This window comes from Rhodococcus sp. IEGM 1351, assembly GCF_030056875.1.
Taxonomy (GTDB): domain Bacteria; phylum Actinomycetota; class Actinomycetes; order Mycobacteriales; family Mycobacteriaceae; genus Rhodococcus_F; species Rhodococcus_F opacus.
In genome coordinates this window covers 1-57,363 of record NZ_JASHKU010000011.1, presented here as the reverse complement: position 1 = coordinate 57,363, position 57,363 = coordinate 1, and the positions used below count along the sequence as shown (strand labels likewise).

52 protein-coding genes, 1 tRNA gene and 1 pseudogene (1 of these 54 only partly in view) are annotated in these 57,363 nt (G+C 67.0%); 22 read left to right on the top strand and 32 right to left on the bottom strand.

The annotated features are described in order from the left end of the window. Positions 1–851, bottom strand: partial view of an HNH endonuclease gene (locus QM806_RS20245; protein ID WP_283292608.1) — the 5' portion only. 466 nt of this gene lie to the left of the window's left edge; only the first 851 of its 1,317 coding nucleotides appear in the window; the start codon lies at positions 849–851; its stop codon lies beyond the left edge, outside the window. Between the two features lie 98 nt (positions 852–949). Beyond that, the gene (locus QM806_RS20240) at positions 950–1,081 is read right to left on the bottom strand and encodes a hypothetical protein (RefSeq protein WP_259465681.1); all 132 of its coding nucleotides are present in this window, start codon (positions 1,079–1,081) and stop codon (positions 950–952) included. A 382-nt stretch (positions 1,082–1,463) separates the two neighbouring features. On the opposite strand from QM806_RS20240, the gene QM806_RS20235 reads away from it, so the two are divergent. Then, positions 1,464–2,108 (top strand): dihydrofolate reductase family protein, encoded by a 645-nt coding sequence (locus QM806_RS20235; protein WP_054246355.1) that lies wholly within the window; start codon positions 1,464–1,466, stop codon positions 2,106–2,108. 31 nt (positions 2,109–2,139) lie between these two features. Here the strand turns inward: QM806_RS20235 and QM806_RS20230 are convergent, their stop codons facing one another. Both QM806_RS20230 and QM806_RS20225 read right to left on the bottom strand, forming a co-directional pair. Further along, a complete protein-coding gene (locus tag QM806_RS20230) occupies positions 2,140–2,976 on the bottom strand; it encodes a class I SAM-dependent methyltransferase (protein ID WP_005562294.1) in 837 nt (278 codons plus the stop codon). Positions 2,977–3,079: 103 nt separating this feature from the next. Then, on the bottom strand, positions 3,080–5,782 hold the full coding sequence (locus QM806_RS20225; protein ID WP_043787649.1) for a helix-turn-helix transcriptional regulator: 2,703 nt from the start codon (positions 5,780–5,782) through the stop codon (positions 3,080–3,082). 122 nt (positions 5,783–5,904) lie between these two features. On the opposite strand from QM806_RS20225, the gene QM806_RS20220 reads away from it, so the two are divergent. Beyond that, positions 5,905–7,839, top strand: coding sequence for a 2-oxoacid:acceptor oxidoreductase subunit alpha (locus tag QM806_RS20220; RefSeq protein WP_210460619.1), 1,935 nt, complete (start codon positions 5,905–5,907; stop codon positions 7,837–7,839). 5 nt (positions 7,840–7,844) lie between these two features. Further along, entirely contained in the window at positions 7,845–8,912 is a 1,068-nt protein-coding gene (locus QM806_RS20215) for a 2-oxoacid:ferredoxin oxidoreductase subunit beta (protein ID WP_054246364.1), read from the top strand. Here the strand turns inward: QM806_RS20215 and QM806_RS20210 are convergent. The 7 genes from QM806_RS20210 to QM806_RS20180 form a co-directional block, all read right to left on the bottom strand. Next, positions 8,888–10,252, bottom strand: a complete 1,365-nt coding sequence (locus QM806_RS20210) for an MFS transporter (RefSeq protein ID WP_054246365.1) — start codon at positions 10,250–10,252, stop codon at positions 8,888–8,890. The genes QM806_RS20215 and QM806_RS20210 overlap by 25 nt on opposite strands. Positions 10,253–10,398: 146 nt before the next feature. Next, complete coding sequence (locus tag QM806_RS20205) at positions 10,399–11,193, bottom strand: 1,6-dihydroxycyclohexa-2,4-diene-1-carboxylate dehydrogenase (RefSeq protein WP_007297188.1); 795 nt, start codon at positions 11,191–11,193, stop codon at positions 10,399–10,401. After that, complete coding sequence (gene benC / locus QM806_RS20200; protein ID WP_283292603.1) at positions 11,190–12,728, bottom strand: benzoate 1,2-dioxygenase electron transfer component BenC; 1,539 nt, start codon at positions 12,726–12,728, stop codon at positions 11,190–11,192. Before benC ends, QM806_RS20205 begins: the two co-directional genes overlap by 4 nt. Before the next feature lie 36 nt (positions 12,729–12,764). Further along, on the bottom strand, positions 12,765–13,274 hold the full coding sequence (gene benB, locus QM806_RS20195) for a benzoate 1,2-dioxygenase small subunit (RefSeq protein WP_005562303.1): 510 nt from the start codon (positions 13,272–13,274) through the stop codon (positions 12,765–12,767). 14 nt (positions 13,275–13,288) lie between these two features. Continuing rightward, entirely contained in the window at positions 13,289–14,665 is a 1,377-nt protein-coding gene (benA, locus tag QM806_RS20190; RefSeq protein ID WP_005562304.1) for a benzoate 1,2-dioxygenase large subunit, read from the bottom strand. Positions 14,666–14,849: 184 nt separating this feature from the next. Then, complete coding sequence (locus QM806_RS20185; protein ID WP_005258731.1) at positions 14,850–15,845, bottom strand: 2Fe-2S iron-sulfur cluster-binding protein; 996 nt, start codon at positions 15,843–15,845, stop codon at positions 14,850–14,852. A gap of 2 nt (positions 15,846–15,847) precedes the next feature. Then, positions 15,848–17,059 carry a cytochrome P450 gene (locus tag QM806_RS20180; protein WP_054246360.1) on the bottom strand — a complete coding sequence of 404 codons (1,212 nt, stop codon included), beginning with the start codon at positions 17,057–17,059 and terminating at the stop codon, positions 15,848–15,850. 218 nt (positions 17,060–17,277) lie between these two features. Here QM806_RS20180 and QM806_RS20175 point away from each other — a divergent pair, with 218 nt between their 5' ends. Then, positions 17,278–18,225, top strand: a complete 948-nt coding sequence (locus tag QM806_RS20175) for an AraC family transcriptional regulator (RefSeq protein WP_005562308.1) — start codon at positions 17,278–17,280, stop codon at positions 18,223–18,225. A 22-nt stretch (positions 18,226–18,247) separates the two neighbouring features. Here QM806_RS20175 and QM806_RS20170 read toward each other — a convergent pair whose 3' ends face one another. Together QM806_RS20170 and QM806_RS20165 are read right to left on the bottom strand one after the other, a co-directional pair. Beyond that, positions 18,248–19,864: a 4-hydroxyphenylacetate 3-hydroxylase family protein gene (locus tag QM806_RS20170; protein WP_005264050.1), complete on the bottom strand. Its 1,617-nt coding sequence runs from the start codon at positions 19,862–19,864 to the stop codon at positions 18,248–18,250. A 24-nt stretch (positions 19,865–19,888) separates the two neighbouring features. After that, the gene (locus tag QM806_RS20165) at positions 19,889–20,449 is read right to left on the bottom strand and encodes a flavin reductase family protein (RefSeq protein WP_037231006.1); all 561 of its coding nucleotides are present in this window, start codon (positions 20,447–20,449) and stop codon (positions 19,889–19,891) included. 165 nt (positions 20,450–20,614) lie between these two features. Here QM806_RS20165 and QM806_RS20160 point away from each other — a divergent pair, with 165 nt between their 5' ends. After that, positions 20,615–21,553: an AraC family transcriptional regulator gene (locus QM806_RS20160; protein ID WP_005573871.1), complete on the top strand. Its 939-nt coding sequence runs from the start codon at positions 20,615–20,617 to the stop codon at positions 21,551–21,553. Between the two features lie 10 nt (positions 21,554–21,563). Here the strand turns inward: QM806_RS20160 and QM806_RS20150 are convergent. Both QM806_RS20150 and QM806_RS20145 read right to left on the bottom strand, forming a co-directional pair. After that, positions 21,564–23,047 (bottom strand): annotated as a pseudogene (locus tag QM806_RS20150) (multicopper oxidase family protein). Between the two features lie 52 nt (positions 23,048–23,099). After that, entirely contained in the window at positions 23,100–24,047 is a 948-nt protein-coding gene (locus tag QM806_RS20145) for an acyl-CoA thioesterase (RefSeq protein ID WP_005573872.1), read from the bottom strand. A 233-nt stretch (positions 24,048–24,280) separates the two neighbouring features. Here QM806_RS20145 and QM806_RS20140 point away from each other — a divergent pair, with 233 nt between their 5' ends. Continuing rightward, entirely contained in the window at positions 24,281–24,817 is a 537-nt protein-coding gene (locus QM806_RS20140) for a dioxygenase family protein (protein ID WP_283292595.1), read from the top strand. 13 nt (positions 24,818–24,830) lie between these two features. Here QM806_RS20140 and QM806_RS20135 read toward each other — a convergent pair whose 3' ends face one another. Further along, the gene (locus tag QM806_RS20135; protein WP_043793602.1) at positions 24,831–25,601 is read right to left on the bottom strand and encodes an IclR family transcriptional regulator domain-containing protein; all 771 of its coding nucleotides are present in this window, start codon (positions 25,599–25,601) and stop codon (positions 24,831–24,833) included. Between the two features lie 208 nt (positions 25,602–25,809). Between QM806_RS20135 and catA the strand changes: the two genes are divergently transcribed. Genes catA through catC form a run of 3 tightly spaced genes read left to right on the top strand, consistent with a single transcriptional unit; the run spans position 25,810 to position 28,100 of the window. Continuing rightward, positions 25,810–26,652 (top strand): catechol 1,2-dioxygenase, encoded by an 843-nt coding sequence (gene catA, locus QM806_RS20130; RefSeq protein WP_005573877.1) that lies wholly within the window; start codon positions 25,810–25,812, stop codon positions 26,650–26,652. A 29-nt stretch (positions 26,653–26,681) separates the two neighbouring features. After that, on the top strand, positions 26,682–27,803 hold the full coding sequence (locus QM806_RS20125) for a muconate/chloromuconate family cycloisomerase (protein ID WP_005573879.1): 1,122 nt from the start codon (positions 26,682–26,684) through the stop codon (positions 27,801–27,803). A 15-nt stretch (positions 27,804–27,818) separates the two neighbouring features. Then, entirely contained in the window at positions 27,819–28,100 is a 282-nt protein-coding gene (gene catC, locus QM806_RS20120) for a muconolactone Delta-isomerase (protein WP_005573881.1), read from the top strand. 49 nt (positions 28,101–28,149) lie between these two features. On the opposite strand, the gene QM806_RS20115 is transcribed toward catC, so the two are convergent. Then, positions 28,150–29,343 carry an ROK family transcriptional regulator gene (locus tag QM806_RS20115; RefSeq protein ID WP_005264060.1) on the bottom strand — a complete coding sequence of 398 codons (1,194 nt, stop codon included), beginning with the start codon at positions 29,341–29,343 and terminating at the stop codon, positions 28,150–28,152. A 151-nt stretch (positions 29,344–29,494) separates the two neighbouring features. Between QM806_RS20115 and zwf the strand changes: the two genes are divergently transcribed. The 5 genes from zwf (at position 29,495) to QM806_RS20090 (ending at position 36,338) form a co-directional block, all read left to right on the top strand. Continuing rightward, entirely contained in the window at positions 29,495–30,973 is a 1,479-nt protein-coding gene (gene zwf, locus QM806_RS20110) for a glucose-6-phosphate dehydrogenase (protein WP_283292592.1), read from the top strand. After that, a complete protein-coding gene (gene edd, locus QM806_RS20105) occupies positions 30,970–32,823 on the top strand; it encodes a phosphogluconate dehydratase (protein ID WP_167115128.1) in 1,854 nt (617 codons plus the stop codon). The genes zwf and edd overlap by 4 nt, the downstream gene beginning before the upstream one ends. Before the next feature lie 11 nt (positions 32,824–32,834). Then, the gene (eda, locus tag QM806_RS20100) at positions 32,835–33,461 is read left to right on the top strand and encodes a bifunctional 4-hydroxy-2-oxoglutarate aldolase/2-dehydro-3-deoxy-phosphogluconate aldolase (protein WP_005573885.1); all 627 of its coding nucleotides are present in this window, start codon (positions 32,835–32,837) and stop codon (positions 33,459–33,461) included. A 29-nt stretch (positions 33,462–33,490) separates the two neighbouring features. Then, complete coding sequence (locus QM806_RS20095) at positions 33,491–34,669, top strand: ROK family transcriptional regulator (RefSeq protein WP_005573886.1); 1,179 nt, start codon at positions 33,491–33,493, stop codon at positions 34,667–34,669. 217 nt (positions 34,670–34,886) lie between these two features. After that, positions 34,887–36,338, top strand: coding sequence for a sugar porter family MFS transporter (locus tag QM806_RS20090; protein WP_283292590.1), 1,452 nt, complete (start codon positions 34,887–34,889; stop codon positions 36,336–36,338). 37 nt (positions 36,339–36,375) lie between these two features. Here the strand turns inward: QM806_RS20090 and QM806_RS20085 are convergent, their stop codons facing one another. Next, positions 36,376–37,107 (bottom strand): FadR/GntR family transcriptional regulator, encoded by a 732-nt coding sequence (locus QM806_RS20085; protein ID WP_005251406.1) that lies wholly within the window; start codon positions 37,105–37,107, stop codon positions 36,376–36,378. A 167-nt stretch (positions 37,108–37,274) separates the two neighbouring features. Here QM806_RS20085 and QM806_RS20080 point away from each other — a divergent pair, with 167 nt between their 5' ends. The 3 genes from QM806_RS20080 to QM806_RS20070 all read left to right on the top strand — a co-directional run bounded on the left by QM806_RS20080 (position 37,275) and on the right by QM806_RS20070 (position 40,398). Further along, on the top strand, positions 37,275–38,669 hold the full coding sequence (locus tag QM806_RS20080; RefSeq protein ID WP_005264067.1) for a GntP family permease: 1,395 nt from the start codon (positions 37,275–37,277) through the stop codon (positions 38,667–38,669). 33 nt (positions 38,670–38,702) lie between these two features. Continuing rightward, a complete protein-coding gene (locus tag QM806_RS20075; RefSeq protein WP_005573887.1) occupies positions 38,703–39,254 on the top strand; it encodes a gluconokinase in 552 nt (183 codons plus the stop codon). A gap of 172 nt (positions 39,255–39,426) precedes the next feature. Continuing rightward, positions 39,427–40,398, top strand: coding sequence for an alpha/beta hydrolase (locus tag QM806_RS20070; protein WP_283292587.1), 972 nt, complete (start codon positions 39,427–39,429; stop codon positions 40,396–40,398). A 48-nt stretch (positions 40,399–40,446) separates the two neighbouring features. On the opposite strand, the gene QM806_RS20065 is transcribed toward QM806_RS20070, so the two are convergent. Further along, the gene (locus QM806_RS20065) at positions 40,447–41,943 is read right to left on the bottom strand and encodes an MFS transporter (protein WP_283292585.1); all 1,497 of its coding nucleotides are present in this window, start codon (positions 41,941–41,943) and stop codon (positions 40,447–40,449) included. A gap of 64 nt (positions 41,944–42,007) precedes the next feature. Between QM806_RS20065 and QM806_RS20060 the strand changes: the two genes are divergently transcribed. Next, complete coding sequence (locus QM806_RS20060; RefSeq protein ID WP_065492177.1) at positions 42,008–42,388, top strand: MarR family winged helix-turn-helix transcriptional regulator; 381 nt, start codon at positions 42,008–42,010, stop codon at positions 42,386–42,388. A gap of 4 nt (positions 42,389–42,392) precedes the next feature. On the opposite strand, the gene QM806_RS20055 is transcribed toward QM806_RS20060, so the two are convergent. From QM806_RS20055 to QM806_RS19995, 13 genes are all read right to left on the bottom strand, one after another. Further along, a complete protein-coding gene (locus QM806_RS20055) occupies positions 42,393–43,196 on the bottom strand; it encodes a transglutaminase-like domain-containing protein (RefSeq protein WP_120660453.1) in 804 nt (267 codons plus the stop codon). Between the two features lie 51 nt (positions 43,197–43,247). Beyond that, positions 43,248–44,087 carry an alpha/beta hydrolase gene (locus QM806_RS20050; RefSeq protein ID WP_061701609.1) on the bottom strand — a complete coding sequence of 280 codons (840 nt, stop codon included), beginning with the start codon at positions 44,085–44,087 and terminating at the stop codon, positions 43,248–43,250. Positions 44,088–44,157: 70 nt separating this feature from the next. Beyond that, complete coding sequence (locus QM806_RS20045; RefSeq protein WP_054247129.1) at positions 44,158–45,756, bottom strand: phytoene desaturase family protein; 1,599 nt, start codon at positions 45,754–45,756, stop codon at positions 44,158–44,160. Between the two features lie 33 nt (positions 45,757–45,789). Further along, positions 45,790–47,013: a cytochrome P450 gene (locus QM806_RS20040; RefSeq protein ID WP_283292580.1), complete on the bottom strand. Its 1,224-nt coding sequence runs from the start codon at positions 47,011–47,013 to the stop codon at positions 45,790–45,792. A 103-nt stretch (positions 47,014–47,116) separates the two neighbouring features. Beyond that, positions 47,117–47,193, bottom strand: a tRNA-Met gene (locus tag QM806_RS20035). A 61-nt stretch (positions 47,194–47,254) separates the two neighbouring features. Continuing rightward, the gene (locus tag QM806_RS20030; RefSeq protein ID WP_005569482.1) at positions 47,255–47,893 is read right to left on the bottom strand and encodes an LON peptidase substrate-binding domain-containing protein; all 639 of its coding nucleotides are present in this window, start codon (positions 47,891–47,893) and stop codon (positions 47,255–47,257) included. Next, entirely contained in the window at positions 47,893–48,366 is a 474-nt protein-coding gene (locus QM806_RS20025; protein ID WP_005264077.1) for a DUF309 domain-containing protein, read from the bottom strand. The genes QM806_RS20030 and QM806_RS20025 overlap by 1 nt, the downstream gene beginning before the upstream one ends. A 16-nt stretch (positions 48,367–48,382) precedes the next feature. Continuing rightward, positions 48,383–49,132 (bottom strand): ESX secretion-associated protein EspG, encoded by a 750-nt coding sequence (locus QM806_RS20020; protein ID WP_133985110.1) that lies wholly within the window; start codon positions 49,130–49,132, stop codon positions 48,383–48,385. Beyond that, positions 49,129–50,457: a hypothetical protein gene (locus QM806_RS20015; protein WP_120660458.1), complete on the bottom strand. Its 1,329-nt coding sequence runs from the start codon at positions 50,455–50,457 to the stop codon at positions 49,129–49,131. The genes QM806_RS20020 and QM806_RS20015 overlap by 4 nt, the downstream gene beginning before the upstream one ends. Positions 50,458–50,460: 3 nt before the next feature. Continuing rightward, positions 50,461–51,033: a DUF3558 domain-containing protein gene (locus tag QM806_RS20010; RefSeq protein ID WP_120660459.1), complete on the bottom strand. Its 573-nt coding sequence runs from the start codon at positions 51,031–51,033 to the stop codon at positions 50,461–50,463. Then, positions 51,030–51,371, bottom strand: a complete 342-nt coding sequence (locus tag QM806_RS20005; RefSeq protein ID WP_308820916.1) for a hypothetical protein — start codon at positions 51,369–51,371, stop codon at positions 51,030–51,032. Before QM806_RS20005 ends, QM806_RS20010 begins: the two co-directional genes overlap by 4 nt. A 97-nt stretch (positions 51,372–51,468) precedes the next feature. Continuing rightward, entirely contained in the window at positions 51,469–52,812 is a 1,344-nt protein-coding gene (locus QM806_RS20000; protein WP_269591270.1) for an HNH endonuclease signature motif containing protein, read from the bottom strand. A gap of 51 nt (positions 52,813–52,863) precedes the next feature. Continuing rightward, positions 52,864–53,493, bottom strand: coding sequence for a TetR/AcrR family transcriptional regulator (locus QM806_RS19995; RefSeq protein ID WP_269591271.1), 630 nt, complete (start codon positions 53,491–53,493; stop codon positions 52,864–52,866). A gap of 134 nt (positions 53,494–53,627) precedes the next feature. Here QM806_RS19995 and QM806_RS19990 point away from each other — a divergent pair, with 134 nt between their 5' ends. From QM806_RS19990 to QM806_RS19975, 4 genes are all read left to right on the top strand, one after another. Beyond that, positions 53,628–54,773: an acyl-CoA dehydrogenase family protein gene (locus QM806_RS19990; RefSeq protein WP_005264084.1), complete on the top strand. Its 1,146-nt coding sequence runs from the start codon at positions 53,628–53,630 to the stop codon at positions 54,771–54,773. Positions 54,774–54,813: 40 nt separating this feature from the next. Then, on the top strand, positions 54,814–55,575 hold the full coding sequence (locus tag QM806_RS19985) for an SDR family NAD(P)-dependent oxidoreductase (protein WP_005251443.1): 762 nt from the start codon (positions 54,814–54,816) through the stop codon (positions 55,573–55,575). Positions 55,576–55,619: 44 nt separating this feature from the next. Next, positions 55,620–56,315 (top strand): TetR/AcrR family transcriptional regulator, encoded by a 696-nt coding sequence (locus tag QM806_RS19980; RefSeq protein ID WP_133985100.1) that lies wholly within the window; start codon positions 55,620–55,622, stop codon positions 56,313–56,315. A gap of 122 nt (positions 56,316–56,437) precedes the next feature. Beyond that, a complete protein-coding gene (locus QM806_RS19975) occupies positions 56,438–57,247 on the top strand; it encodes an SDR family oxidoreductase (protein ID WP_005569497.1) in 810 nt (269 codons plus the stop codon). Positions 57,248–57,363 lie beyond the last annotated feature (116 nt).

Sequence of the window (57,363 nt, the reverse complement as noted above, 5' to 3'; positions counted from 1 at the left end):
ACCGGCCCGAACCCCTGCAGCTGCGCGGCCTCGTGCCCGCCGGCCAGCAAGGTCTCGTCCGAGAGCACCAGATTCACTGCCACCGGCACACCCGACGCCACTGATGCTCCGGTGCCGCGGTCGAACAACAGGTCCACCATCAGCTGATTGCGGGTGCGGCCACCGCTGTTGCCGGTTGCGATCAGGCTGTCCGCATCCCGGCCCAGGGTCGCCTGCAGACACACGGCCTGCTCGACCGGCATCAGCACGCTCAGATAGGCCATCGAATCCGGCGCTGGGCGGGTCGTGACCCGACGCTCGGACACTGCCTTGCGATGCCGCCGCACCACGGACGCGGCGTCGAGTTCCACCGCCAACGCCTTCGCCCGTGCGATCAGCCCGCGGTCACCGACTCCGTCGAGAATGGCTGGATCCGAGCACAACCGGCGGTCCACGATGCCCCGATCGGCAGCCGACAGGCACGCTGTTTCCCGCACCAACAGGGTGGCCCGCCATTCGTTCAACCGCCCGGTCTGCAACATGGCCAGGGTGTGCGGCATCTCGTGCACCAGAGCCTGCGCGAACCCCAGATGTCGACCGCCGCGGTTCGGGGATTCCCGGCGCGCCAACGCAATCTGCGACGCGATACCGCGGTCCCACTCCGCCCGTGGCAACTCTCGAGCCCTGCGGTCCGCACGGATACTCGTCGCGACGTCGTCGGTGATCACCGCCTGCACCGCACACCCGACCGATTTCAAAGTCTCGATCGCATCGAGCAGATCTATGCCCAGTCCCGGATCTCCACTTGCCGCCTCGGCGCATTGCAGTCGCGCCGTGAATGTGCGCAATTCCTCAAGAAGTACTGCCCCCACAACCAACCTCCCCCAAGGTCATTCGAATACATGTTCGACTCTAGCAGCGAAGTCCCGACCGGGCAATGCCCGAATCGCAGGCTGGGTACCGGTGCCGCTCAGCGAAGGCCGACATGTCCCGCCAGCCGTCCCCGCGGGCCGGTGCAGTCGAACCGGAGCCAACGGTCGGGCTCGGCCTCCACGTCGACGGCGGCGTCCTCCCCGACCATCATCCCGAGGTCGACCGGCACCACCCGCCCCGTCAGCGGCTCGCGGCGGACACGCGAGCAGGTCCTCGGCCAGCACCTCGTCACCCGGGCCTGCGCGCCACGTCAGCGGTTGACGACCGACAGGTGCCAGCAGCCGAGCGACCTTGGACGACTCGATGTCCACCGGCGCCGCTATGGGCCCACCGATCGACCCCGCCATCTCGGCCCCGTCTCCGTGGCGGTGACCACCTGTCCATCGGCAAGGGTGATTCCCCGAAGATGGCGTGCGGGCCGCGGCGCTGTCAGGTTGCAGCCTCAGAGTACGGCTCGAGGGAATACGATTTTCAACGTTCCGCGATGAGTTCGGCCATCTCTTCAGGTCTGTCTATTTGTATCCCGCACCCGGTTATTGGAGGAATCGCCCATGCCCCGCACCCGGATCCACAATATGAATATCTCCCTCGACGGCTACGCCGCCGGCGAGCACGTGACGTTCGACGCCCCGATCGGCGGTGCCGAACGGCTATTCGATTGGTTCGACGGACGCGTCATCCACGGGGTCGACCGGGTAGACGCCCCAATCACCCTGGACCGCGCCGTGACCAGCCTGTGGAGCCAGGGCATCGGCGCGGAGATCATGGGCCGTCGCAAGTTCGGCCCCCAAACCGGCGAGTGGCCCGACGACGGGTGGCGGGGCTGGTGGGGCGACGAACCGCCATTTCACACACCGGTGTTCGTCATGAGCCACTACCCATACCCCAGCATCGACTTTCCCAACGGAACCAGCTTCCACTTCGTGGACGCGCCACCCCATGAGGTTCTGCGCATGGCCCAGGAAGCTGCCGACGGTCGGGACGTCCGTATAGGCGGAGGACCCTCGACCGTGCGGCAGTTTCTGCAGGCCGACTTGATCGACTTCATGCACCTGGTGATCGTGCCCATCACCCTCGGGCGCGGTGTCTCCCTCTGGGAGGGCTTGGCCGGCATCGAAGACCGCTTCACAGTCGAGACCGTCACCTCCCCCAGTGGGCTTACCCACCAGTTCTGGAACAAGAACGGCCACGACTGATCCCGGTGGCTGTTGCGACCTCCGTCCGCAATTACCACTTCCGCGCGGTGAGTAGGAGGTATTCCCAGTTCATCACGGTGCTGCCGGTGCCGTGGTCGAAACGACGTGCGAGATCGGCGAGTTCGTGATCCAGTGCGGCGACCCGGGCGGGGTCGTCGGCGATGTTCCGGTACACCGCGATGGTTGGACCGTAGCGGGTCTTGAAGTAGTCGCGGAAGTCCTCCGGCGACCGGAATTGATCGATGCGCACGGTGTGCCGGGTTGCCACGATGTCGGTGATGCGGTGGCCGAACAGCGCCCGGACGTGTTCCTCGCGACCCCACAGTGGCGGGGGCTGTGCGCCCGGAGGGGGCGGGGGTGCATACGGTTTCATCGTTGCGAACATCTGGCCGATGAAACCCTCAGGGGTCCAGCTGAGTAGACCGATCGTCCCTCCCGGCCGGCAGACGCGGACGAGTTCGTCGGCGCTGGCCTGATGGTGCGGCGCGAACATGACACCGACGCACGACATCACGGTGTCGAACTCGTTGTCGGCGAACGGCATCGCCTCGGCGTCGGCCTCGCGCCACTCCACCTCGGCTCCGAGTTCGGCGGCCCGGCGGCGGCCGGCGTCGAACAGTTCGGGGGTGAGGTCACCGGCCACGACGCTCGCACCGGACATCGCCGCAGGGATGGCGGCGTTGCCGGAGCCTGCCGCGACGTCGAGAACACGGTCACCGGGCCTGACCCGGCTCGCCCGGACCAGGGCGGGGCCGAGGCCGGCGATGATGTCGGTGGCCAGGGTGGGGTAGTCGCCGAGAGCCCACATGGCGCGGTGTTTGTTCTTCAGGTCGCGGTCGGCTCGCACTGCGTCGATCGTGTCATCCATCTCGGTACTCCGGTGGGTCGGCTGCATCGGTCGAGATCCAGCCTGGCCGGATGGTGCTGCCCGGAACAGGCACCCTCGGGGTAGGTTCCCGCCACCCCGAACGTCACTCCTGGTCGCGGAACTGCGCCGCGAGTTCGCTGCGCGAGCGGATGCCGAGCTTCGCGTAGACCCGGGTCAGGTGGTACTGCACGGTCTTGACGGACAGGAACAGCTCGCCCGCCGCCTCCTTGTTGCTGGCTCCGCCGGCGACGAGTTCGGTCACGGCCCGTTCCTGCGGAGTCAGTTCCTCGAGCGTGAACCGGCTGCGTTTGAGGTTGAGGCCGCCGGCCTTGAGTTCGCGGTCGCACCGCTGCACGTAGGAGGTGGCTCCGAGCGCGAAATATCCCTCCCGGGCGGCCTGCATGACGGCGTCCGCTTCGCGCCGCTTACCTGCCCGGCGCAGGGTCTGGCCGTACGCGAAGTTCACGCGGGCGCGGTCGTAGGGGAGGGGAAGGGTGTCGAGGTGCGTCAAGGCCGTCTCGAACACGTCCCGGGCGGCATCGATGTCGCCACGCGCGCCTGCGACTCGACCGCGGGCGTAACCGAGACGAGCCATCGCCGATCGGTGCCCGCGCTCGGCGGCGCGTTCCTCGTGCGGGGTGAGGAAGGTGTCCGCGTCGTCGACGCGACCGGCCATCACGAGAGCGTTCGCGTAGACGTCGGGCCACTGCCAGAAGCCCGGCTCGTCGATGCCCTCGCGGGGCTGCAGGCGGGTGAGAGGCTCGAGCGCCCTGATCACTGCGGCGTAGTCGGCCTGCACCTCGGCGCATTGGGCGCGTGCCAGTGAGGACGGAATGAACATCATCGGGTAGTCGTGCGAACTCGCCGCCGCGAGACGGAGGTGCTCGTGCGCAGCGGGCCAGTTTCCGCGCAGCGCGTGTGTCTGCGCGCCGGTCCAGTGCACCAGGGGCCGGACGAGGTCGAGCGCGGCGTCCTCGAGTTGGTGTGCCGCACGGTCGACAGTTGCGATCGCGCCGCTCCAGTCGCCGAGGGCGAATTGCGTTCGCGCCAGCCAGGCCTGCGCCCACAGCGAGATGCGGGTCGAGCCCATCCGGAAGGCCGTGGGGACTGCGCTCTCCAGTTCCTGACGCGCCGATTCGGGATCGTCCAGCGCCAGGTCGAGCCAACCCCTGGCCATGTCGAAGCGCTGGGACTGGGCACCGAGAGCGATCTTTGCGGACAGCGTGTCGTAGGCGGCCCGTGCCTCCACGATCTGACCCGTGGCAGCGAGTCCGAGTCCCATGATCGCCGCGGATTCGACGGCCGACGGATCCCCCGGATCGACGAGAGCCACGGCCCGGCTGGCCCATTCGACGAGGTCCGGTCCGTGCCAGCGCACGAGCGAGTCCAGGACGCGGCGCTGGCAGATCAGCGCGGCGGTCGCCGGATCGGTGTCCGGGTCGCATGCGGTCCACGACTGGGTGAGCAGCAGATCGGCCTCCGCGGGTCGTCCCCGGAGGATTGCGAGGTAGCCGAGTACGGCGTCGCGTAACGGACTTTCGGGGAAGCTCTCGATCTCCGGCGCGAACGCCAAAGCCTGGGGAAGGTTGCTGGCACCGACGAGAGCGTCGACGGCCCGGATGAGGCGTTGTTCGCGTTCGCCGCGGTCCACGGTGAGGCGGCTCGACTTGATCAATGCGTCCGCGACGGCCGACCACGCCCCGACGGTCGCCCGCTGCGCAGAATAGGTGTCCAGTTCGTCCGCGAGCGCGGGGTCGGCGAACGGCGCGGCCGCGGCGCGATGGTCCAGTCGCCTGCCCTCGTCCTCGACGATCTGCGCGGCATGATCGTGCAGGTCACGGAGCCGGATCGGCCCGAGGCTGCGGTAGACGGCGGCCCGGGTCAGCGGCGACGGGAAGGTCAGCACGGTGACGCCGCGATGCTCACCGACGGTGAGGAGGCCCGCCCGATGGATTTCGTCGAGCGCTTCCACCGGGTGCTCGATGCCCGCGAGCGCGGCGGCGTCGGCGAATCGGGGATCCCCGGCGAGTACGGCCGCCGATTCGACGAGTGCCCGGGCAGGCGCTGAGCACGCGGACAGTTGTGACTGCACTTTCGCGGCGAACGTGCGGGGTACCGGGAGCACTGGCTGCCACTGGCTCCACGCGCTCGGGTCGACTTCCTGCAGAAGTTGCGTGAGGTGCCGTGGATTCCCCGCCGTGTGCTGAACGAGCTGGTGCGCCACCGGGGCCGGAAGGTCGAGGTGCGCAAGGGTATTCGCAAGTCTGCGGGTGTCGGACGCATCGAGCGGACGGACCTGGATTCGATGCCGGCGATGCCGGTCGAGGAGGTCGAGGACGTCCGCGGGAACACCCTCAGGAGGTTCCGAGTTCGTGACGAAGACGATCATTGCCGGTCGGTCCAGCAGATGCACGGCGGAGGTCAGAGCCTGCAATGAGGTGAGGTCTGCCCACTGCGCATCGTCGAGCACGAAGACGAACGGAACGTCACCGGCAGGCGGATCCACTGCAGCGACGAGTTCGCGGGCGACGTCGAGGGGGTCTTCCGACGTCACGGCCGCCCCGAGGAGCTGTTCGGCGACGCCGAAGGGATGGCCCGACGCCCACGGGGCGCAGACGGCGGAGAACGCGGGCAGGTCGGGATGCGCCGCGAGGAAGTGTTCCACCAAGGTGGTCTTGCCGATGCCCGGCACGCCTTCGACGACCACGACGACGGGCGCGTTCTCGCCCGCCTCACGCAGGATCGACTCTAGTTCGGCGAGTTCGCGGGAACGCCCGACGAGCTCGATGTTCCCTGGATCCCTCACACCACTCACCGTATCGCGACGCCTGATTTCGGCGTGTTCCTGGCGAAAACTGGGAACGCTTGTACCGTGAGGTTAGAAGCTGCTGGTCAGAACGACTACGAGTCGAGGGATTCGGTGCATCCATGACGACGGAGGCGAACTCCACGAAGTTGGAGCGAGTGGCGATCCGCTTTGCCGGAGACTCCGGCGACGGTATGCAGTTGACCGGCGACCGGTTCACGTCCGAGGCGGCGGCGTTCGGCAACGACCTCGCCACCCAGCCCAACTTTCCCGCCGAGATCCGGGCGCCTCAGGGCACGCTCCCCGGTGTGTCGTCGTTCCAGATCCAGATCGCGGACTACGACATCCTCACAGCCGGCGACCGCCCGGACGTCCTGGTCGCCATGAACCCGGCGGCGTTGAAGGCGAACCTGGCCGATCTGCCGCGCGGCGGCATGATCATCGTGAACACGGACGAGTTCACCAAGCGGAATCTTGCGAAGGTCGGATACGCCACGAGCCCCCTCGACGACGACTCCCTCGAGGACTACGTGGTGCATCCGGTGGCGATGTCGACGTTGACGGTCGGCGCGGTCGAACCCGCCGGACTGAGCCGGAAGGACGGCGAGCGGGCGAAGAACATGTTCGCGCTCGGACTGCTGTCGTGGATGTACAACCGCCCCACCCACAGCATCGAGCGGTTCCTGGAGACCAAGTTCGCAGCGAAACCGCAGATCGCGGAGGGCAATCTGCTCGCGTTCAAGGCCGGGTGGAATTACGGGGAGACGACGGAGAGTTTCGCGACCACCTACGAGGTGTCCGCGGCGACGCTCCCACCGGCCACGTACCGCCAGGTCACCGGGAACACGGCCCTGGCCTACGGGGTGGTGACCGCGGGACGGCTGGCGTCGCGGGACGTCTTCCTCGGCACCTATCCGATCACGCCGGCGTCGGACATCCTGCACGAGCTGAGCAAGCACCGGAATCTCGGCGTCACCACGTTCCAGGCCGAGGACGAGATCGCCGGAATCGGCGCGGCGCTGGGCGCGTCGATCGGGGGTGCGCTCGGCGTGACGAGCACGTCCGGACCCGGACTGGCGCTGAAGAGCGAAGCCATCGGGCTGGCGGTGATGACGGAGGTCCCGCTGCTCGTCATCGACGTCCAGCGCGGTGGCCCGTCCACCGGGCTCCCGACGAAGACCGAGCAGTCGGACCTGTTGCAGGCGATGTACGGACGAAACGGCGAGTCGCCGGTCGCGGTGATCGCGCCGCGCTCACCCGCGGACTGCTTCGATGCCGCGGTCGAGGCCGCCCGGATCGCGTTCACATACCGCACACCGGTGTTGTTGCTGTCGGACGGTGCCATCGCGAACGGCAGCGAACCGTGGGCCATCCCGGACGTGTCCGAACTGGACCGGATCGACCCCGGCTGCGACACGGCGCCACCGGTGGACGGCGAATTCGCGCCGTACGCCCGCGACCGGGAGACGCTCGCCCGTGCCATGGCGATACCGGGAACGCGGGGGCTCGAACACCGCATCGGCGGACTCGAGAAGGCCGACGGCAGCGGCGACATCTCCTACGATCCCGCCAACCACGACCTCATGGTGCGGTTGCGCCAGGCCAAGATCGACGGAATCGCCGTTCCCGACGCGGTCGTCGACGACCCCTCGGGTGAGGCCGACCTGCTGCTGGTCGGGTGGGGCAGCTCGTACGGACCCATCGGTGAGGCCTGCCGGCGTGCTCGCCGTGAGGGCAAGGAGGTGGCCCACGTGCACGTGCGCAACATCAACCCGCTGCCCGCCAATCTCGGTGCGGTGCTGCGCAGCTACGGGACCGTCGTCGCACCGGAGATGAATCTGGGCCAGCTCGCGATGATCCTCCGTTCGAGGTTCCTCGTCGACGTGCAATCGGTGACCAAGGTGCGGGGGCTCGCCTTCCTCGGCGACGAACTGCACGAGGTGATCGACTCCGCGCTGGCCGGAACGTTGCGTGAGCACGAGCTCGCGAAGACCTCCGACGCGCTCGCGTCGGCGACCTACCGATCGACCGGACCCCGGCAGGAGGAATCGGCGTGACACGGATGATCAGTCGTGTCGGTGCGGACCTGGGGTTGAGCGCCACCGCGCACGTGCCCCAGACCGACGAACCGCAGAAGGCCAAGGACTTCACGTCGGACCAGGAGGTCCGGTGGTGTCCGGGCTGCGGAGACTACGTCATCCTCGCCACGATCCGAAGTTTCCTGCCGGAGTTGGGACTCCGACGCGAGAACCTGATGTTCGTCTCCGGCATCGGTTGCTCGAGCCGGTTCCCGTACTACCTGGACACGTACGGCCTGCACTCGATCCACGGTCGTGCGCCCGCCATCGCGACGGGTCTCGCGGTGACGCGCCCCGACCTGTCGGTGTGGGTGGTGACCGGTGACGGCGACGCGCTGTCGATCGGGGGCAACCATCTCATCCACGCCCTGCGGAGAAACGTCAACATGACGATCCTGCTGTTCAACAACAGGATCTACGGGCTGACCAAGGGGCAGTACTCGCCTACCTCGGAGGTCGGCAAGGTCACCAAGTCGACACCGCTGGGGTCGGTGGACCACCCGTTCAACACGCTGTCCCTCGTGCTGGGAGCCGAGGCCACGTTCGCGGCCCGCGCCCTGGACTCGGACCGCAAGGGGCTGACGGAGGTGCTGCGGCAGGCGGCGGCCCACCGCGGCACGTCGTTCGTGGAGATCTACCAGGACTGCCCGATCTTCAACGACGGCTCGTTCGACGTCCTACGCAAGGACGGTTCGGAGCAGCGCCTCATCCCGCTGACCCACGGCGAGCCGATCGTGTTCGGCGGAGCAGGCGAATACTGCGTCGTCCGATCGGGTTTCGGTCTGAAGGTGGTCGCGACCGCCGACGTCGACCGGGACGAGATCGTCGTGCACGACGCCCACACCGACGACCCCGACTACGCGTCCGCCCTGTCGAGACTTTCCGACCAGGACCTCACCCACACCGTGACCGGTGTGTTCCGCAGTGTCGTGCGGGACACGTACGACGACATGGTGCGTCTGCAGAACGAGATCGCGCGGGAGAAGGATCCCGTCGACGACGGCTCGCTGCAGCGCCTGCTGACCGGTCACGACACCTGGACGGTGGAGTAGGCGGCTTCGCCGGTGCCCGCCACCTCGGTGCGGGTGACCCGTGCGCGCGGAACGAAGAACGTCACGATCCCGCCCAGGACGGCGATGCCCGCGAAGACGTAGAACGCCACCTGGCTGCTGATGCCGGCGCTGATCAGTGCTCCGCCGATCAGTGGGCCGAAGATGCCGCCCAGCCGGCCGAATCCGGCGCACCACGCCACCCCGGCGCCGCGTGCGGACGTCGAGTAGTAGTTGGAGACGAAGCCGTAGATCAGGACCTGGGTGCCGATGGTGCCGACTCCGGCGACCGCGACGGACGCGAGCAGCACCGGCAGCGGGAAGCCGAGCGTCAGGAGTATCAGGGCGAGTGCGGCGAGACCGAACGTCGTGGCGACGACGCGTTGCGGTCCGATGCCGTCGGCGACCTTGGAGGCGATCAGGCCGCCGAGGATCGCGCCGCCGTTGAGGACGAGCAGGAACGACAGCGAACCTTTCGCGTTGAAACCGGCGTCCTCCATGATCTTCGGAAGCCACGTGTTGAGTCCGTACGTGAGCAGCAGGCCGGAGAAGCTCATCATGCCGAGAAGTGCAGTGCCCCAAACGTAACGGCGCGTCGCGAGTGCGGCGAAGCCGACTTTCTCGGCCGAGGCCCGTTCCGCGGCGATCTCGTCGGCGCCGGGCATCGGGATGCCCGTGCGTTCGGAGATGCGGCGGGCCTTGTCCTCGTGGCCGCGGGCGACGAGCCACTTCGGCGACTCGGGCAGTTTCACGAGCGCCAGCGGCAGCAGGATCACGATGGGCAGTGCGCCGATCCAGAAGAGGCCGCGCCAGCCGATCGTGTCGCGCAGGACGATCGCGAGGAGGGACGCGAGCACCCCGCCGGCGGGGACGCCGCTGTAGACGATGGCGTTGTACAGGTTCCGCTTTCCGGGAGGGGCGAACTCCGCCACCATCGCACCGGCGGTGGCGACGAGGCCACCGACCCCGATACCGGTGAAGAATCGCAGCAGGCCGAACATGGTGATGTTGGTGGCCAACGCGGCGAGCCCCATTCCGATGGAGAACCACGCGATGTTGACGAGCATCATCCGCCGCCGGCCCAGGTAGTCGCCCACAGCGCCGGCGGTGAGCGCGCCCACCATGACACCGATGAGCGCGTACGAGCCCAATGCACCGGCCTGCTGCGCGGAGATCTCGCCGAGTTGACCGGGATCGTTCATCAACGTCGGGAGGATGGTGCCGTACACGACGAGGTCGTAGCCGTCGAAGATGATCGCGATCGTGGCGATCGCGACGACCCACGTGACGGCACTGCGGTGTCTCGGACTCGCCCAGGTGTCGGGGGTGGTGGATGGGTTCATGGTGATCTCCGCTCGGTGGGTGTGACGGGGAACCGGGCCGAACTCGTAAGTGTGCTGTGTCACAATCGAATTCGGCTAAAGAAATGCCCCATCGGCGAGACGATGCAATGCGCCCCGCCGATGAGGCGGTCGAGATCTGTGGGCAGCTAGCCGAGGTCGCCACCGGCGACGGGCAGTACCGTCCCGGTGATGTAAGTGGCCTCGTCGGAGGCCAGGAAGACGATGGCCGCGGCCTGCTCGTCCAGCGTTCCGTACCGCTTCAGCAGGGACGAGTCGACGGTCTGGTCGACGATCTGCTGGTACCAGGCCTTCTCCTGATCGGTCTCCGCGCCGGGGCCGCGGGGAACGCGGCGAGCGGGCGCCTCGGTGCCGCCGGGTGCGGTGGCCACCACGCGGATTCCGTACTGTGCGGCTTCCAGAGCGAGTGACGCGGTCAGGGCGTTGACCCCGCCCTTCGACGCCGCGTAGGGCACGCGGTTGACACCCCGCGTGGCCACCGAGGACACGTTGACGATGGTGCCCGACTGCTGCGCGATGAGGTGGGGGAGGACGGCGCGGCACGTCCACAGGGTCGGGAACAGCGACCGCTGCACCTCCGCCTGGATCTGCTCGGCGGTGTAGTGCTCGTACGGCTTGGCCCAGATGGTGCCGCCGACGTTGTTGATCAGCACGTCGAGCCGGCCGTGCTGCTGCCGCGCCTCGTCGATCGCCGCCTCGGCGTCGGCGAACTGTTCCAGATCGGCGGTGATGCTGTGCGCGTCGGTGCCGTTCTCGCGCAACCCCTTCGCGACGTCGTGGACGAGTTCGGCGCGGTCGATCAGGATCAGCGACGCACCCTCGGCCGCGAGTCGGGTCGCGACCGTCAGGCCGATGCCCTGCGCTGCGCCGGTGACCGCGACGACCTTGCCGTCGAAACGGTGCGGAGTGACGAGTCCACTCATGCGACGGCACTCCTCTCGATGGCGCGGCACATGGTGGCCTTGGCGTGCGCGCTGTGGCTGACGATCAGGTCGTGGGCGGCGGCCCGGTCACCCTTCTCGAAGGCGGCGACGATGTCGAGGTGGTCGTGCTGGATGTGCTCGTCCACCCAGTCCGCGGTGCGGAGCACCTTCGTCATGAGCTGCGTGACCTCCAGGCGGTTGTACGCCTCGAGGAGCACGTCGTTGGCGGTGCACCGGAACAGGAATTCGTGGAATGCGGCGTTGGTGTCGGTAAACGCGCCGGCGTCCGTGAAGCGGTCGTTCTCGATCGATTCGCACGAGGTCTCGGCGAGGATCCGGTACTCGGACAGCTGTTCCTTCGTCATCCGGCCGATGGTCAGTTCCATCGCCCCGAGTTCGAGCGCCATGCGGGCGTCGAACTGCGAGTCCGACTCGGACAGCGGCTGGTGTTCCTCGCCGATCTCGTACTCGGGGGCCGCCTCGAGGGCGTCGGCCGCCAGCGGTGCGGACGCCTCGGACCCACTCGGTGTCGCGGCGTTGTTGAACTTCTCGAAGTAGAAGTTCGCCGGCGTGATGCCCTCCGACTTCAGGTGGTCGCGCACCGCCTCGACCATGGGAGGCGGACCGCACAGGTACACGTCCACGTCGCCGTCGTTCAGGTGTGCGGGCTCGAACAGGCCGGTGACGTACCCCTTGTTCGGTGCACTGCTCGCCGGGTCGGACACGCAGTAGTCGAACGTGAACCGGGGCAGGGACTTCGTGTACTCCTCGAGCTTGTCCAGCTCCACCAGGTCCGCGTCGGACGAGACTCCGTAGACCAGGTGCACGGGGTGGTCGGCGGCGTCGGTGCGCATCTTGTCGAGGATCGACAGCAGCGGGGCCAGCCCGGTGCCGCCGGCCAGCAGCAGGGCGCGACGCTTCTGCTCACGCAGGAAGAAGCTTCCCATCGGGCCGGTGAACTCGAGCGTGTCGCCGACCTGTGCGCGGCTACGCAGGTACTCCGACATCAGGCCGCCGTCGGTGATCTTGACCAGGAACGACAGTTCCTTCGACGTGGGTCCGGTGCTGAACGAGTACGAGCGCGTCGCTTCGGTCCCGGGAACGGTGATGTTCACGTACTGGCCGGGGAGGAAAACCAGGTCGTCCCGGTTCGCGATCTCGATCGTGAACCCGATGGTCGTGTCGGAGAACTTACGGATCTCCGTGACCGTCGACGAGAACGTGCCTGCGGCGGTCTTCGCGACGTCGGACGTCGTCGGGATCTGCAGTACCAAATCGCTTTCCGGCATCATCTGGCACGGAAGGCAGTAACCCTGCTCCGCCTCTTCGTCGGTGAGCGCTTCCTCGATGTAGTCGCCGCCGTCGTACGTGCCGGATTCGCAGAGCGACTTGCAGGTGCCGCACGCCCCGTCTCGACAGTCGAGAGGAATGTTGATGCGCGCGCGGTAGGACGCGTCGGCGACCGTCTCGTCGCCGTCACACTTGATGAAGCGGGTGATCCCGTCCTCGAAACTCAGTGCAACTTGGAAAGTCATGGAAAACAGCTCGATTCGCGAAGAATGGGGAAGAAATCAGATGTGGTAGATGTCGACCACGTGGTGGATGTAGTCGTTCTTGAGCACGACCTTCTTCTTCAGGATCAGAGGCTGCTCACCAGAGAAGTCGATGGTGTAGAACGAATTCCCGAAGTACGTGTCGACCGTGTTGTACCGGAAGTAGAGCGTGAACCAGTTGAACCGGACATCTACGACTTCGCCGCGACGGTCGGTGACCTCGACGTTCGAGATGTTGTGACCGGTGCGGGGTTCCGGAAGGCTCGTCGCGCTCGACCGGTCGGTCTTGATGCGGAAGACCCGGTCCTCGATGCCACCACGGTTGGCGTAGTAGATCAGGGAGATCTCGGTCATCGGGTCGGTGGTTAGGTCACCGTCGTCGGCCCACGCCGGCATCCAGAACTCGGAGTCGGGGTGATAGCACTCGATCCACTTCTCGAAATCGCGGTCGTCGAGGTAGCGGGCCTCACGGTAGAGGAACTGCTCGATGGCGTGCTGGGTGACAGTGCTTTCGGCTACTGCGGTCATGTTCGTCGTCTCCCTCAGCGGTTGTTCGCGGCAGCGTCGGCGTCGAGCGCCTTGGTGAGCGCTTGCACCCAGTAGCCGTGCTGGATCGGGTAGAGGCCCTCGTCCTCGGTCTTCACACCACTGGAGATGGGATTGATGCCGATCTTCTTCGCACCCTCGTCGGGGCCCTGGAGTTGGTGGGTGACACCGCGGCTGAGGTCGTTGAACGGTGCGGCGCCGGCCTGGTACGTCTTCTGGCAGGAGCGGAACTCCTCGAGATCGTCCGGGGTGGCCATGCCGGTGGCGTTGAAGAAGTCCTCGTACTGGCGGATGCGGGCGGCGCGTGCCGTGCGGCTCTCACCCTTGGGGGCGATGCAGTAGATGGTGACCTCGGTCTTGTCGACGGAGATCGGACGGAAATGCCGGATCTGCGAACCGAACTGGTCCATCAGGTACACGTTCGGGTACAGGCACAGGTTGCGGGACACACCGATCATCCAGTCGGCGCGGTCCTCTCCGTACTCAGCGACGAGTTCGTCGCGACGCTCGTTGAGGGGACGGTTGGCGGGGTCCGCCCACTTGGTCCACAGCAGCAGGTGACCGTTGTCGAACGAGTAGTACCCGCCCTGCTGCTTCGACCACTTGCCGGCGTCCATCGCCTTCGTGGCGTTGGTGGACTCGCCGGACTCCCGACGCGACGTGGTCGCGGCGTAGTTCCAGTGGGTGGCGGACACGTGGTAGCCGTCGGCGCCGTTCTCGGTCTGCAGCTTCCAGTTGCCGTCATAGGTGTAGGTGGACGCACCACGCAGGACCTCGAGGCCGTCGGGCGACTGGTCGACGATCATGTCGATGATCTTCGTGGTGTCACCGAGGTGTTCCTCGAGCGGCGGGACGTCGGCGTTGAGGCTGCCGAACAGGAATCCGCGGTAGTTCTCGAACCGCGCGACCTTGGTGAGGTCGTGGGAGCCGTCCTTGTTGAACTGCTCCGGGTAGCCGGCCTCACGCGGGTCCTTGACCTTGAGGAGCTTGCCCGAATTGTTGAACGTCCAGCCGTGGAACGGGCAGGTGAACGTGGTCCGGTTGTCCGTCTTGCGCCTGCACAGCATGGCGCCGCGGTGGCTGCACGCGTTCACCAGGGCGTTGAGCTCACCCTCCTTGTTGCGGGAGATCACGATCGGCTGGCGGCCCATGTACGTGGTGAAGTAGTCGCCGACATTCGGGATCTGGCTTTCGTGGGCCAGGTAGATCCAGTTGCCCTCGAAGATGTGCTTCATCTCGAGTTCGAACAGGTCCTCGTCGGTGAAAACGCTACGTCGCACCTGGTAGCGGCCGGTTTCCGCGTCCTCGATGAGCGCGTCGGCCAGCTTGGCGCGCACGTCGTCGGACGGCGCTGTGTACAGGGTTTCAGTCATGGGATCCTCCAAGATCTCCGGGGGGCTTGCGCCCTGCGAGGGCGCCCGGGTCCGGCAATGGATTCCACTCTTGCAGCCTGTGCGCTGCATCACACTAGGCATTTACCGAGTACTGACTAGGACGTGTTCGGCATGCGCACGCCGAGGCTCGGAGGGCCTCGGCGTACGCATCGGGATGCCGTAATCACGCGGCGGGCGTGAACTTCTCCCGGAAGATGCGTCGCGGAGCAATGCGCCGGCGCTTGAACGCCTTGACGCCGGCGTCGACCATCGCCGGCGGCCCGCACAGGTACCCGGAGTATCCGCGACAGGTGTCGAAGTCCTCCACGAACGCGTCCGTGACGTAACCGGACCGCCCGGACCACGACTGGTCGCTCAGACACGGCACGTACCGGAAGCCCGGGTGCGCTCGCTCCCACTCCTGGAACAGGTCGACATCGTAGAGGTCGGACTCCTCGCGCACGCCGTGATACAGGTGGATCGCGCGGTCCGGAGCGACGGTGAGTGCTTGGTGGACGATCGATTTCAGCGGGGCGAGGCCCGTTCCGCCGCCCAGCAGGATCATCGGACCCTCGTCCTCCGGATCGAGACGGAAGTCCCCGAGCGGCCCCACCATGTCGACGCGCTCGCCGACGGACAACGAGCCGAACACCCAACCGTCCGTCGCGATTCCACCCGGTTGCCTGCGGATGTGGAACTCGAGTTGTTTCGACTCGCCCGGCGTATTCGCCATCGAGTACTGGCGGCGGTGGTCGGTGCCGGGTACTCGCAGTTCGACGTACTGCCCCGCGGAGAATTCGAGCGGGCTGTCGAGCGTGACGAGAACCCGCCGCGTGTCACGGGCAACGTCCTCGATCGCGCTCACGGTGCCGACGAGGTCCCGCAGGGTGTGGACGGTGCCCGCGGGCGCCGCGTCGAGGCGTTCCACCACCGTGTCACTGCACGGGGTCGCCTGGCAGGCCAGCGCAAACCCCTGCTCGCGTTCGGCCCGGGTCAGCGTGTGTTCGGGCGACAGGCCGTGATCGACCTCCCCCGATACGACCCGCAGCTTGCACGTTCCGCACGTGCCCTGGTTGCAGGAGTTCGGCATCCACACGCTGCCCCGGAGGAAAGCGTCGAGTATCGGCTGGTCGGGGCGGCATTCCACCCTGTCGGCGGCGACCGAGACGGTGAAGGTCACGGCTACACCTCCCACGTGGCCCGGAGGGCGGTCGGGCCGCGGAAACCCCAGCCCCAGAACTCGACGTCCGCGCCGGAGTCACGTTCGAGGTTCGGGATCGCCTCGAACAGTTCCTCCAGGCCGATGCGGCAGACGTGGTTGGCGAAGTAGATGCCCGCGCACGCGTGATTGCCGGAACCGAACGCCAGGTGGGGGAGCGGGGGACGCGTCATGTCGTAGTCGGAGGGGGCGTCGTAGACAGCGGTGTCGTGGTTGGCCGAACCGTAGGACAACAGGACCACGGATCCCTCGGGAAGGAACACGTCCCCGAGCGTGACGTCCTTGGTGCTGATGCGGGCCGTGGCGGACCAGATCGGCGAGGTCCAGCGCATTCCCTCGGAAATCGCCCGCGGAATCAGCGCGGGCTCGTCGATGACGGCCTCCAGTTGCTCGGGGCGGGTGAACAGGCCCACGAGCGTCGACGCCATGCCGTGGCCGGGTTCCTGCATCGCGCCCAGCAGGTACACGAAGAGCGTGGGGTAGATGTACTCGCGGTCGCGGACCTTTCCTTCGGGCATGCCGTCGTGCAACCAGTGCGAGATGGCGCTGTCATCGGGGTTGACGATCCAGTTGTCGATGAGCGGATCGACGACGGCCCGGATCTCTGCCTTGGCCTCGTCGCCCTGCACGAATCCCTCCGGGTTCGTGAATTCGCCGTTCGCGTCCACTCCGGCATTGGTAAAGGAGTTCGACAGCCGGTGGAACCAGTCACGCAATGTGTCCGAGCTGACGTCGTTCAGCCCCAGCAGGTCACCGAGTGCGCGCACGCTGACGGGTTCGCAGTACTGCGAGACCAGATCGGCCTTGCCGTCGTTCTCGAACTGCTCCACGTAGCGCCGCGCGATGGGGCGGACGAGTCCGTCGACCCAGCGGTCCACCTCCGACGGTTGCAGTGCGGGGTCGACCATCGAGCGGAGGTCGCGGTGGATCTCGCCGTTGACGCCGATCACCGCAGGGTGACCGAACGTGCGGCCGCCGGCCTTGGTGATGATCCCCTCGAAGTCGGGGCTGTTGGCGATGGTGCGGCACAGGTCGGCGGTGGTCGCGACGAACGAGCCGAGGACCGGGACGTAGGCCAGCGGCGCCTCGGCGCGCAGCCGCTCGTAGACGGGGTACGGGTTGCGCTCGAGTTCCGTCATCGTGATCTCGTCGATCCAAGAGAGGGTGGCGGTCATCTGAATCTCCTCATTCAAAGCAACTGCTCGGAAACAACTTTCGTTGTGTGAGCGGGGTGAGGAAGAAGGTAGGCCGTCGCAGGAGGGTGGTCTAGCCACTCTGCGCGGTCTCTGGACCATCTGCGCGACTACTTGTGATTGCGGTCTCAGTTATCCTCGACTGGGCGTGACGACACGGTTTCAATGAGGTCGGAACGATTCTTCAGTGAGGCAGGTGCATGACGATGGCATCGACGATCACCGAAACCCAGGACTGGGATGCGGCGTCGAGGGCGGTGGCCGGTGCGTACTTTCCCCACACGTTGACCGACTTGTCGCCGAACGGAGCGATGAAGCTGTCGATGCGGACCGTTGACCTCGGCCCCGTCACTCTCGGGAGGCTGGGCTGGGGTGCCGACGTGTCGATCGAGTGCGACTATCCGGATGCGTACGAGATCAACATTCCGCTGTCCGGTTCGCTGGAGTCCTGTTCGCAGGGCGACACGGTGCTGTCTCGGCCCGGTCAGGCCACGGTCTTCCGGGCGGACGAGCCGACCCTGATCACCCGGTGGAGCGGCGACTGCTCGGTGCTCGGCGTCAAATTCGACAGCGCGTACCTCGAGCAGGAGGCAGACCGGATCCTCGGCTCCGACCTGCGGCCCGGGCTGCACCTGCCCTCGCAGATCGATCTCACCGAGGCACCGGGACACAGCTGGTTTCGTCTGGTGCGCTCATTGACTGCGCAACTGCGGGAGCCGGCCGACCTCCTGGCCAACCCGGTTGTCGGCCCGCAGCTCGCCGGCGCGATCACCTCGGCGTTCGTCCTGGCCGTCACGCCCGACGAGGAGGTGCGCGGGGGCGCACCCCGACCGCGAATCGTCAAGCGAGTGCTCGACGGACTCAACGACGACCCAGCCCGCGCCTGGACGGCAGCCGACATGGCAGAGTTGGCGGGTACCAGCGTCCGCCGGTTGCAGGAAGGGTTTCGCGAGTACGTCGGGCGCAGCCCGTCGGAATGCCTCCTCGACATCCGCCTGAGTCGCGCCGACGCCGACCTGAGGGCACTGGAACCCGGTGTCACGGTCTCCGAAGTCGCTGCCCGGTGGGGGTTTACCCATGCGGGCCGGTTCTCCGCCGCGTACCGCCGGCGGTACGGCAAATCCCCGTCAGAGCTGATTCGCTTCTGACGGGGATTGCGTGGGTGTGCGGTTACTTGTTGCCGAAGTACGAGACGTCGTCGTTGCCGATGAGGTCGGGGACCGTCCAGCCGTCGAGGTCGTATTCGGACAGGCACTGCTCGGCGAAGCCCTTCATGGAGGCGACGTCGCCACGGTTCTCGGCGGCGAACAGCAGTTCCGCCTTGACGTTTTCGTGGTTGCCGGAGTAGTTGCGCTCGTAGAGTTCGTGCCGGCCGCCGAACTCACTGCCGATCGAATCCCACAGTGCCTTCATGATCTTGACGCGTTCGACGGCGGTCATGCCGTCGGAGCCGCGGACGTACTTGTCGAGGTACGGGCGGACGTCGGGGCTCTTGAAGTCGCGGGCGCTCGAGGGCAGGTAGATCAGCCCGGACGCGACGTCCTGTTCGATGATCTCCTTGATCCGCGGGTAGCCCTGGATCATGAACATGCGGTACGTGAGGCCGTACTCGAGCTTCGGGATGACGGTGTCGCCGATCCACGGCTCGGGGTTGCGTGCCATCGATTCGGTGAGTGACCAGAACAGGTTTCGCCAGCCGATGACCTCACCGACGCGGGTCTGCACGCCACGGAAACCGCCTGCGCCGGTGGCGTCGAGTGCCTTCATCAGCATGCCGGCGATGAAGTCGAGCTTCACGGCGAGACGGGTGCAGCCCTGGAAGGTGAAGCGGGGCAGGAATCCGGATTGCGGGAAGAAGCCGTTGATCTTGTCGACGTCGCCGTACATGAAGACGTTCTCCCACGGCACGAGCACCTTGTCGAAGATGAAGATGGTGTCGTTCTCGTCCATGCGGCTCGACAGCGGGTAGTCGAACGGGGTGCCCATCACGGCCGCGTTCTGGGTGAACGAGGACCGGCAGATCAGCTTCACGCCCGGTGCGTCCATCGGGACGGTGCAGATGAGGGCGAATTCCTTCTTCTTGATCGGCAGACCGTAGTGCGCGATGAAGTTGTAGTTGGTGATGGCCGAGCCGGTGGCCACGACCTTGGCGCCACTGACGATGAGTCCGGCGTCGGTTTCCTTCTCGACCTTCATGAACACGTCACCGACCTCGTCGGGCGGGAGCTGCCGGTCGACGGGCGGGTTGATGATCGCGTGGTTCCAGTACAGAACCTTTTCCTGCGATTCCTTGTACCAGCGCTCGGCGTTGTCCTGGAACGGCGAGTACAGCTCCTTGTTCGCATGCAGGGTGCCGAGGAAGGACGCCTTGTAGTCGGGACTACGGCCCATCCAGCCGTACGTCATGCGCGCCCAGGTGGCGATGGCGTCGCGTTCCTTCAGCAGGTCGTCCGAGGAGCTGGGTGCCTTGAAGAACGGCATCGTGACGCCGCCGTTGCCGGTGTCGGTGGGGGTGGTGACCTTGTCGACGTGTTCACCGGTGTGCATCGAGTCGTAGAGGCGTGCGGTCATCCGGATGGGGTTGCGGAACGCCGGATGCGTGGTGACGTCCTCGACGCGCTCGCCGTGTAACCAGATCTCGCGGTCGTCGCGCAACGACTCGATGTACTCGTCACCGGTCATCGGGCGCGACGCGAAGTTGGCGGTGCGGTTGGCTTCGCAGTCTGCGGCCGGGTTGACCTTCGTCGGGTCGAGCGCGGTCTCGGGAGCGCTTTCGGTGGTGGTCATGGAATGTCCTTTCGGATTGAGCGGTCAGTTGACGGGCTGAAGATGGAACGGGGTGAAGGAGGTGGTGGAGTCGAACCAGCCGTTGTTCGGATCGTCCATCGATCCGTTCCACGCGGCCGACGCGGACGGTGAGCCGAGATCGTGGAAGGTGCTCCGGTAGAACAGCAGCGGGTCCTTGCCGCTGGATTCGGCCGCGACGATCTCACCGATGAAGATGATGTGATCGCCGCCGTCGTACTCGGCCCACGGCCGGCACGACAGCGTGGCGGCGGCACCGCAGATGATGGGGGCGGTCGGCCCGTCGGCCCATACGGGTTCGGGGTTCTGCGGGCGCCCGGCGAAATGCATCGCGGTGTCCACCTGGTCGGCGGCGAGAATGTTGACGGCGAACGGTGCCTTGCTCAAATAGTTGCAGGCCTTGGACTTTCGGGTCAGGGTGATCTGGCACAGTCTCGGCTCGATCGAGACGGCGGTGAAGGCGGTGACCGTCGCTCCGTGCGGCAGGCCCTCGGAGTTGGCGCACGTGATGACCGTGACTCCGCTGGCAAACTGCCCGAAAATGTTCCGGAGTTCGCGTTGCTCCATGGTCGGAGCCTCCCTTCCTGTCCGGGACGCTGATGAGGTACCGACGAAAGTACGACCGTGCGAACGGTGCGTCGATCCGCTGAGCGCGGAGGTGATCCGCTTTGCGCGGTGACTTGGATCACGCCGGAAATTGCAATCGAAGGTGTCCGTAGTCACACTGGTGCCATGCAGCCCGCGTCCAAGCTGATTCGCCCCGAAGATTGGGACGAAGCGTCGCATGTGGTGTCGGACGTGTACTTCCCGCACCGGCTGACCCCGCTGAACAGCTCGAACGCGGGCAACACCGTCGCGGAGGCGGTCGAACTCGGGCCCGTGAAGATCACTCATATCGGCTGGGGCGCCGACGTGTCGATCCAGTCCGACCACCCCGGCGCGTATGCGATCAATGTGCCGCTGTCGGGGCATCTGGAATCGGTGACCGGCAAGAACGAGGTGTCGTCCGTGCCCGGGGCGGGAACGATCTGCCCGCCCGACACGACGACGCTCATCACCGACTGGAGCAAGGACTGCTCCATCATCGGCGTGCGCGTCGACCGCGACCACCTGCACCGCGAGATGGCGCGGATCCTGGCGCGGCCGGGACTGCGTCTGCCCCCACAACTGGACCTGACCAGTGAGAACGGTGCCAGCTGGCTGGCGCTGGTGCGGTCGCTGCTCGACCAGATGCTGCGGTCGGACGGCATCTACACGAACCCCCTCGTCGCCGAGCAACTGTCGGGGGCGGTCACCACGGCGCTGGTCCTGGCAGCGATCCCGGACGACGAGACGGCCGGTGCCGGTACCCGGCCGCGCATCGTCAAGCGTGTCATCGACGAGATCCACGCCGACCCCGCGCGGGCGTGGACTGCGGCCGAGATGGCCGGGATCGCGGGCGTCGGGATCCGTCGCCTGCAGGAGGGATTCCAGGAGTACGTCGGGGTGAGCCCCCGCGACTACCTGCTGGACGTCCGGCTCGAACGTGTCCACGACGACCTGCTGCGCGCGGACGGTTCGTCGACAGTCGCCGAGGTCGCGATGCGCTGGGGTTTCACCCACACGGGCCGGTTCGCAGCGGCGTACCGCCGGAGGTACGGCGTGGCGCCCTCGGAAGCGCTCCGGGGCTGACGGTCCGGCGTCAGCTCACATAGGAGAAGATCGTCGCCATACCGGCGGCAAGGTGATAGTCGTTGTGGCAGTGCGTGATCCATTGACCAGGGTTGGTCGTGTCGATGTCGGCGGCGACGGTCTGCCCGGGGAGCACGATCACGGTGTCCTTCCGCGGTCCCGAACCGTCCGACCGGGCGACGGCGAACGTGTGCCCGTGCAGGTGCATGGGGTGGAACATCATCGTGGGGTTCGTATAGACCAGCCGCACTCGGTGGTCCCGGTGGACGGTCAGCGGGGTGTGGTCGGGGTAGGCCTTGCCGTTCACCGTCCACACGTACTGCATCATGTGGCCGCCGAGCGACGCCTCCAGGGTGACACCCGGGTCGACGACGGGTAACCGGACGGCGTCGGTGGCCCGCAAGCCGACCACGGTGAGTGGGGAGGGCCCACCTCGCGGGGCGCCACGGCGGGGTCGGGGGCCGCGCCGCCGCCGGTGCGCACCACCGCGAATGCCTGCGCGCCCTTCCCCTCGGCGACCGCGACCAGCGGGAACACCCCGTCCTGAAGGGTGACGACGGCGTCGTACCGCTCGCCCATGCCGATCAGCACCGAGTCGGTGTCGACCGGTTCGACGGGGAAACCGTCCGTGTCCGTGACGGTCAGCCGGTGGCCACCCAGCGCGACCCGGAACGCGGTGTCGTCGCCCGCGTTGATCAGCCGGATGCGGGCTCGCCGCCCCGGCCGTGCGGTGAAGACGGTCGGATCGCCGGGTGGTTTCCCGTTCAGCAGGTACACCGGGTACCGGACGTCGCCGGAGTCACCGCCGAGCACGCGCGACGTCATCTCGGGCATGGACCTCATGCGCCCGCCGCGGAGTTCGTCGAAGACCTGCGACGGCGTGCGGTCGGTCAACCAGTCGGAGAGCACGACGACGAACTCGGCGTCGTAGTTCGCGGGAGCCCCGGGATCGTCGATGATCAGAGCCCCGTACAGCCCTCGGCCGCGCTGGAGATCGCCGTGCGTGTGGTACCAGTACGTGCCCGGGTCGGGCGGGATGAAGTCGTAGACGAACTCTGTGTCCGCCGGTATCGGAGCCTGCGTGACATCCGGGACCCCGTCCATGTCGTTGCGGATGGCCAGCCCGTGCCAGTGCACGGTGGTGGAATCCGGCAGCTGGTTGCGAAACCGCACCTGGACCCTGTCCCCGACGTTCGCCCGCAGGATCGGGCCTGGCAGCTGCGCGTTGTACAGCCACGCGGCAGTGCGTTTGCCTGCGAGGTCGACCTCGGACTGCGTCGCGGAGAGCTCGTAGGCGACCGGCCTGCCGCCGGGAAATCGCCGGGACTCGGCCTCGGCGAACGCGCGCACCTCCGGGGAGTCGGGTCCGATCGGGGCCTCGGTGTCGTCGGTACGGGCGCAGGCCCCGGTGAGCCCGAGGAGTGCAGCTCCGGCACCCCACTGCAGCACACGCCGCCGGGACAACTGCACGTCGAGTGGACGGTTCCCAGGCACCCCCCGCTCCTTCCCGCGGGTAGACCGTTTCCCGTGACGCTACTCGGGCGGATTACGCCAGGGCGCCGATTCGAGCCCGGTCGCGGAGGGCGATGAGTTCGCGGGCGTGCGCCTCCAGCTTGCGGTCCTCGTCGGACTGCGGCACCCACTGCTGCACTGCCGTTGCGGCGCCGTCCTCGTCGACGGCGGCGACGACGGTGAGGCAGTGGGTGGTGAGGTTCATTTCCCGGGTGCGCGGGTCGCCGGATCGCACGTGCACCGAGATGTGCATGGTCTGCGCGCCGGTGTGCAGCAGGCGGGCGTCGACCTCGACGACGTGACCGATCTGGATCGGGCGGTAGAAGCGCACCCCGCCGGCGTACACGGACACGCACGGCGTGCCGTTCCACGACGTGCCGCACAGGTAGGCGGCCTCGTCGATCCAGCGCATCACGGTTCCACCGTGCGTCTTGCCGCCCCAGTTGACGTCGGTGGGCGCGGCGAGGAAGCGGGTGAGCGATTCCGGTGCGGTGCCCGCGTCGGTGTAGTTCTGCTTGCTCATCGCCTCTTCGATGTCGGCCCGCAGGCCGATGCGCATGACCGCCTCCTCGGACTCGGCGCGGTCGGTGGCGGTGACGGGCTGCCACGGCGGCACGCTCGTCGGCTTACCGGAGTCGTCGACGGCGACGAAGATGATCAGGCAGTTGCTGGCCTCGGTGAACTGTCCGGTGCGCGGGTCGGCCGACGAAACGGTGCACTGGATGTGCATGCTCGAGCGCCCGGTGTGGACGAGCCGGGCTTCGACTTCGACGAGGTGACCCGACTCGATGGACCGGGTGAACTTGATGTTTCCCACGTAGGCGGTGACGCAGTAGCTCCCGCTCCAGCCGACCGCGCAGGCGTAGGCGGCCTTGTCGATCCATTCGAGGATCCGGCCGCCCTGGACGGCTCCTCCGAGCGTCGCCACTTCGGTGGGTGCGGCCAGGAAGCGGAGGGTGATGCTGCGGGGAGGCGTGGTCATCGATGTGATCCTCGGGGATTCGACGTGGCCGGCACGAGGGCGCGAACCGGGGACGGCGAAACGTCGTTGTCCGCCGGTGGCGGGGAAATTATCCCACAGATGCACCGGACCGACCCGTCCGTGATGTGAACGGACCGGAGGTTGACGAACGCATGTGACCACGCGCACACTCGACAACGACCGCACAGCGTTCTCAACGTACGCACAGCGTACGAGAGTGATGGGATCAGGTGATGCCCTCGACGTCGACGACGACCGCACCTCACGTGGACCAGGCTTGCCTCGACCACGTCGACCGCGAGTTCTACCTCCCCGCGCAGCGAGTGCTGCCGTGGAAGGCGAACCTTGCGGCACTCCCCGGCGAACCGGGGCCTCCGCTCCGCATCGCGGGGGTCGTGCGCTCACGCGACGGCGCCCCTTTGTCGGGGGCGGAACTCGAGATCTGGCACGCGGACGCCGACGGCTGCTACTCCGGGTACTCCGTCGAGATTCTGCGCAACAACCTGCGCGGCATCGTCGTCACATGCGCCGGTGGCCGCTTCGACATCTCGACCGTGCAGCCGGCGCCGTGCGAATTCTCGAGCGCCCGAGGCGAAGCCGATGTCGGGCACGTCAACGTCGTCGTGCATGCGCGTGGCTTCCGACCGCTCGAGACGCGCCTGGTGCCGACACCGGGCGCATCGCGAGAAGTGGACGCGTCCGCCGTCGAGTCGCTCGTCGGCCTGGTCGGCGGAGAGGTCTCCTGCGACTTCGTGCTCGACCCGATCTGACCGAGTGATGCCGTCAGCCGGCGAAGCCCATGTCCGTGCTCAGGGCGGCCGCGGCGGCGAGGACGCACGGAACGGCCTGTTCCCGGAACTGTGCCGGAGTATTCCGCGCGGACGACGTGGAGCAGGCGATCACGCCGACCACTGTGCCGCCGGCGTCGCGGACGGGGGCGGCCAGCGAGATCAGCCCCTTCTCCAGCTCCTCGGACGTCAGGGCGAACCCCTGCTCGCGGACCTTGGTGAGTTCCTTGTCGAGTTCGGCTGCAGTGCTGATGGTTTCGGGCCCGAGTTTCTCGAACGTGGACTCGGCGACCACCTGCTCGACCACGTCGGCGGGGGCCCAGGCCAGGAGCGCGCGACCCATGGACGTGGCGTACGCGGGGACGCGGGTGCCGACAGAGACGTTGATGCTCATGATCCGCCGGACGGGAACGCGCGCCGCGTAGACCACGTCGGCGCCGTCGAGCACGCCGAGCGACGCGGACTCCTGGGTCTTCTCGGCCACCTCCAGCAGTCGGGGCATCGCGGCCTCGATCAGTGCGTGCGACTCCGAGTAGTGCTGTCCGATGCTCAGCACGCGGGGGGTGAGCGACCATCGGCCACCCGAGCCGGCGACGTACCCCAGCTTCTGCAGGGTGAGCAGGATCCGGCGGACTGCGGGGCGCGACAGTCCCGCTTCTGTGGCGAGTTCGGCGAGCGTCGGGTTCGGACGCTGCGCGTCGAACGCGAGGAGCACTGCGAACCCGCGCTCGATGCTCTGGATGTAATCGCGATCGCTCTCGGTCATTGCGGCCTCCATCAGCGATTCGGGTGCGTATTCGGACTTGGGGTTGACATTTCAATGTGACTGCGCGCACAGTAGTGGTGTACGCACAGCGTGATGCTAGTACGCAGAGCGTACAGAAGGCAAGACCCTCGGCGCGTGAACACCCACCGCGTCGCCCAAAACTCGATATCAGCCCAATCCGCTCCCCTCCCAGCCCAAGGAGAAACAGATGACCACCACCGAGAGCCCCACCGCCGCCGGATCCGGCTCCGCCGCCACCGACAAGTTCAAGGCCGAGCGCGCCACAGCCGACACCTCGCCGGAGCGGCTCGCGGCCATCGCCAAGGACGCACTCGGCGCACTCAACGACGTGATCCTGAAGCACGGCGTCACCTACCCCGAGTACCGCGTGTTCAAGCAGTGGCTCATCGACGTGGGCGAGGGCGGCGAATGGCCGCTGTTCCTCGACGTGTTCATCGAGCACTCGGTCGAAGAAGTCCTCGCTCGCAGCCGCAAGGGCACCAAGGGCAGCATCGAGGGCCCGTACTACATCGAGAACTCGCCCGAGCTGCCGTCGAAGTGCACCCTGCCGATGCGGGAAGAGGACGAGAAGATCACCCCGCTCGTCTTCTCCGGCCAGGTCACCGATCTCGACGGCAACGGCCTCGCCGGCGCGAAGGTCGAACTGTGGCACGCCGACAACGACGGCTACTACTCGCAGTTCGCCCCGCACCTGCCCGAGTGGAACCTGCGCGGCACCATCATCGCCGACGAGGAGGGCCGCTACGAGATCACCACGATCCAGCCGGCGCCCTACCAGATCCCGACCGACGGCCCGACCGGTCAGTTCATCGAGGCGCAGAACGGTCACCCGTGGCGTCCCGCGCACCTGCACCTCATCGTGTCGGCGCCGGGCAAGGAGTCGGTGACCACGCAGCTGTACTTCAAGGGTGGCGAGTGGATCGACAGCGACGTCGCGTCGGCTACCAAGCCGGAACTCATCCTCGACCCGAAGACCGGTGACGACGGCAAGAACCACGTCACCTACAACTTCGTGCTCGACCCCGCGTGACCCGTTCCACCCGTAGAGAAAGTGATCCGATGACCGACCTGTCGATCGTTTCCGTCGAAACGACGATCCTCGATGTGCCGTTGGTGCGTCCCCACAAGTTCGCCACCACGTCGATGACGGCGCAGCCGCTGCTGCTCGTCGCCGTCACGACCGCGGGCGGCGTGACCGGTTACGGCGAGGGCGTCGTCCCCGGCGGCCCGTGGTGGGGCGGCGAATCGGTGGAGACGATGCAGGCGATCGTCGAGCGGTACATAGTCCCGGTCCTGCTGGGGCGTGGTGTCGACGAGATCACCGGCATCATGCCGGACATCGAACGAGTCGTCGCCAATGCACGTTTCGCGAAAGCCGCCGTCGACGTCGCGTTGCACGACGCCTGGGCTCGCAGCCTGGGTGTGCCCGTGCACACGCTGCTCGGCGGCGCCTTCCGAAAGAGTGTCGACGTCACGTGGGCCCTCGGCGCCGCACCCGCCGAGGAGATCATCGAGGAGGCCCTCGATCTCGTCGAGTCGAAGCGGCACTTCAGTTTCAAGTTGAAGATGGGTGCGCTCGATCCCGCCGTCGACACTGCCCGGGTGGTTCGGATCGCGCAGGCCCTGCAGGGCAAGGCCGGCGTCCGCATCGACGTCAACGCCCGCTGGGACAGGCTCACCGCGCTGAAGTACGTGCCCCGCCTCGTCGACGGCGGCGTCGAACTGATCGAGCAGCCCACACCCGGTGAGCAACTCGAGGTCCTCGCCGAGCTCAACCGACTCGTCCCCGTCCCGGTGATGGCGGACGAGAGCGTGCAGACTCCGCACGACGCCCTCGAGGTCGCACGCCGCGGCGCCGCGGACGTCATCGCCCTCAAGACCACCAAATGTGGCGGCCTGCAGAAGAGCCGCGAGGTGGTCGCAATCGCCAAGGCAGCCGGAATCGCCTGCCACGGAGCCACGTCCATCGAAGGCCCGATCGGGACGGCGGCGTCCGTCCACTTCGCGTGCGCGGAACCCGGCATCGACTTCGGTACCGAACTGTTCGGACCGCTGCTGTTCAGCGAGGAGTTGCTGCAGGAACCGATCCGCTACGCCGACGGCCAGGTGTTCCTGCCCGAGGGGCCCGGACTCGGAGTCGAGCTCAACATGGACGCAGTCAAGACCTGGACCAGGAACTAAGGAGCACACCACCCGATGGCACTCTTTCACGTCCGCATGGACGTCGCCATTCCCCGTGACCTCGACCCGAAGGTGCGGGACGAGACCATCGCCAAGGAGAAGGCGTACTCACAGGAGCTCCAACGCTCCGGCAAGTGGCCCGAGATCTGGCGCATCGTGGGGCAGTACAGCAACATCAGCATCTTCGACGTCGAGTCGGCCGACGAACTGCACGAGATCCTGTGGAACCTTCCACTGTTCCCGTACATGAACATCGAGATCATGCCGCTCACCAAGCACGGTTCCGACGTCAAATAGGCCCTCCGGGCCCGTGCGCGGTCAGCGAGTCTCTGGACTCGTCAACCGCTCACGGGCGCGGAGCGCCTGCGAGCAGCTGGTCCACCGCGCGCACGCTGAGGACGTGGTCGAGTGCCATGGTGGCGCTGCCGACGACGCCCGACAGTTCCCCGTGCGTCCAGGGGAGAATCTGAAGCTGTTGGGTGGCAACGGCGATGGCGTTGCCGTAGAGGGTTTCGCGTAGCCCCGCGACGAACGTGTCGTAGGCCTGCGCCATGTCGCCACCGACGATCACGACCTCCGGGTTGAGGAGGTTGATCGCGCCCGACAGGACCTCGCCGATCTGCCGCCCGCTCTCACGGATCATCCGCCGCGCCTCGGCGTCCCCGGCGAGGGCGAGCGTGATCACGTCGCGGATGTGGGTGACTTCGCGTCCCTGCTCCTGCAGATTGCGGACCAGCGCCCACCCGCCGGCCACGGCCTCGATACAACCCACATCACCGCAGCGGCACACCACACCTTGTGCCGCTGCGGTTTTCGTGTGCCCGATTTCGCCCGCCGCGCCGAGGGCGCCCCGCTGGAGCACGCCACCGGACACGAGTCCGGCGCCCAGTCCGGTCGACGCCTTGATGAGCAGCATGTCGGCGAAGTCGCGGCGTTCTCCGCGCCGCTCCGCCAGCACCATGACGTTGGCGTCGTTGTCGACGAAGACGGGCGCGTCGGTGACGTCGGCGAGGAACGGCTGGAGAGGGACGCCGTCCCAGCCCGACATCATGGGGGAGTTCAGGCTGCACCCGCGTTCGGTGTCGACGGTCCCGGGGAGGCTGATCCCGATCCCGACCGTCCGTCCCGCGGTCTCGCCCAGACTCTCGCGCAGCGCGATGAGGCGTTGCGCGATGACGGGCATCAGCTCGGCCGGGCTGGTGCCGATCTCCTGCTCCACGTCCTCGGCGACGATGACGTCGCCGGCGAGGTCGCAGATGGCCAGCTGGGTGCGGCTCCGGCCGATGGCCGCCGACAGCACGACACCGGCCTGAACGTGAAACGAGAGCTTCACCGGCGGCCGACCACCGGTCGAGACGCCCTCCTCGCGTTCGACGACGAGCCCCGACGCCTGCAGCGAAGACACCCGGGCCGCGACAGCGGTGCGGGAGAGGCCGGTGAGGGTGCCGATCTCGGTGCGCGTCGTTGCTTGCCCTGCGCGAATGAGGGCGAAGACGTCGCCACCCGTCGCCGGGGAGGTCGTCGAGCGAGGCGTCCGCATGCAGGCCATTCAACCAACCGGACACGCGTCTGACAACGTAAGGCCGTGACCTTTGTTCGCAGAAATACTTAAGTCTGTATTGATCGAAAGCCAAAGGTCGCCTACTGTCGTCTGTGACGGCCCACACATCCGGCTTTCAGAGGGAGATGACATGTCACCAGCGACCACCGTGGAACCGTGCGATTTCGTCGTGTTCGGCGGAACCGGCGACCTGGCGGTTCGTAAGCTGCTTCCCGCGCTCTACCTGCGCGATCGGGACGGCCAGCTGCCCGCCGAAACCCGCGTGATCGGTGCCTCGCGAGCCGGTCTCGACACCGACGGCTACCGCGACAAGGTGCGGGGAGAACTCGCGCGGTTCGTCTCCAGCGATCAGCTGGATTCGGACACCTGTGAGCGATTTCTCAATCGCCTCGAATACGTCTCCGTCGACGCCGCGGATCCGGCGAACTGGGCGGGCCTGAGCGAGTGTCTCGCCGCCAGGGAAGGGGCGATCCGGGTCTTCTACCTGGCCTGCGCTCCCGGTCTGTTCGGGCCGATCTGTGAGAACCTCGCCGTGAACGGTCTCGCCGACGCGCAGTCCCGCGTCGTGCTGGAGAAGCCGATCGGACACGACCTCGCCTCGGCCCGCGCCGTCAACGACGCGGTCGGCGCCGTGTTCGAGGAATCGCAGATCTTCCGCATCGACCACTACCTCGGCAAGGAAAGCGTCCAGAACCTTCTGGTCACGCGATTCGCCAACACGTTCCTCGAGCCGCTGTGGAACTCCTCGTCCATCGACCACGTGCAGATCAACGTCGCCGAGTCGCTCGGAGTCGGCAGTCGCGGCGGTTACTACGAGTCGGCGGGTGCCCTGCGCGACATGCTGCAGAACCACCTCCTGCAGATGCTCTGCCTCGTTGCGATGGAACCGCCCACCTACGTCGACCGCGAGACCGTGCGAGACGAGAAGCTCAAGGTCCTCCAGGCCCTCAAGCCGATGAGCCCACAGGACGTCGAACGCTGCACGGTCGCAGGCCAGTACGGCCCCGGACTGGCCGACGGGATCGCCGTCCCCGGCTACCAGGAGGACGTCGAGAACCCGGAGAGCGCCACCGAGACGTTCATCGCCGTCAAGGCCGAGATCCAGAACTGGCGTTGGGCCGGCGTGCCGTTCTACCTGCGCACCGGCAAGCGCATGGACCGACGCTGCTCGGAGATCGTGGTGCAGTTCAAGCCCGTCCCGCACCCCATGTTCCCCGGCAGCGAGGGCCACAGCGAACCCAACCGCCTAGTCATCCAGTTGCAGCCCCACGAAGGCATGCGGCTGCACATGACGGCGAAGGAACCCGGACCCGGCGGTATCCGGCTCAAGCCGGTGTCGTTGGACCTCAACTACATCGAAACGTTCAAGCGCCCGTCGCCCGACGCCTACGAGCGGCTGCTGATGGACGTGGTCCGGGGCAACCCGACCCTGTTCATGCGCCGCGACGAGGTCGAGGCCGCCTGGGAGTGGGTCGAGCAGATCCTCGTCGGCTGGAAGAAGTCCGACCGCGCCCCGCGCCGCTACCCGGCCGGCACCAACGGGCCCACCGACGCGACCACCCTGATCGAGCGCGACGGCCGCGCCTGGCACGAAGGAGTCACCGCATGACCGACGCACCCACACCGACGGCCGACGTGCACCCCGTCCTCGCGGCCGTCACCGAACGCATCATCGAGCGCAGCAAACCCGAGCGGACGATCTACCTCGACCGCATCCGGGCGGCGGGGGACCGCGGCCCGGCGCGCGGCAAGCTGGCCTGCGCGAACCTCGCGCACGGCTTCGCCGCGTCCGGCCCGGCCGACAAGAAGGCGCTGCGCAGCTTCGTCAAGCCCAACATCGCGATCGTCTCGTCGTACAACGACATGCTGTCGGCGCACCAGCCGTTCGAGCACTTCCCGCGGCAGCTGAAGGCCGCGGTCATGGAGGCCGGTGGCATCGCCCAGTTCGCCGGTGGTGTCCCCGCGATGTGCGACGGCATCACCCAGGGCCGCGACGGCATGCAGCTGTCGCTGTTCAGCCGCGACGTCATCGCGATGGCGACGGCGATCGGACTGTCCCACGACATGTTCGACGGCGCCCTCATGCTCGGTGTGTGCGACAAGATCGTGCCGGGGATGCTCATCGGCGCCCTGGGGTTCGGTCACCTGCCGACGATCTTCGTCCCGGCCGGGCCGATGACGTCCGGTCTGCCCAACAACGAGAAGTCGCGCGTGCGGCAGTTGTACGCGGAGGGCAAGGCCGAACGCGAGGAACTGCTCGACGCGGAGGCGGCGAGCTACCACGGCGCGGGCACGTGCACGTTCTTCGGCACTGCCAACTCCAACCAGCTCCTCATGGAGGTCATGGGCCTGCACCTGCCCGGATCGAGCTTCGTGAACCCCGGCACCCCGCTGCGTGAGGCCCTCACGTCGGAGGCGGGTAGGCGCGTCACCGGTCTCACCGCACTCGGCGACGACTACACGCCGGTCGGTGAGGTCGTGGACGAGAAGGCCGTGGTCAACGGTTGCGTGGCGTTGCTCGCCACCGGCGGTTCGACCAACCACACGATGCACCTCGTGGCGATCGCCCGCGCCGCCGGAATCACCCTCACGTGGGACGACCTGTCGGAACTGTCCGCGGTGGTGCCGCTGCTCGCCCGGATCTACCCCAACGGCTCGGCCGACGTGAACCACTTCCACGCGGCCGGCGGACTCGGCTACGTCGTGTCGTCGATGCTGGACGCGGGACTGCTGCACGAGGACGTGAAGACCGTCGTCGGCCCCGGGCTGCGCCGGTACACCGAGGAACCGAAGCTGTCGGGTGAGGGCGTCGAATGGCAGCCGGGCACGCGAATCAGCCTCGACACCAGCGTGTTGCGCGGACCGGAAGATCCGTTCGACGTCAACGGCGGGCTCAAGATGCTCACCGGAAACCTGGGTTCGTGCGTGATGAAGACGTCGGCCGTCCACCCGGACCACCGCGTGGTGACCGCTCCGGCCAGGGTCTTCGACGATCAGCTCGACTTCCTCGCCGCGTTCGAGGCGGGCACGCTGACCGGCGATTTCGTGGCCGTACTCCGGTACCAGGGCCCGCGCGCCAACGGGATGCCCGAATTGCACAAGCTCACACCGGTACTCGGCGTTCTGCAGGACCAGGGCCGGAAGGTCGCGCTGGTCACCGACGGCCGGATGTCCGGCGCCTCCGGGAAGGTTCCCGCGGCCATCCACCTCACCCCCGAGGCGGCCGCGGACGGACCGCTCGCGCGTGTGCGTGACGGCGACGTCCTGACCGTCGACGCCGTGACCGGCTCGGTGAACGTGCACCTCGACGACGAGGAACTGGCCGCCCGCCCGGCGACCGGTCGTGCGCTCGGTGCCGACGAATGGGTCGGCACGGGGCGCGAACTCTTCGCCGGCCTGCGTGCCGCTGTCGGACCGGCCACCCAGGGCGCCAGCGTTTTCCACCCCCAACCCGTCTAAGGAGTATCTCAGTGACGAACAGCCCCTCCCTCCTCGACCGCGTCCCGGTCATCCCCGTCGTCGTCGTGGACGACCTCGGCGACGCAGTGCCGGTGGCCCGCGCCCTGGTGGCCGGCGGCATCCCGATGATCGAACTGACCCTGCGCACGCCGTGTGCTCTCGACGCCATCAAGGCGATCGCGAACGAGGTGCCGGAGATCCGCGTCGGCGCGGGCACGATCGTGGAACCGGTGCAGGCCGCGCAGGCGGCCGAAGCGGGAGCACAGTTCCTGGTCTCGCCGGGTAGCACCGAAACTCTGCTGAAGGCGATGACGGACACCGGACTGCCACACCTCCCGGGCGCGGCGACGGTCTCCGAGGTGCTCTTCCTGCTCGAGCGCGGCTATCGCGAACTCAAGTTCTTCCCCGCCGAGGCGTCGGGTGGCGCGAAGTTCCTCGGCTCGATCCACTCACCCGTTCCGGCGGCACGGTTCTGCCCCACCGGCGGTATCTCGACGTCGAACGTCGGGGACTACCTGTCGCTGCCCAACGTCGGCTGCGTCGGTGGATCCTGGCTCACACCCGCCGACGCCGTGAAGCAGAAGGACTGGGACCGGATCAGCGGCCTCGCGCGTGAGGCGGCGGCACTCGCCCGGTAGCGCGAGAAGCGGCGCGGTACGGTGATGTCGTGCGCGACAGTGACAACGGTGACTCCCCGAGGCCGGGTTCTCAGTCCTCGCTGAAGTCCGCCAACCAGCACCGTGTGGTCCGCGCGCTCCAGACGTCGGGTGAGCTCACCCAGGCGGAGATCGCGCGCCGCACCGGGCTGGCGCCCGCCACCGTGTCCAACATGGTCAAGGAATTGACCGCGGCCGGGATGGTTGCCGTGCCGGGCGGCGACCACCCGGGCCAGCGGGGCCGTGCGGTGAAGCTGACCCGCAAGATGGGGCTCGCCGTCGGGATCGACTTCGGGCATCGCCATCTCACCGTGGCCGTCGCCGACATGGCACACGAGGTGCTCGCCGAGGAGCGCGTCGAACTCGGTGCGGGGCACCGCGCCGCGGACGGCGTGGTGCAGGCGGGCGCCCTTCTCGACGCGGCGCTCGATCGCCTCGGCTGCGACCGTACGTCCGTCCTCGCGGTCGGGATGGGTCTGCCCGCTCCGCTCGAGACCGACACCGGCGAGGTCGGTGGCCCGTCGATCCTCCCGGGGTGGGTCGGTGTCGATGCGGCCGCCATCGCGTCGGAGTATCTCGGCACCGCGGTGCAGGTCGACAACGACGCGAACCTCGGCGTGCTCGCCGAGCACATGTGGGGAGCGGGCCGCGGAACCACCGATCTCGCCTACATCAAACTGTCCGACGGAGTCGGTGCCGGCCTCGTCCTCGATGGCCGGCTGTACCGCGGAAGAGGCGGCACCGCAGGCGAAATCGGCCACCTGACACTCGACGAGTTCGGTCAGGTATGCCGCTGCGGCAACCGCGGCTGCCTCGAGACCCTCGTCGCCTCGCACGTCGTGATCGGGTTGCTCGCCCCGAGTCGCGGTCCCGATCTCACCATCGCCGACATCGTCGCGATGGCCGAGGGCGGTGACGCCGCCTGCATCCGGGTGCTCGCCGACACAGGGCGGCACGTCGGCGTCGCGGTAGCGAGCCTGTGCAACCTCGTCAATCCCGAACGACTCGTCATCGGCGGCGAACTCGCGCTGGCCGGCGAACTTCTGCTCGGGCCGATGCGCGAGGTGGTGGGCCGCTACGCGGTGCCCAGTGCGGTCCGTTCCCTGGACATCCGCGTGGCCGAACTCGGCCCGCGGGCGCAGGTGCTCGGCGCCGTCGCGCTGGGTCTGCGATCTGCGCTTCCGGCCTGACTGTTCGCCGCTGAATTCGCTCCTCTCGCGGACAAGGCTCTGCCGCCTTGAGTGTTCATCAGTGAACATAAATCGGTTCATATCCGTCTATCTGTGTTCATGTCTTGACGATTCCTGTGTTCGTTGCCTACTGTGTTCCACACCACAACGAATGCGCTCTCGCGCAGGCCTCGGCTCGATCCGAGTCTTGATCACCCCCTTGCTCACGAGGAGTCCCATGACTGAAAACGTCCTGTTGCCCGGCGCGGAATCGCCCGGCGACACAGCAGAGGGCACTTCGGTTCCCGTCCGTATCGCGGTCGTCGCCGCACTCGGCGGGTTGCTGTTCGGCTACGACAGTGCGGTGATCAACGGCGCGGTGTCGGCGATCGAGGGCAAGTTCGAGGTCGATTCCGCTCTCCTCGGATTCGCGATCGCCTCGGCGCTGCTGGGGGCCGCGGCGGGAGCGATGCTGGCCGGCCGGATCGCCGACCGGTACGGACGCCTCGTCACCATGCGGGCCGCTGCCGTGATGTTCCTGCTGAGCGCCATCGGCACCGGATTCGCGGCCAACGTCGAGATGTTGGTGACGTTCCGGATCGTCGGCGGCATCGGCGTGGGTCTGGCCTCGGTCATCGCACCCGCCTACATCGCCGAGATCTCGCCCGCCCGGGTGCGGGGACGTCTCGGGTCGCTGCAGCAACTCGCGATCGTCACGGGCATCTTCGTCTCGCTCCTGGTCGACTACGCCCTCGCTGCCCTCGCCGGCGGGTCGCAGGAAGAACTCTGGTTCGGGCTCGAGGCCTGGCGCTGGATGTTCCTCGCGATGTGCGTGCCCGCACTGGCCTACGGACTGCTGTCGCTGACGATTCCCGAATCCCCCCGCTATCTGATCGCCCAGGGCCGCCTCGGCGAGGCCCGCGGCATCCTCGCGGTCCTGCTCGGCGAGAAGGGCCTGGACCTCAAGATCGAGAGCATCCGCTCGACGCTGGCCCGTGAGACGCAACCGTCGATCCGTGATCTGAAGGGCTCCGCGTTCGGCCTGATGCCGATCGTGTGGATCGGCATCGGACTCTCCGTCTTCCAGCAGTTCGTCGGTATCAACGTGATCTTCTACTACTCCAGCGTCCTGTGGCAGGCCGTCGGTTTCGACGAGGGCAGCTCGCTGCAGATCACGGTCATCACGTCGGTGGTCAACATCGCCACCACCCTCATCGCCATCGCGTACATCGACCGTGTGGGCCGGCGACCGCTGCTGATCATCGGCTCCGCCGGTATGGCCGTGACGCTCGCGACCATGGCGTTCATCTTCGGAACCGCGTCCACCACCGTCGTGGACGGCGTCACGACGCCGCACCTGACCGGACTGCAGGGCCCGATCGCCCTCGTCGCCGCCAACCTCTTCGTGGTGGCCTTCGGAATGTCCTGGGGTCCCGTGGTGTGGGTCCTGCTCGGCGAGGCGTTCCCCAACCGCATCCGCGCCGCCGCCCTCTCCCTCGCGGCGGGCGCCCAGTGGGCCGCGAACTGGCTCATCACCGTGACATTCCCGTCCATGAAGGACTTCTCGCTGGGAATCTCCTACGGCTTCTACGCCGTGTGCGCCGTGCTGTCACTCGTCTTCGTTTTGCGCTGGGTCAAGGAGACGAAGGGCGTGGAACTCGAAGCCATGCAATCGGATTCGGTCGCATAAGACTCACCGAGCTGTGAGAAAGGCACCCGCGAGTACCTCACTCGTGGGTGTCTTCTTCGTCCTTCATCTGCTCGACTGCCGTCGCGGATTCGCTCACGATCGCGCGCATGGCCGCCTCCGCCGCGTCGGCGTCGCCCATCTGAATGGACGACGCCACCACGCCGTGCAGGCGGATTGCTTCGGTCTCGGCGACGTGCGGCATCAGTGAGTGCCGGGTGCGGCCCTCGAGCACCTCCACGACGATCTGCGACATCGCGCGCAACAGGGGATTCCCCGACGCGGTCAGCAGCGTGCGGTGAAAATCGGAGTCGTGGGCCAGGTAGGCGTCCGTGTCCGCGGCGCGGGACGTCGACGACATTCCGATGACGGCCGCCGTCAGCGCCCCGCACTGTTCCGGTGTCGCCCGGGTTGCCGCGAGACGCGCGGCGAGCGGTTCGATACCCGACCGCAGTTCGCTCAGGCTCGACAGTTGTTCGAACCGCTGCGGGCCGGCAAGTTTCCACCGAATCACGCTCGGATCCAGTGAATTCCAGTGCTCCTCACCCAGGACGGTGATCCCGACGCGACGTCGGACGGCCAGCAATCCGAGCGATTCGAGAACGCGGACCACCTCGCGGACGACGGTGCGGGAGACCGAGTACTGGGTGACCACGTCGTCGGCGGAGATCCGGGTGCCGGGTGCGACGACTCCGGCCACGATGTCGCTACCCAGCCGATCGAGCACCGTTTCGTGCAATTGCCGGTACTCGCCGCCGTCTGCGTTGGTCATCCGCCGATGTTCCCACGGTTGCCCCCATTGAACACACGTTGGTGCGCGATTCAGACTCTAAGTAGTACTTAATCGGGTCCGGCCTTGAAATCATATGGTTTATGAGGCAGAGTGACCTGAGTCACGAACAAGGGTCATTCCATCACCGATCTCCCTGGAGCAACAGAATGAGTACCGCGTCACTACTCGCAGCGGCCGACAGTGCCGGCCACGACGCGCGGCTGATCACGGCCGCCGTCGTCGGCGTCGCCGTCATCATCGCGCTGATCACCTGGCTCAAACTCCATCCGTTCCTCGCGCTGTCGATCGGCGCCGTCGGCGTCGGCATCGCCGCAGGTCTGGGTGGGCAAGATTCGGTGAAGTCGTTCGTCGAGGGCTTCGGGGCCACGATGGGCAGCGTCGGAATCCTGATCGGATTCGGTGCCATGTTCGGCAAGTTGCTCGCCGATTCCGGTGGCGCCGACCGCGTCGTCGACACCCTCGTCGGACGGGCGGGCCCGCGGACGCTGCCGTGGATGATGGCGCTGGTCGGCGCCGTGATCGGCCTGCCGATGTTCTTCGAGATCGGCCTCGTGCTGTTGATGCCCGTCATCATTCTGGTCGCGCGTCGTTCGGGGTTGTCGTTGATGCGGATCGCGATTCCCACGCTGGCAGGTCTGTCAGCCATGCACGGTCTCGTTCCGCCGCACCCCGGGCCACTGGTCGCGGTGGCGGCCCTGAACGCCAACCTCGGACTCACCCTCGCGCTCGGCGTCCTCGTCGCGATTCCCACCGTCGTCATCGCCGGGCCGCTGTTCAGCAAGCTGGCGGCACGCTGGGTGGACGTCCCCGTCCCCGAGCTCTACGTGACCGTCGAGGACCGGGAAGGCGCGGAAGCCGCCGCCGAGCGTCGCCGGCCCAGCTTCGCGGCAACCCTGTCCGCGATCCTGCTGCCTGTCGTCCTGATGCTGGGCAAGGCGATCGCCGACGTCATCGCCGCCGACTCGGAGTCGCCCGCGAAGGCGCTGCTCGACTTCCTCGGAACGCCGGTGGTGGCCCTCGGTCTCGCGGTGCTCGCCGGGATGGCGCTCCTCGGCCGGGGTGGCGGCATGGACCGCAAGGCCATCGCCGGCTCGCTGGAGAGTTCACTGCCCCCGATCGCCGGAATCCTCCTCATCGTCGGCGCCGGCGGCGGATTCAAGCAGGTCCTGATCGACACCGGCATCGCCGACGTGATCGCCGACGCGATCAAGGACAGCGCCCTTCCCGTGCTGTTCCTCGCCTGGCTCGTGGCCGTGCTCATCCGCGTCGCCACCGGATCGGCCACCGTCGCGACCGTCACCGCGTCCGGAATCCTCGCACCCGTCGCCGCCGAGCTGACCTCCACGCACGTCTCGCTGATGGTGCTGGCGATCGGGTCCGGCTCGCTGTTCCTGTCGCACGTCAACGACGCGGGATTCTGGCTGGTGAAGGAATACCTCGGCGTCACGGTGGTACAGAACCTGAAGACGTGGACGGTGATGGAATGCATCATCTCCGTCACCGGTCTGGCCGGTGTCCTCGCACTGAGCGTATTCATCTAGAGGGGCTGAGAAATGTCGAGTGAGGTTGGTGAGATGCACGTGAGTACGCGCGAATCTGCAGGACGCACGCCGCAGACCGCGGATCCGGTCCTGGTGCTGATGGGGGTGTCGGGGTCCGGGAAGTCGACGGTCGCGGGGATCATCGCCGGCGCCATGGGCTGGGACCTGCAGGAGGGAGACGCCCTGCACCCACCCGCGAATGTCGCGAAGATGGCGTCGGGGCAGCCGTTGACCGACGAGGACCGCTGGCCGTGGCTCGATGTCGTCGCGGGGTGGATTCGGGAACACACCGAGAACGGTCTTCCCGGGGTCATCACCTGCTCGGCGCTGAAGCGCAGCTACCGCGATGTGTTGCGGGGCGACAACGTCGTCTTCGTGCATCTCGCCGGGTCGCGGGCGCAGATCGGGGAACGGCTGACCGCCCGGCTCGACCACTTCATGCCCCCGTCGTTGCTGGACACGCAGATCTCGACGCTCGAACCGATCGAGCCGGACGAGGACGCGATCGTGGTGGACGTGGGCGGATCGCCCACCCAGGTGGCGACCGAGATCATCGCTCGGCTGGAGGAGCGACTGGCTCGGTGAACCTCCGGCAATCGGACGAAAATCAGTCGAAGTCGCTCGGCAACGGGCGACTTCGACTTACCGTGGCGGGAGGTCTCGGGGAGCGGACGTGACAGTTTCGGGTGCGTTTCTCTCCGGATCGCCCTAGGGTGTCCACTTGGCTGGACAAGCGTCCGATACAACGGAGGGCAGTATGCGAACGCGTGAATCGATCGTGTGGCACTGGAATGTCAGTCGGCGGGCGCGCATGACGTTCTGGTTTGCCAGGGCTTTCGTCAAACCGCTGTTCACGATATGGCCGACGACGGACCGCGGCATCGAACTGCTGGCGACCCTCGACGAGCTGATCGACCGGCTTCCCAAGCCGAAGGGCCTCGACATCGAGGCGATCTCGCTCGGCGGGGTGCCGTGCGAGAAGATCACCCATCCGCGACCCACGATCACGTCGATGGACGGCGCCACCATCCTCTACTTCCACGGCGGCGGATTCGTGTTCTGCGGGCTCGCCACCCACCGGGCACTGTGCGGGCTGCTCGCCGCACGTTCGGGTGCACCCGTCGTCTCGGTCGAGTACCGGCAGCTTCCCAAGGGTGCGATCGGGGCGTCGCTGGTGGACGCCATGACCGCGTATGCCGAGGTGCTGAACGTCTGCGACGACCCCAGCAGGGTGATCGTCGCGGGGGACTCGGCGGGCGGATACCTCGCGATGAAGGTCGCGGAAGTTGCCGCTTTGCGGGGCCTCACCCGGCCGGCGGCCGTCATCGGGTACTCCCCGCTGCTCAACCTCGACCTCGAGGATCACGACCCCGATTTCATGAAACGCGACGCGTACCTGCCGATGTCGCAGGTGGCCAAGCTCAAGGATCGCTGGCTGGCCGGGCCCGATCAGATTCCGGGCGCCCAGTCTCCGGTGAACGCGGATCCGGCACTGTTCCCGCCCGTCTTCCTCACCGCCGCCGAATACGAGATCATGCGGCCCGACGTCGAGATCATCACGGACAGGTTCGATCGCGAGGGACGGCAGATCGAGACCCACATCTGGAGTGGGCAGATCCACGCGTTCCCCGTGATCGGCAAGGTGCTGCGGGAGAGTCGCATGATCATCGGACTCACCGTCGACTTCGCGTCCCGCGCGCTCACGGAGTCGAAGCGGCACTCGGCCTGAACGACCAGAACGGGTGGGCCTGTGCCCACCCGTTCCGCCGTTCGGGTCCTATGCGGGGTTGAGCACCCTGCGAAGCAGCGGTGACACCGTGATCAGCAATCCCAGCAACGCGACTCCCGTGACCAGCACGAGGCCGGAGTGGAACTGGTGGAACCCGGCGCCGCTGATACCGGTGGCCGTGTGCGAGCCGGCGGTGACGAGCGCGGTGGTGAGTGCCAGCACGAGTGCTGCACCGACCTGTGCGGATGTCTGCACGAGGCCCGACGCCAACCCCTGCTCGGAGTCGTCGACGCCCGACGTGGCCTGGGCCATGATCGACGTGAAGCCCAGCGCGAAACCGACGCCCAGCAGTAGCACGCTCGGCAGGATCGCGACCGCGTAGTGGGGCTGGTCGCTCCCCGCGAAGAGGAACCACAGGTAGCCGAGGCTCAACGAGGTCAGTGCCGCGATGATCATGCGTGCCGTGCCGAACGCGTCGATCAGACGTCCGACGAACGGCGATCCGAAGGCCACGATGATGCCGGCGGGCAGGAGGCCCAGCGCCATCTCCAGCGGCGACCATCCGAGCACCGACTGCAGGAAGATGGTCATTATGAACTGGAAGCTCAGGTAGGAGCCGAACAGCGCGACGATGCTGAGGTTCGCCCGCACGATCGAGCCGACCCGGAGGATGCTCAGACGTACCAGCGGGTGCGCCACCCGGTTCTCCACGACGAAGAACGACGCCAGCAGGGCTGCGGCCAGTGCGAACGAGCCCAGCGTGAGCGGATCGGCCCAGCCGCGGGCCGGTGCCGACACCACGGTGTAGACGGCGAGCAGCATCCCCGACACCAGCGTGGCGGCTCCCACGATGTCGTGTCCGCCGTTGTCGGCGGCGCGGTCACGGGGGATCAGGACGGCGCCCGCGACCAGGGCGAGAACCGCGAACGGCACCGGCATCAGGAAGGTCCAGCGCCACCCGGCGCTGGTCAGTAGTCCGCCCAGGATCAGGCCGGACGAGTAGCCGCTGGCTCCGAAGACGGAGAAGATCGACAGGGCCCGGTTGCGGGCGGGCCCCTCCTTGAACGTGGTGGTGAGGATGGACATCGCGGTCGGCGCGGTGAACGCTGCGGCGAGTCCCTTCACGAAGCGGCTCGCGATGAGCAGCGTGCCGTTGTCGACGAGTCCGCCGACCAGGGACGCGATCGCGAACACGGTGAGTGCGATCAAGAAGACGCGGCGGCGTCCGAGGAGGTCGGCAGTGCGTCCGCCCAGCAGCAGCAGACCACCGAATCCGACTACGTATCCGTTGATGATCCATTGGAGCGAGGTGGTGGACAGCCCCAACTCGGTTCCGATGGAGGGCAACGCAACACCCACCATCGAGACGTCGAGACCGTCGAGGAACATGACGAGGCACAGCACGGCCAGGACGCCCCAGAGGCGGGGCGTCCAGGCCTGGTCGGTCGACGGGGTCGTGGTGGCGCCCGACGAGGTGGCGAGGTCCGGGGTGGCGTCGCTGATAGTCACAGGAAGAATGTAGATGCACGTGCAATCAATGCGCAAGCACTAATTTCTTTTGCATTTAATTCGCTTGCACCTTTTGCGTATGCGCGCTAGGGTGCGGGGCATGAGCTCTGAAGCGGACCTGCGCGGCACGTGGCGGTTGCTCGCGAGCAGATACAACGAGATCGCCTGCGAGTTGGATCGTGAGATGCAACACGCTCACGGCCTGAGCATGAGTGATTTCGAGACGCTCGACCGACTGATGGACGCCACCTGCGAGCGACCTCGGATGCAGGACCTGGCGGCCGAGATGTACCTCAGCCCCAGCGCCCTGTCCCGGAGCGTGGCCCGGCTGGAGAAGGCGGGCCTGGTCGCGCGGGCGCTGTGCGAGGCGGACCGGCGAGGCGTGTTCGTCGACGTCACCGACGCCGGCCGCGAGGTGCACGCCGACGCCAAGAAGATTCAGGTGGGCGTGCTCACCGAAAGGCTTTCGGACGCAACCTGACCCGTCAGGTCAGTGAGGTGGGCGTCGCATAGTCGTCGGACGGGAATTCGCCGTCGACGACGGCTGTCACCACGGTGTTCTCGAGCGTGATCGCCCCTCCGTGATTGTCCAGGAATGCCGTGTCCGCGGCGTCGCGACCCGTCGCGATCCGCAGGAGTGCCGAACGCGGAGCCAATCGGGTCGCGTCGACCACACGCCATTCGTGATCGACGAACGCCTCGACGACAGCATGGAAGTCCATCGGATCGCACCCCGGCGCGTACACGGCCACCAGCCGCGCCGGAATGGTGACGGCCCGCAGAAGCGCCACCGTGAGGTGGGCGAAGTCACGGCACACGCCCGCCCCGGACAGCATCGTGTCGACGGCGCTGTCGGTGGATCTGCTCGAACCCGCCTGGTACAGCAATCGCGACCCCACCCACGAGGTGATGTCCTGCAGTAGTTCCGGGTGCGGCTTGGACAAATTGAATTCGCCGCCGGTGAAACCGAAGAACTTGTCCGCCTCCGCATATCGGCTCGGGCGCAGATACTTCGACAGGTCGTAGTCGGTGACCGGAGGCGAATCGGCCTTACCCGCAACCGAAGCCGAGTACTCGACGTGCAGCGATCCGGGTTCACTGTCCAGGAGGTGGACGCGAGTGCCGTGCTCCGCCACCATCTCTCGTGCCTCCACACGATGACCGTCGAGGGTGAACATCAGCGATTCCGACAACTCCGAACCGGGAGTCCGGGCCACCGCGATCTTGAATTCGAGACTGGTGGCGTCGGTGACCTCGATGTCGAGAGTGGCGCTGACGTGACGTTTCATCAGCCCATCCTGGCATCCATCGTCCGGGGGTGCAGAACACCCCCGCCGAAGTCAGGCCTGCACGCGCGGCCGCAACCACGCGACGAGGTCGTCGAGTACCTCCTCGTTCTCCGGTTCGTTGAATACCTCGTGGAACAGGTTTTCGTAGATCTCCACCGTGAGATCCTCCGAACCGACGTACTCCGCGATCAGTTCCGTGCCGTGCACACTCGCGAGTCCGTCGTCCTGGCCGTGCTGGAGCAGCAAGGGAACCGTCAACGACGGCAGACGCTCCGGCAACCGTTCGGCGGCGAGGATCATTCCGCGCGCAATCCCGGCAGGCACCTTTCCGTGGTGGACGAGAGGATCCTCCTCGTAGGCCGATACGACCGCAGGATCGCGGGAGACCAGCTTCGCGTCGAGCGACTCGACGGGCACTCCGGGGAGAAAGCGACCCACCAGCTTGCCGATCTCGACCACGATGCGCGGCGTGCCGCTCGTCACGTCGACCGCAGGCCCGGACAGCATGAGTGCCTTCAGGTCCTGCTGGTGGTCGAGTGCATAGGTCAGCGCGATGGAACCGCCCATGCTGTGCCCGAGGAGGAAGCGGTCGGTGCCGGGCCAGTCCGTCGACGCGATGCCGAACAACTGGTGCAGGTCGTCGGTGAACTCGCTCCAGTCCTTCAGGTGGACCCGTTTGCCGCCCGACCGCCCGTGCCCGCGGTGGTCGGGCGCGTAGATAGCGAGGTCGAGCTCCCCGAGCCGTTCGATCACATGGTCGTAGCGCCGGGCATGCTCCCCGAAGCCGTGGCACAGAACCAGCACGCCGCGCGGGCGCCGCTCGGGGAGCCACACGTCGTAGACGATGGGAATTCCGCCGACGCCGGCGAAGGACGATTCTCGATGCTGCATGATGCCCCTTCGTGGTCCGAATTCGACGACTCAGATCATTGCACGGTGAGGTACCCCGGCACGGGACAAATTAGGGTATCGGTCCCTTCGACAACAGGTCGATGACGGCGCGCGACGTGCGCCGCCGCAGCCACCCACGCGGTCCGTCCTCGCCGAGCGCGGCGCGGGCGGCGTTCAGGCCCGACACCCCGTGTACGCCGCCACCCGGGTGTGCGGAGGCGCTTCCCAGGTACAGGCCCTGAACCGGCGTCTCCGAACGGGACGTGCCCGGCCCCGGCCGGAAGATCAGCTGCTGATGGAGTTGCGCCGTCCCGCCGTTGACGGCGCCACCCACGAGATTCGCGTCGGCCGCTTCGAGATCCGACGGGCGCTGGACGACCCGTCCGACGACCCGCTCCGAGAAACCCGGTGCGTGCGCCTCGAGGACGTCGTCGACCCGCGCGGCCAGCAGATCGGCGGACGCGTCGTCGGTGACGTCGCGCGGTAGATGCGTGTACGCCCAGGCGCTTTCGGTACCTGCCGGTGACCTGGTGGGATCCGCGGTCGTCATCTGCCCGAACAACAGGAACGGGCTGGACGGAACGGTGCCGGTGGTCAGGTCGGCCATCCAGCGGACGAGTCCGTTGTCGTCGGCACCGAGGTGTACGGTGCCCGCTCCGCTCAGGCTGGGGGAACGCCACGGAATCTTCTGCGACAAGGCGTAATTGACCTTCAGGACGGGCGTGTCCCACTCGAAGTGCTCGAGGTCGGCCCGCACGCGGGCGGGGACGGCGTGGTCGGGAAGCAGCGCCCCGTACAGTGCGGGCGCAGAGACGTCGGCGATCACCGCCCGACGTGCCGTGTAGCGGACACCCGACGCCGTCCGTACCCCCACGGCGCGACCCGACCGGACGTCGATCCCGGTCACGGCGTCGCCGTAGTGGAAGTGCGCACCCGCGTGCTCGGCCCGGCGCACCATCGCGGCCGACAATTCGCCCGCGCCGCCCACCGGAACGGGGTAACCGCCGTCCTGGGCGAGCATCGTCAGGATGTAACCCATGACGCCGCTGCCCGGTGCGCCCGGCGGGGTGTCGGCGTGCATCGCGTTACCCAGCAACAGAAGTCGACCCGCCTCGCTCCGGAACAGTTCATGGGCCATCCGCCGTGCGGGCAGGAGGAGGAATCGGGCCAGCCGCAGCGACTCGGCGGTCCCCAGCCGTCGCAGCAGTCGGCCCGGACCACGCACGGGCGGGAACGGGCTGAACAGGGTGCTCAGCAGCGGTTCCTTGATGTCGTGCCACTGCTCGACCAGCGCCGTCCACGCGGCGCCGTCACCGGGTTGACGGCGTTCGAGGTCGGCGGCCGTGTCCGCGGGGTTCGGGTGGATCACCGGCGCGTCCTCGTCGGCAGCCGAGCGGGCGTGCCCGAGCGCGCTGGGCGCGTGACTCCACCGCAGTCCGTGCGACTCGAGGTCGAGACCGCGGAGCGCCGGCGACACGGTGGACAGGGGATAGAACGCGCTGAACAGGTCCGACGTGAAGCCGGGGACGAGTTCCGCCGACCTCACCGCACCGCCGGGCGTCGGCTGCGCCTCCACGACCGCGACGTCCCAGCCCGCATCTGCCAGGGTCGCGGCCGCGACGAGTCCGTTGGGACCGGACCCGATGACCACTGCGTCGACGTTGTTCACTCGACCAGGCTGTCAGAAAAGGCGGCGCTCCGCTCAGATGGACGAGGGTGTGAACGTCACCGGCATGTGCTTGAGCCCGTTGATGAAGTTGGAGCGCAGGCGCTGTGCCGGTGACGTCTGTTCCATGTCCGGCATGCGACGCAGAATCTCGTCCAGCATCACCTTCATCTCGGCGCGAGCGAGGTTGGCGCCGAGGCAGAAATGGTGACCGCCGCCGCCGAACGCAATGTGCTGGGAGTAGTGGCCCGTAGGGCGGTCGATGTCGAACGTGTAGGGGTCGTCGAACACCGCCTCGTCGCGGTTTCCCGACATGTGCCAGATGACCACGCGGTCGCCCTCGGAGATCTCGACGTCGTGCAGCACGGTGTCCGTGGTCGCGGTCCGGCGGAACTGCATGACCGGGGTGGCCCAGCGCAACCCCTCCTCGATCAGAGCGTCGAGCTTGGACGGATCCTCGAGCACCTTCCTGCGCTCCTCGGGATGCTCCATCAGCGCCAGCTGGGTGTGTGAGATGGCGTTGCGGGTGGTCTCGTTACCCGCGACCGCAAGGAGCATGAAGAACATGTTGAAATCCAGCTCGCCCAGCTTCTCGCCGTGTACATCGGCCTGGATGAGAGCTGTTGCGATGTCGTCGCGCGGGTGCTTCTTGCGGTCCTCGAACATCTCCAGGCTGTACGCGAACATCTGGGCCGCCGCCGCCCGTTCCTGCCCTTCCTCGAGATGGAATTCCGGATCGGACGAGCCGATCATCTGATTCGTCAGATCGAAGATCAGCTTGCGATCTTCCTGGGGCACCCCGAGGAAATCGGCGATCGCCTGAAGCGGGAGTTCGGACGCGACATCGACGACGAAGTCGCACTCGCCGCGCTCGATCACCGCGTCGACGATGGTCGTGGCCCGCCTCGCGAGAATCTCGTGCAGCTGGCCGATGCGGCGGGGCGTGAAACCCTTGCTCACGATCTTCCGCAGCGCCGTGTGGTCGGGCGGGTCCATGTTCAGCATCATCAGCTGCTGGCCCGCCAGGTCGTCGGGGCTCAGGTCGTCGATGTAGGTGGCGCCCCGCCACGACGAGTACGTCTCGGCGTCCCGGTTCACCGTCACGATGTCGGCATGCCGGGTGACGCACCAGAACGGGTCGCCCCGCTCGTCGAGGTGCCGGTAGACCGGTGCCTCCCGCCGCAACACGGCGAACATCTCGTGGGGCACGCCCTTCGCGAAGGTGTCCGGGTTGTAGAGATCGACGTCGGCGAGCTGCACTGTCCCTCCTGAGGCCTCACGTACGAGAATACGTTCTAGTCCCGGAGGATGTGGAACAACGAAAAACGGCTCCGGAGAATTGAATCTCCGGAGCCGTTTCCAGTGGTAGCGGGGACAGGATTTGAACCTGCGACCTCTGGGTTATGAGCCCAGCGAGCTACCGAGCTGCTCCACCCCGCGTTGCATTGACAACACTACACCCTTCCCGGAGTGCTCTTGACCAACCCTGGGGAGGGCTAGGTCACATCAGCCGGAACTGGACCATTTCGATGGCGTTCTCGATCGCCTCGGAGACCTCCCGCAAGCGTTCGTCCGCGCCCGCCGCAGCGAGGATCTGCAGGCGGTCGGCGTCCCCCATCGGAATGTAGGTGGCGATCTCGTAGAGCCGCGTGCCGAGCGACCCGCGGAAAGCGCCGATGACGGGAACGTCGGGCGGGACATTGCCGGTCTCCGTCGCGAGACGGCGAAGGAGACCGTACAGGAATTCGAGTCTCTCGATGAGGGACGGGAATTCGTAGTCCGCCGTCTGGGTGCCGGTGTTCTCGTCCGGCCACACATCGACCTCAGCGATCGGATACGGGTTGTCGGGCAACCACTTCGACACCTTGATCCGTTCCTCGGTGCGGCAGAACAGCTCGTACCGCCCGTCGCCGATCGACGCGTGGGATTCGATCCTCGCGATGGTGCCGACATCGTGGCGGACGTCGCCGCCGCCCACCTCGTTGCCACGGGCAATGAGAACGACCCCGAAACGGGGACCGTCCGGTGCGTCCAGGCAGTCGCGAACCAGTTCCTGGTAGCGGGGTTCGAAGACGTGGAGGGGAAGCTGCTGACCGGGCAGCATCGTCGAGCCCAGCGGGAACATGGGGAGCAGAGTCATCAGGGGATTCTCAATCGGGGTACGGGCGTCGCCGGCAGCGGGTCGACGCGATCGATCTCGTCCGTGAGGTGTTCCGACCACGTCAGGAGGCCGGCGATGTCGAGGCCGTGCGGCGCCTCCACCTCGTAATGCCGGATCCGGTCGTGGCCTTGGCGCAGCAGTGACCGCGCGCCGGTCTTGTTGCCCCGCATCAGATGGGTGAGACCCACCGCGAGCTGGGCGAGCCCCTGCCACAGTTCCCGCTCGTCCTCGGGGGCGATCTTCCACGTACCCTCGAGGACCTCGTGGGCGTGGAACGGCATGCCGTGGTCGAGTAGCCGCTGAGCCTCGGTGATCGCCTCGTCGGGTGGTAACCGCAGGTCGTCGGGGATGCGCGGCACACCCTCGGCGTCGTGGGGCAGGGGTCGGCCGAGTTCGTCGCGGGGGCGTGCGTTGAGGGGTTTCCCCGTCCCGTCCCTGTCCCGATCGGTCATGGGACAAGGGTAACGCTCAGTCGCGGGTCGGCGAAGGGTTGGCGAGGGCCGCGGACACACGTTTCGACAGCTCGTCGCGAACCAACCGGACTGTCGCGGACCGCAGGTGAACACGGTCGTCCTGGTGATAGAGGTACCGGCCGTCCGCTTCCACGTCGATCCAGGTCAGTTCGCCCAGAACAGGCTCGTCGAGCCCGCTGCGCGTACCCCGGATGCAGATGTATCCGATTCCGGTCCGCGGCCGGCCGACGATCCTTCGCAGGAGAGTGCCGTCGGAGGCTCGGGCGCTCTGCAGGACTGACGCACCGCTGCTTCGATTCTCGAGATCGTCGGGGTGAGCGGTCAGGGACGGGGTTCGTCCGGGCGCACAGCCGGGCAGGTCTTTCAGGAGTTGGGTGGTCAGCCAGTCGACGCCCTCGGTGCCGGCGTCGATCCGGATGTCGCCGCGGCCCGGTTCTCCGCGCAGCTGTTCGGCGACGACGGCGGCCCGGCCGCGGATGCTGCCCCTCCGGCGAAGCCCCGAGTCGAGTTCGGGGGAGGGGGCGAGCACCGTGACGGACAGTTGCGGATCCCGGAGCGCCTGGATCGCGGCGACCAGTTTCGGTTCGTCGAGCGCGGTCCGCCACTGCTCCAGCTCGCGTTGCTGGACGGCGTACTGATCTTCTGTCGCGGCCGCGGACCGGTATTGCAGCGGGTACGGCATCCGGTCGAGATCGGTTGCTTCCCAAAGACACATGAATTGGGCTGATGTCAGCCGCCAGTTCATGCGCCGATCACCGGGGGTGCGACGGGGTCGAGTTTGCCTATCAGTTCGTTGCCGTTGTCGACGGTGATGAGATAGCTCGGCGTCTGATGCTCCGTGTCGCCATCGCCGTTGCCGCCCGCTCGGCCGGGTGCACCCATCATCCCGGGTGCCATTCCCATTCCGGGACGACTCATGCTCGGTTTCACCGGGGTCGCCGCTGCAGCAGCGGCAGCCGCCCCTGCGCCGGCTGCGGCGCCACCGGACGGGATCGGGCCACCCGGAACCACACCGCTCGAGCTGGACTCGGAGTCACGCTTGTCGTTCTTCCGGCGCGCGCCCGACGCCGAACCCCCGAGGCCCGAACCTCCGGCACCGGACCCCGAACCTCCGCCGATTCCGCCGCCGTAACCCGCGGCACCCGCGCCGCTGCCCGACTGCGAACCGGTACCGGCCGCATTCTGCGCATTCGCTGCGGCAGTCTGCGCGGCCGATCCGGATCCAGCCCCAGCGCCCTGGTTGGCAGCAGATTCGGCATTCGCTGCGGACGTAGCCGCGGCATCATCGCCTGCGGAATTACCGTCCGCGGAGTTCTCGCTATCCGCCGACAAATCGCCCTCGCCCGACGCGGAGGAGGTATGGCTGTCCGTTGTGCCCCAGGAACCGGGACTGCCCGAGCTCGGCGCAGCGACATTCGGATCGACGGAATCGACCCTGCCGTTGGGTGAGTGTGGCGCAGGAAGGACCGGCACATTCGTGCCCACGTCCTGGTAATTCGGGACGTAGATGTTCTGCAGCTTCCGAATGGCCTCCTCCCTCGCCGCATCCCGCGCTGCTTCCTGAGCTTCGGCGGCAGTGGGTGTGAGGGGAAGAAGGCTGAGGGGTTGCTCCGACATCGGTGCTGGGATGCTGTTTTTCACATCCTGCGCAGCACTGCTGAGAATGTCGAGCTTCACGCCAATTGCTTGAACCCCCGAGGTCAATTGGTCACTCGCACCCGCAAGGGTATCCGTCGCAGCGAGCGCCGCGTCGGCGGCAGCGCCCTCCCACTTTTCGGCAATCGTGTTCTTGAGCAGGGCAAACCCGAACCCGATGGGTAGTGAGCCGACGATGGCATGGCAAGCCTGAGCGAGCCCGCCGATGTCGTCGGGGTTCATTTCCTGCGTCTTCGCGTAAATCTCCGAGTGTTGCCAGCCCTCGAAACTCTCCATCGTGGTGATGTATGGAGGGTCTATTTCGTCTGATCCAAGCTGCTCCGCCGACCTCTGCAACTTGGTGCGGTGCTGATCGCCGGCGCCATTCGGCAGCACCGCGTTGAAGAAGGGAGCGAGCGGGTCCTTCGGTGCCATCGGTCAATCTCCCTTCGGGATGAACGGCTCAATGATCCGGGCGGTATCCTCGAGTCCTGCGCACCACTCGGATTCGGGCGCATGCTGGCCGTTTCCCGCGAACACGCTGCGCGTGAAGCCGAGGATGCCATAAGAGGTTTCGATGCTGAGGTCACATGCGTCGGACACACTTGGATCGAAGATCAAGATCGCGCGACGACCGTTGATATCGATGGGTGTCGAGTGGTCCTTCTTCTTCTCTTGTTCTTCTGCGAACGTGATGTTCCCGGACAGCACGTTCATCACGTAGCGGCGCTGTGGAGTGTCATAGCCACAGCCGAGGAAGGTGTAGCTGCCACCTTTGAAGTCGGCATTCGTCTCGCTTGCCGGATCGTATCCGGCCTGGGCAATCGTGGTGTCTGGGATGTCGAGGCAGGGGTCGAAGGTGACTTGAGGGCGGTCGGACTGGTCGACGTGCCTGGGAACCCGAGTAGGCGTGACCACGGATTCAATTTCCGATTGAGGTTCAACCTCGGTGCCACACCCTGCCAAGAGTGCCAATGAGAGTGCAGCGAGAGCGATTGCGTTGCGTTTCATTGTTCGATTTCTCCGTGGATTCCGGCCAGTGCCCGCCCGATGGCGCTGTCGGTATCTGCAAACGCGTCGCCCCCGGCCTGAAAGGTGTCCCGCATAGTCTCGATAACGAGACGAAACTGGTTGAGGCGCTCCCTGACGGAACCGGAGCCATCGCCGCCGTTGAACTTGGCGTCGTATCGACCTTGAAGTTCCTTGGCTGAGTCGAATCCACCAAAGCCCGAGACGTACCTCAATTGGTCGGCATTCTTAATCGCCTGATCCATCTGCTCGATCATCGTGTTGCAGATGCCCACGCATCGTTGGATTGCGTCATCTTCCAGACGCAGTGTTTTGCTCATCCCCATCCCCCCAGTACTCGACAGGACCCCCACGGCCGCGTGCGGAGATGCTACCGCACACGTGTGTCACGCGGTCTAGTGTGCGGCGACCCGATGTTCAGGCTGCGTGGAGGTATTCGATGAGGATGCGTTCCACTGGTGAGCTGATCTGAACCTCACGGAACGGCAACGGTTTCGGTAGTGGTGGTGCGGTTGATCGGTACCGGTGTCCGGTGGGGGTGTGGATCTCGATCTTGTGCAGTCCGCCGGGCACCTGGTGGGGCTTGGCGTTCCACCCTGCACCTTGTTTGGCGTAGTTGCAGGCCGCGCACAGGCCGGCTCCGTTGTGTGCGGTGGTCGGGCCCTCGTATTCGCGGGGTTGGATGTGGTCGTGATGCCGGATCGGCGCATCGCACCACGGTGTCCGGCACGTTCGATCGCGGAGATCGATCATCCTCGCCAACCCGGCGGGGAAGCAGCGGGCTTGGGACTCGGTTGCGGTCAGGGCTCCCGAGTGCGGGTTCGCGTACAGGCGGCGCAGGGTCACCCGCGCCTCGTCCCCGGTGCCTGGATCGATCGCGGCCTCGACTGCCTCATTGATCCAATGCCCCGCCAGTGCCGCGGGGACGGGCCCGTACCCCTGCACGCAGGCGGGTTCGGACCCCCGGTCGAGGAGCGCACGGTCGGAGATGACGAGGTTCACGGTGATCGGAGGTGCAGTCGCGGTGTGGGGCGCGCCGGTTACTCGGGAGACGAGGAGGTCGGCCATGATCTGCGACCGCGTGCGCTCGTCACCGGCGGCGAGGATCGAATCGGCGTCACGGGCAAGAGTCGCGTGCACCGCGACCCCCTGTGCCACCGGCAGTAGGGCGCTGACGTAGGCCATGGTGTCCGGTGCGGGACGGGAGGTGACCCGCCGATCCGATACCGACTTGCGGGCCCGCCGCACCACGGCCTCGGCGTCGACTTCCGCAGCGGCCGCGCGAACTTTCGCGCACACCGCCGGGTCGCCGAGGCCGTCCAATGTTGCCGGGTCGGCGCACAGCAGGTAATCGAGTGCAGTGCGGTCTTCTCGGGTGAGGCATGCAGTTTCGCGGACGAGAATTGTTGCCCGCCACTCGCTGAGCACCCCTCGTTCGAGCAGCGCCAAGGCGCAGGGCATCTCGTGGACGAGAGCGGTCGCCATACCGAGATGACGGCCACCTCGAAACGGTGAGTCCCGTCGTGCCAACGCCACCTGGTTGGCGATGCCTCGCCCTCGCTGTGCGGCCGGCACTTCGCGGTCTGCTCGTGCGGCGCGGATGGAGGCGTCGAGATCTGCGGTCACCCGGGCTTGCACGCCCGCGCAGGCGGCTTTCACCTCTTCGAGTGTGCGGAGTACGTCGATGCGTGTCGCATCGTCGATATCTCGGTCGAGTTTCGGTAACTCGGCCAGAAATGCGATCACCGCTGCTGCATCCACCCCGACCCCCCGGTTGCCGTCGATTCCCTCGAATCGAACGTATGTTCTAGCTTAGCCGACCTCACTGGATCCTGGCAATACCTCGCCGGCACCCACCATGCGCATGGCGAGGTCGGCGTACAGGTCCGCGACAGCCTCCGGCTCGGTGTAGGCGCCTGCCGGGAACCAGCGGCAGATGTCGACGCACAGAGACATGAGGGCGAGGGTGACGCCTTCGCCGTCGGGCACCGTGAATTCGCCGGATGCGGCCCCGGCGTCGACGACGGCACGAACGATGCGGGTGATGTCGCGGCGCAGTTTGACCACGTCGCGATAGTGCTCGGGTGTGAGGGCGTTGAGTTCGTACTGCACGACGCGAGCCTGTGCGTGGTGCGTGGCCTGCCAGCTCGCGAACGCGCCGATCATCGCCTGCAGTCTCGTCGAGGGCGCCTCGTCGGGGAGGTCTGCACTCACGACGACGTCGAGCGCCGCGGTGTGGCCTTCGTAACTGATCGCGAAGAGCAGCTCTTCCTTGGATCGGTAGTGCGGGTACATCGCGGCGGGGCTCATATCGAGGCGGGCGGCGATCTCACGGGTGGTGGTGCCCCCGTAACCGCTGGTCGCGAACGCGTCGACGGCTGCGGCTCGGATGCGGGCGGCAGCCTTGGAAGGGCTGATCACCTGGTTCGGTGATTCGCTCATGTCTTTCTCCATCCTCGGCTGCGCGGCTGTTGACAATACCGCGCCGCACCATCAGTATAAGCAAGCGCTTAGAAAATAAGCACACGCTTACAAGCGTGGACACACCACAGCTGGATTTCGAAAAAGGAGCGGTCATGCGACGCACCCTGTACGGCCCCGATCACGAGGCATTCCGCGAATCGGCCCGGGAGTTCGTGAACCGCAACCTCCTGCCGGTGGCCGACAAGCTCATCGAGCAGCGCTTCATCGACCGCGAGATCTGGCTCGAAGCCGGCCGCAACGGATTCCTCGGCCTCGAGGTCCCCGAGGCGTACGGCGGAAGCGAGGCCGGTGACTACCGGTTCAACGCGGTTCTCGCCGAGGAGCTTTCGCGGGCGAGCGCCGCCGTGTCGTCGAGCTTCGGTATTCACGCCGACGTCGTCGCGCCGTATCTCGTGCAGCTCACGACCGAGGAGCAGAAGCAGCGCTGGCTGCCCAGGTTCTGCACCGGTGAGCTGCTCACCGCGATCGGTATGACCGAGCCTTCCGGCGGTTCCGACCTCGCGTCGCTCAAGACCACCGCGGTCAAGGACGGCGACGACTGGATCATCAACGGTTCCAAGACGTTCATCACCAACGGCTACAACGCCGACCTGGTGATCGTCGCGGCGCGCACCAGCCCCGAGAAGAAGTCCAAGGGCATCACCCTGTTCGCCGTCGAGACGGGCATGGAGGGCTTCGAGCGCGGACGCAAGCTCGACAAGGTCGGCCAGCACGAGTCGGACACCGCCGAGCTGTTCTTCGAGAACGTGCGTGTCCCGTCGACGAACATCATCGGTGAGATCGACCGCGGATTCATCCACATGATGGAGATGCTGCCGCAGGAGCGTGTCGGCGCCGCCGTCTCGAACATCGCTCACGCCGCGCCGATCCTCGAGGAGACGATCCAGTACGCCAAGGACCGCAAGGCATTCGGCCAGCCCATCGGCTCGCTGCAGTGGAACAAGTTCCTCCTCGCGGACCTCGTCACCCGGGTCGAGGTCACCCAGGCCTACGTCGACAACTGCGTCGCCGCACACGCCGACGGTGAGCTCACGGCAGTGGACGCCGCCAAGGCCAAGTGGTGGACTGCTCAGGTGCAGAACGAGGTCCTCGACCACTGCGTGCAGCTGCACGGTGGCTACGGATTCATGACCGAGTACCGTGCCGCCCGTGCGTGGATGGATGCCCGTGTCACCAAGATCTGGGCCGGTTCCAACGAGATCATGAAGGAACTGATCGGCCGCGACCTCGGCCTCTGAACCCGTACCCCGTAGCCCGACGACAAAGGAGTCGCTTCGTATGTCCGTTCTCGACAAGTTCAGCTTGACCGATCGGGTGGTCGTCGTGACCGGTGCGTCGTCGGGCCTCGGGGTGGCGTTCGCGCAGGCCGCGGCGGAGGCCGGCGCCGACGTGGTGCTGGCAGCACGCCGCACCGACCGTCTCGAGAAGACCGCCGAGCTGGTGCGGGCCGCGGGACGTCAGGCGCTGTGCGTTGCGACGGACATCGCCGACCCGGCTCAGGCGCAGAATATGATCGACGCAGCCATGGAGAAGTTCGGCCGCGTGGACGTGCTCGTCAACAACGCCGGCGTCGGTACGGCTGTCCCCGCGACGCGCGAGACGCCGGAGCAGTTCCGGCAGGTCGTCGACATCAACCTGAACGGTTCCTACTGGGCGGCGCAGGCGGCGGGCAAGGTCATGAAGCCGGGCAGCGCGATCGTGAACATCGCGAGCGTGCTGGGTCTCACCACCGCGGGACTTCCGCAGGCCGCGTACGCCGCGAGCAAGGCCGGGGTCATCGGTCTCACCCGCGACCTGGCGCAGCAGTGGGGTGCCCGCAAGGGCATTCGAGTGAATGCGATCGCTCCCGGGTTCTTCGAGACGGAGATGACGGATCAGTACCAGGACGGGTACCTCGAATCGATGAAATCGCGGCTGGTTCTCGGTCGCCTCGGCGATCCGGAGGAGCTGGCCGCGACCGTGGTGTGGCTCGCGTCGGACGCCGCCGCGTACGTCACCGGACAGACGATCGCGGTGGACGGCGGCATCACCATCACCTGAGCGTCGGGTTGGGCGGGCCTGCCGTGCTGGCGTATAAGTAGGAAATGACCACGCGCACCGTCCATGAAGAGTGGGACGACCAGCCCGCCCCGTCGATGGCGGCCACCGATCTGTTGCGGGAGCCTCCGGCGACCCCGCGTGGAGCACGCACTCGCGCGGCGTTGGTGGCGGCCGCGCGGATGGTATTCGAGCGGTCCGGGTACCTCGATGCCAGGCTCACCGACATCACGAAGGAAGCCAACTGCTCGACGGGGTCGTTCTACACGTACTTCGACAACAAGGAGCAGGTGTTCGCCGCTGTGCTCGAGGTGGCGCAGGAAGACATGATGCACCCGGGGATGAAACGGGTGCAGGACACCGACGATCCGTACGCCGTCCTGGAGGCGAGTAACCGCGCCTACCTGGAGGCCTATCGGCGTAACGCCAAGCTGATGGGGCTGCTCGAACAGGTCGCGCACATCGACCCGGCGTTCGCGGACCTGCGGCGTCAGCGGGCCGACGCGTTCATCGCACGCAACGCGCGGGGCATCGCGGAACTGCAGGCGCGGGGCATCGCCGACAAAGAACTCGACCCGATGCTGGCGTCGCGGGCGCTGTCGGGGATGGTCAGCCGGTTGGCGTACAACGTGTTCGTGGCCAGCGTGAACGGGACCGACGGCACTCCCGTCGACTTCGACGACGTCGTGTTCACCACGACGCGCATCTGGGCAAATGGACTGAGGTTCCCCGAGCGGAGCTGACCTCTCTCCGACGGCGTCAGCGCGTGGGACACCCAGGTCGACGAAACTGAATCCGACACCGGGTTCAGGTGTTTTCTGTGGAAGACTGGGGCACGTCCGTGTCCCCTCGAGGGAGGAATCTCGTGCAGGTTACGCAGAAGGTCGCCATCGTCACCGGTGGCGGAGGTGGAATCGGCGGTGCACTCGCGGAGCGGCTCGCCGCCGAGGGCGCCCGGGTCGTCGTCACCGATCTCGATGCCGCATCGGCCCAGGCGGTGTCGGACCGGATCAACGCGACACGTCCGGGGGCCTCGATCGCCCGCGGCGCCGACGCGTCCGAGGATGCACAGATCGCGTCGGTCATCGACGCCGCGGAGGAGGCGTTCGGCCCCGTCGACCTCTACTTCGCCAATGCGGGTGTCGCGGCCGGGGAGGGCCTCGAACCCGACGATGCGGTGTGGGACCTCGCCCTCGACGTGAATGTCCGTGCGCACATCCGCGCGGCACGCCGCCTGGTCCCCGGCTGGATCGAGCGCGGCGAGGGGTACTTCGTCAGCACGGCCTCCGCCGCCGGGCTGCTCACCCAGATCGGGTCCGCCCCCTACTCGGTGACCAAACATGCCGCAGTCGGATTCGCCGAATGGCTGTCCGTCACATACGGCGACAAGGGCGTCCGCGTCAGCTGCCTGTGCCCCATGGGCGTCAACACCAAGCTGCTCACCGACGACGCCGCCCTGTCGGCCACCGCCGCACGCGCCGTCACCACCGCGGGTTCGGTACTCGAACCATCCGAGGTGGCCGAATGCGTGCTCGCCGCAATGGAAGCCGAACAGTTCCTGATCCTTCCGCACCCCGAAGTGCTGGAGATGTACCGGCACAAGGGCGCCGACTACGACCGATGGATCCGGGGAATGCGCCGCTACCAGGCCTCGCTCCTCGCCCAGTCGTCCTGACCCGACCGCACGAGGAGTCCGCATGTCGCTGTTCGACTTATCCGATCGCGCCCGGCAATACCAGATCGATCTGCTGGAGTTCATGGATTCGCATGTGTATCCGGCGGAGGCGGTGT

Bases quoted from the DNA above. Each gene is read 5' to 3' on its own strand.
- QM806_RS20115 (WP_005264060.1), bottom strand. From the start codon at position 29,343: ATGCGGACGCCTCGCTCGACGACCTCCCCGGCGACGGGTGGCGACGTC.
- QM806_RS20055 (WP_120660453.1), bottom strand. From the start codon at position 43,196: ATGAAACGTCACGTCAGCGCCACTCTCGACATCGAGGTCACCGACGCC.
- QM806_RS20085 (WP_005251406.1), bottom strand. From the start codon at position 37,107: ATGACCAACGCAGACGGCGGCGAGTACCGGCAATTGCACGAAACGGTG.
- QM806_RS20145 (WP_005573872.1), bottom strand. From the start codon at position 24,047: ATGACCACGCCTCCCCGCAGCATCACCCTCCGCTTCCTGGCCGCACCC.
- QM806_RS20080 (WP_005264067.1), top strand. From the start codon at position 37,275: ATGAGTACCGCGTCACTACTCGCAGCGGCCGACAGTGCCGGCCACGAC.
- QM806_RS19980 (WP_133985100.1), top strand. From the start codon at position 55,620: ATGACCACGCGCACCGTCCATGAAGAGTGGGACGACCAGCCCGCCCCG.
- benB (WP_005562303.1), bottom strand. From the start codon at position 13,274: ATGACCGCAGTAGCCGAAAGCACTGTCACCCAGCACGCCATCGAGCAG.
- QM806_RS20140 (WP_283292595.1), top strand. From the start codon at position 24,281: ATGCCCTCGACGTCGACGACGACCGCACCTCACGTGGACCAGGCTTGC.
- QM806_RS20090 (WP_283292590.1), top strand. From the start codon at position 34,887: ATGACTGAAAACGTCCTGTTGCCCGGCGCGGAATCGCCCGGCGACACA.
- QM806_RS20210 (WP_054246365.1), bottom strand. From the start codon at position 10,252: ATGAACCCATCCACCACCCCCGACACCTGGGCGAGTCCGAGACACCGC.
- QM806_RS20175 (WP_005562308.1), top strand. From the start codon at position 17,278: ATGACGATGGCATCGACGATCACCGAAACCCAGGACTGGGATGCGGCG.
- catC (WP_005573881.1), top strand. From the start codon at position 27,819: ATGGCACTCTTTCACGTCCGCATGGACGTCGCCATTCCCCGTGACCTC.
- QM806_RS20020 (WP_133985110.1), bottom strand. From the start codon at position 49,132: ATGAACTGGCGGCTGACATCAGCCCAATTCATGTGTCTTTGGGAAGCA.
- QM806_RS20205 (WP_007297188.1), bottom strand. From the start codon at position 11,193: ATGAGTGGACTCGTCACTCCGCACCGTTTCGACGGCAAGGTCGTCGCG.
- QM806_RS20135 (WP_043793602.1), bottom strand. From the start codon at position 25,601: ATGACCGAGAGCGATCGCGATTACATCCAGAGCATCGAGCGCGGGTTC.
- QM806_RS20015 (WP_120660458.1), bottom strand. From the start codon at position 50,457: ATGGCACCGAAGGACCCGCTCGCTCCCTTCTTCAACGCGGTGCTGCCG.
- benC (WP_283292603.1), bottom strand. From the start codon at position 12,728: ATGACTTTCCAAGTTGCACTGAGTTTCGAGGACGGGATCACCCGCTTC.
- QM806_RS19985 (WP_005251443.1), top strand. From the start codon at position 54,814: ATGTCCGTTCTCGACAAGTTCAGCTTGACCGATCGGGTGGTCGTCGTG.
- QM806_RS20215 (WP_054246364.1), top strand. From the start codon at position 7,845: ATGATCAGTCGTGTCGGTGCGGACCTGGGGTTGAGCGCCACCGCGCAC.
- QM806_RS19990 (WP_005264084.1), top strand. From the start codon at position 53,628: ATGCGACGCACCCTGTACGGCCCCGATCACGAGGCATTCCGCGAATCG.
- QM806_RS20235 (WP_054246355.1), top strand. From the start codon at position 1,464: ATGCCCCGCACCCGGATCCACAATATGAATATCTCCCTCGACGGCTAC.
- zwf (WP_283292592.1), top strand. From the start codon at position 29,495: ATGTCACCAGCGACCACCGTGGAACCGTGCGATTTCGTCGTGTTCGGC.
- catA (WP_005573877.1), top strand. From the start codon at position 25,810: ATGACCACCACCGAGAGCCCCACCGCCGCCGGATCCGGCTCCGCCGCC.
- QM806_RS20075 (WP_005573887.1), top strand. From the start codon at position 38,703: ATGCACGTGAGTACGCGCGAATCTGCAGGACGCACGCCGCAGACCGCG.
- QM806_RS20030 (WP_005569482.1), bottom strand. From the start codon at position 47,893: ATGACTCTGCTCCCCATGTTCCCGCTGGGCTCGACGATGCTGCCCGGT.
- QM806_RS20010 (WP_120660459.1), bottom strand. From the start codon at position 51,033: ATGAAACGCAACGCAATCGCTCTCGCTGCACTCTCATTGGCACTCTTG.
- benA (WP_005562304.1), bottom strand. From the start codon at position 14,665: ATGACTGAAACCCTGTACACAGCGCCGTCCGACGACGTGCGCGCCAAG.
- QM806_RS20050 (WP_061701609.1), bottom strand. From the start codon at position 44,087: ATGCAGCATCGAGAATCGTCCTTCGCCGGCGTCGGCGGAATTCCCATC.
- QM806_RS20005 (WP_308820916.1), bottom strand. From the start codon at position 51,371: ATGAGCAAAACACTGCGTCTGGAAGATGACGCAATCCAACGATGCGTG.
- QM806_RS20025 (WP_005264077.1), bottom strand. From the start codon at position 48,366: ATGACCGATCGGGACAGGGACGGGACGGGGAAACCCCTCAACGCACGC.
- QM806_RS20170 (WP_005264050.1), bottom strand. From the start codon at position 19,864: ATGACCACCACCGAAAGCGCTCCCGAGACCGCGCTCGACCCGACGAAG.
- QM806_RS20180 (WP_054246360.1), bottom strand. From the start codon at position 17,059: ATGACCGCCACCCTCTCTTGGATCGACGAGATCACGATGACGGAACTC.
- QM806_RS20070 (WP_283292587.1), top strand. From the start codon at position 39,427: ATGCGAACGCGTGAATCGATCGTGTGGCACTGGAATGTCAGTCGGCGG.
- QM806_RS20220 (WP_210460619.1), top strand. From the start codon at position 5,905: ATGACGACGGAGGCGAACTCCACGAAGTTGGAGCGAGTGGCGATCCGC.
- QM806_RS19995 (WP_269591271.1), bottom strand. From the start codon at position 53,493: ATGAGCGAATCACCGAACCAGGTGATCAGCCCTTCCAAGGCTGCCGCC.
- QM806_RS20060 (WP_065492177.1), top strand. From the start codon at position 42,008: ATGAGCTCTGAAGCGGACCTGCGCGGCACGTGGCGGTTGCTCGCGAGC.
- QM806_RS20165 (WP_037231006.1), bottom strand. From the start codon at position 20,449: ATGGAGCAACGCGAACTCCGGAACATTTTCGGGCAGTTTGCCAGCGGA.
- QM806_RS20230 (WP_005562294.1), bottom strand. From the start codon at position 2,976: ATGGATGACACGATCGACGCAGTGCGAGCCGACCGCGACCTGAAGAAC.
- QM806_RS20160 (WP_005573871.1), top strand. From the start codon at position 20,615: ATGCAGCCCGCGTCCAAGCTGATTCGCCCCGAAGATTGGGACGAAGCG.
- edd (WP_167115128.1), top strand. From the start codon at position 30,970: ATGACCGACGCACCCACACCGACGGCCGACGTGCACCCCGTCCTCGCG.
- QM806_RS20125 (WP_005573879.1), top strand. From the start codon at position 26,682: ATGACCGACCTGTCGATCGTTTCCGTCGAAACGACGATCCTCGATGTG.